We start from the raw sequence: 57671 nt of genomic DNA, 5'->3' as shown, positions 1-57671 counted from the left end.
CATCATGGCTGGCATATTCTCGATCACAATTGGCATTCGCGCTTTGGTGAGCTTGATCTTGTGGCTCGTAATGAGCACAACGAATTAGCGTTTATTGAGGTCAAAACACGGCGAGGTCTGATGTTTGGCTCTCCTATTGAAGCCGTTGGCATTCATAAACAACGTAATTTGCGCCGTGCTGCATTGCAATGGCTGCTGGATCCTGAGCATCGCATACCGCATGGGCAAATCCGTTTTGATGTTGTTGGTGTGCTTATACAAGCACCGCGTATTCGGTTCACGCATGTGCCGTATGCGTTCTAATCGGTATTGCACTGTTGTTCATTCATGCTGCAGACATCCACGTTGCTGATTGGAGCACCTTATGGCCATTGGTTCCACATTATCTGTTGGCCTTGTAGGACTTAAACCGTTTCTGATTCAGATTCAGGCTTTTGTTTCGCAAGGCTTGCCATTTTTCTCGATTATTGGGTTGCCTGATGCTTCGCTTGCTGAAGCACGTGAACGGGTGAAAGCAGCGTGCTCTGCTGCAGGATTTCATTGGCCTCAAACTCGAGTCACCGTCAATATGTCACCGGCATCGTTGCCTAAGCATGGTGCCACGCATGATTTAGCGATTGCTGCGAGTGTGCTTGCTGCGTCACGTGCTATTCCGTCAAAATGCCTTGATCAAACGGTTGTTGTTGGCGAAGTCAATCTTGATGGATCAGTGCTGCCAGTACATGGCATTTTGCCTGTACTGTTGCATGCACGGCAGCATGGTATTCGCATGGCGATTGTGCCTCGCGCTAATGCTGATGAAGCGGAACTTGTTCCCGATATTGACGTGTTCTATGTGTCGCATGTTGGCGAGCTAATTGTATTACTCGGCGGTAATGCCGTTGTGCCTGATACTGATGTACCAATATCAGCTACTCCTCCACCGACCGCAGCACCTGCACTAGATCAGGATGTTGGTGATATGGCTGAAGTGGTGCAACAACAGGAAGCCAAATGGGCATTACAAATTGCTGCGGCTGGCGGTCATCATTTGCTTATGGTCGGACCACCTGGCACGGGTAAAACAATGCTGGCTTCGCGCATGCCCAGCATTATGTGTCCGCTCAACGAAGAGGAACAGTTCGAGGTTGCTTCTATTCGGTCCATAGTCGGCACCCTACAAAGCTTTGGTATTAGTGATGTACCACCATTTCAAGCGCCGCACCATACCGCTTCTGTCGCTTCGATTGTTGGCGGTGGTGCTGGTCTCGCTGCTCCAGGAGCCGTAACCATGGCACATCGAGGTGTGCTGTTTCTTGATGAAGCTCCAGAATTTGGGCCACGAGTGCTACAAACGCTTCGTGAACCTTTGGAATCTGGCACCGTTGCTGTTTCTCGATCACGTGGCACTACCGTGTTCCCTGCTCGATTCCAATTAATTATGGCTGCAAATCCGTGTCCTTGTGGGTACGGGTATGGTTCTGGCGAGCGCTGTACGTGTCGCGAGCGTGATCGAATTCGATATTTTTCAAGGCTTTCTGGCCCAATTCTGGATCGTATTGATATTCAGGTGGCCGTGTTGCCTACGGGGCGCATTGATGCAGGCAGTACGGGATCTGCTTCGAATATGTCAAGTAAGCAGATGCGCCATCAGGTGATTGCAGCACGACAGCGTGCTCGTGAACGATTGAAGGACGAAGGTTGGACCTGTAATGCGCAAGCAAGTGGATCGTGGCTGCATCAGCATACGCCGGCACGCACGCTTGCAATTGTCAATCGTGCATTAGATGCACATGTGATGAGTTTACGTGGCGCTGATCGTGCGCTGCGTTTGGCTTGGACCATTGCTGATTTGGATGGCGTGAGTGAACCAAGTGCTGAGCATATGCATGCCGCTATCGCCTTACGGACCAAGGTGACGTAGCCTTCATATCCAACTGCCTCCCCGCCCAACTGCGAATACAACATCTGGTATCGGTACACAGCGTCGTGTCTGTTCACCTCTGAACTTTTCAAGAATTGAGGATCGTATGAGTGCGTTGGTTGACTTTATTCAGCAGCTATACGAGCCACAGCCCACTGCTCCGTGTAAGGATAACGGCACTATTTGCGTGAGCCAACGTGCTGCCGCAGCGGCAGTACTGAGTGCTTGTACTGATGGTGCTGATGCCGCTATGGCTGTTTTTGTACAAGGCTGTTCCAGCACGCTTGAAGCATTGGATTTGTTTGAACAATGGTTTGTTGAACAGCAGCAACAAACATTGCAGGCTACGATGCTTGAACAATCACTGCTCGAACGTTGTGAGCAGGGGCTTCAGCAGCAGAACTGTACGCTGGATAAAAAAGCTGCAACAACTGTTCAGCATGCATTGCTGCGTTGGGCCCGAAGGCGGAGTGCTATCACTTGTGATTCAGCGCAATCATTGCATAATTGGCTTACTGATCACAATCAGGAATGGGTTGTTACCCAAGGTGATTCTTGTTGGCCTGTGCAGCTGAATGATCTATCAATACGTTCTGATTGGGTCTCCCCACTGTGCCTGTGGGGTATGGGTGATCGGCGTGCATTAACTGCTTGCGATGAGCCCTTAGCCATAATTGGTTCTCGTGCCGCTAGTGATTATGGTGCACATGTAGCCCGTCAATTAGCGTCATGCGCGGTGCGCGACGGTCATAGTGTTATTTCGGGCGGTGCGCTGGGTATTGATGCGCATGCACATTGGGGTGCTGTTGATGCTGCAGCTGCTGATAATGCTGGTCCAACACTGGCCGTATTTGCTGGTGGATTACGTCATATTGGGCCTTCGTCAAATATGCAGTTATTCAAACAGATGATGCACTGGCGTGGTGCACTACTGAGCGAAATGCCACCCTATTGTGCTCCTGTGGCGCGGCGTTTTTTAATGCGCAATCGTATTATTGCCGCGCTGGCAAGTGTTGTTTGCGTGGCGCAAGCTCGCATCCATTCTGGGGCGTTAAATACGGCTCATTGGGCGCAAGAATTGAATCGCGAACTCTATGCAGTGCCTGGGTTAATTACGCGGCCTGATCATACGGGTTGTCATCGCTTAATTGATGAACAAGCGGCTCGAGTGTTATCAACGTGTGAATCAGTAGAGCAACTTTGCCATAGTGCACATCAGCCGAACTATTCGCAATTTGATGCCGGCTCGCCAACAATCAAATCAACGCAGGCTGATGATGAGCTCACTGCAGTGCAGCACGATATTATTACTGCTATTCGTAGCTGTCAGCGAGCGCAGTGCGCAGCCACAGCATCTCATGTGCTTGCTGCATTACAGCGTGCGCAGCCTCATACGGTGTTGACGTTACCGAAGTTACTGGCACAACTCACTGAGCTTGAGTTGCGCGCTGTGATTACGAATACTGCTGGATGTTACTCGGCATAACCTGTGCCGTCCCAAAGGCATTGCTGGAGATCGACGCGTGGGCCTTCAGCTCCACCATTCTTTGCTGTTCCTGCAACGAACTGTACGCCTTCTTCTTCGAGGCGACGTCGTTGTACTGCTGCCCCGCCAAAGGCAAAGCCTGGTGCAAGCGAGCCATCACGGAAGACCACACGATGGCATGGAATCGTGCTTGGATCTGGATTGCGATGTAATACGCCGCCAACAATGCGTGAGGCACGAGGACGACCGGCGAGTTCAGCTACCATGCCATAGGTGGCCACGTATCCTCGTGGAATTGCACGCACTACTGCGTATACCTCTTGTGCGAATCCGTTTGTCATAGTTCTATTATGCCGGTGAACAATCCATTGCAATGGCTACAATGGCGCACTATGAGTCCGAAGCATGTGGAAGAAATGTACGACGCAATTATTGTTGGAGCCGGCGCAGCTGGACTCTCAGCCGCACTGAGTTTCTATCGCAGTGATGAAACTCGGCAAAATATGGATCTTGGTATTGAACCAAAGGTCCTCGTTATTTCGAAACTTCAGTCTTTACGCTCGCATACCGGTTCTGCAGAAGGCGGTATTGCAGCCAGCTTAGGCAATGAGCAACCTGATTGCTGGCAATGGCATTATTACGACACCGTCAAGGGCGGCGATTGGCTCGTCGATCAGGACGCTGCCAAGATTCTGGCACAAGAAGCTACGAAGACAGTAGTCAATCTTGAACACGATGGCGTTGCATTCTCTCGTACCAATGATGGTCATATTGCACAGCGTCGCTTTGGCGGTCATACAAAGGATTACGGCAAGGCACCTGTTGAGCGTGCTGCTTATGCCGCTGACCGTGTTGGTCACCAGATTCTGCATTCGCTGTGGCAGCAGTGCATTGGCCATGGTGTGGAATTCGCAGAAGAATGGTATGTTACCGATCTTGCTGTGGATCAGGATGAGCAGCAGGTGCAGGGCGTTATTGCGTTTGATACGCATTCGGGCGAGGTTCATGTAGTCCGCGCTCATAATGTGCTGATTGCTACGGGTGGTGCAGGTCGTCTGTTCCATACAACGTCGAACTCGTGGGATCTGACTGGTGATGGTATGTCGCTGGTGTTGCGTGCTGGTTTGCAGTGCGAAGATACTGAGTTCGTGCAGTTCCATCCAACGGGCTTGGCTCATACGGGTATTCTGCTCTCTGAGGCTTCGCGTGCTGAAGGCGGTACGCTGCGTAATGCTGATGGCGTTGCCTTTATGCAGAACTATGCACCTGAACATGGTGATTTGGCTGCCCGTGATGTGGTCAGCCGTGCTATTCGCGCCGAAGTTGATGCTGGCCGTGGTATTGCTGATCCACGCGACCCAGAAGGTCCTCGTGACTGCGTGTGGCTTGATATGACTGCTATTGAACCTGGTCATATGCTTGCTGTGCTGCCTCAGGTTGTTGAAACGATTCAGAAGTATGCAGGCTTGGATCCAACGAAGGATTGGGTTCCAGTCAAGCCTACGGCCCACTACACCATGGGTGGCATTCCTGTCACGACTGATGCTGAGGTGTATACGTGGCACGATGGTGAGCGCCATATTATTGAGGGCCTGTATGCAGCTGGTGAATGCTCCTGTGTTTCGGTCCATGGTGCTAACCGTTTGGGCGGTAATTCGCTGCTCGATGCTTGCTTGTTCGGTTCTCGTGCTGGTGAGTCTATTGCACGTCGTGTTGCAGAGAATCCTGTGCTCGATGACGGTTCAACGATCATCGATGAGGATGCACTTATTGATCATCTCGGTCAGGATCGTCAGGATGCTTTGCATGATCTGGTGGCTCACGCTGATGATGCTGAGCAGCCAGAAGCTGAGGCAGCTGAAGAGACCACGGATAATGCTTATAAGCTGCAGGAGCAGTTGGGTCAGTTGATGGATTCGTCACTGGCTGTGCTCACTGATGCTGCTGCTATTGAGCGTGCTCAGCAGGTTATTACTGATGAGTTGGTGCCTCGTGCCATGCAATTGCATTCGCATGCTGAGTACACCTCGTTTAATCAGGAAATTACGGCGATTTGGGAAGTGCAGAATTTGCTGAAGTTGGCACAGGCGATGCTGACGGCTTCTGCTGCACGTCATGAGTCCCGCGGTTCGTTGAAGCGCTTGGATTATCCAGAGCGTGATGATGCATCGTTCCTCGCTCATTCGATGACTGATGCAGATGGCAATGTTGTGTGGCAACCAGTGCACATTATTGACATGAAGCCAGAATCGCGCGAATATTAATTCGTTTGACTTCGCATAACCGCACACTGGGCTATTTGTGATACTGAGTTATGCGCTGAATACTTTGCGACCTAGGTAATGAATAAACCACTTCATGTTGCGTAGCAATACCATAGCTGTGCAACAACAATTGGAAAGAACTTGTATGACGACCCCAACTATGGAACAGTCGGATACTTCGACTTACGATGCACAAGTTACCTTGCGCGTACACCGCTTCTCCCCTCGTGCTGAGAAGAAGCGCGAACGCAAGTCCAACCCATTCGCGCGTAAGAGCTCGCCATTCGGTGGCTCACATCGTCCACGTGGTAAGAGCTGGGTGCAGGAATATACAGTGCCTGTGCACGCCGACGATAGCGTGCTCGATACGTTGTTGCGTATTAAGCGTGATATTGATCCAACGCTAGCTTTCCGTTATTCGTGTGGTCATGGCATGTGCGGTTCCGATGCTGTTGCTATTAATGGTTCACCTACACTGCTGTGCACGGCCATTATTCGCGATATGGCCCATCGTGAGCCTGCTGCTCCAGTAACCGATAACGATGGTTTCCGTAAAACTGGTCCAGCAACTGACGAAGCTGCAACTGCCGTGGCTGAGGCCGCTGAGACTGCAGCTGTGTCTGCCGAAGAGGCTCCTCGTGACGAGGCCACGGGCCGACTTGATCTTGGTGTTATTGAGCTTGCTCCTCTGCCAGGCTTCCCTGTACAACGTGATCTTATTGCCGATATTGATCAGATGCTCGAGCAGATTAAGAAGCTCAAGCCTTATCTGATGCACAATGGCGAACTGGCTACGACCAAAGATGGCAAAATCGATGTTTTCGAATATTTGCAGAAGCCAGAAGCTTTGGCTAAGTATGAGATTCTGACGAACTGCATTATGTGCGGTGTATGCGAAGGCGCTTGCCCTGTGTACTCAGGCGGTGAAGCATTCGTTGGTCCTGCTGCACTGATTAATCAGGCACGTTTTGTTCGCGATGACCGCGATCAGGCTACCGAAGAACGCCTCGAAGCCATTGACACTGCAGACGGTATTGCAGCTTGCCAATCGGTGCGTGCATGCTCGCGTCCATGTCCTAAGGGTATTGACGTTGGCGAAGAAATTTGGCAGCTCATTGCACAGGTTAAAGAACGCTAAATCAGCATTCGTTCTTCTCGTTCAGGCTCAATGGACACAGGTTCATTGAGCCTGTGCGCTATAGTGATGCAATTAGTGAGACTATACCCATCTATCTGAGGCAAACATGGATCAAACTTCTTTCAACTTGCATGCAAAAGCATGGCAATGCATCGAGGACTTTGAAAGTGCACGCGAACCTGAACTGGTACGCGAAGCCCGCAAGCTTGCCCTGCGCAACGACGTGCCACAGTGCACTGCATCGCAAGGAAGTTTGCTGAGTTCTTTAGTGCACATGCAGCATGCTGAATCGATTATTGTTGTGGGCACGAGCCCTGTTGTTGAAACAGCACAGCTCGTAGAAGCACTGGATAATCACGGCAAGGTCACCGTTGTAGATTCAACGGCTGATGGCATTCGCATCCTGCGTGAGTTCATTGCGGAAGCAGCTGATGAAACACATACGATTATGCGCGCTGCTAATGCTGATCCAAGCCGTTTCCTGCAGCGTCTGACGCCTGATGATTACGATCTGATTGTGGTATGCGGTAATACGAGTAACTACGAGCAGACGCTTGCTCATGCCGCTTCCCTACTGCATCATGGTGGCGCCATTGTGTTCACCGATGCCCTTGCGTTCGCACGACGCGGTAATAAGGGCGGCTTGACGAATGCTGCTGATCGCAGCGAGCAGGCTGTGACGATGCGCAATATTATTGAGCAGCTGCAAGATGATGATCGTTTTACGAGCTCACTTAATCCAGCTGGTACGGGCTTATTAATTGCCGTTAAGCGCTGATACACTACGTATAAAAATACCTCGCACATCATGGAATTCTTCTCGATGTGCGAGGTATTTTTTGTTGTACGCTACTAGTTTTGACGGTCGCGCTGAATTGCTCCCGTAGCCACTGCAACAGCTTCCTCTGGATCATCAGTGACGACGAACAGCGATGGATCTATCTGAGAAATCATGCCATGATCAGAAACTGGACCGCGCAGCCAGTCGATGAGACCCTCCCAATATTCACTGCCGAACAGCGCAACCGGCATGTAACGAACTTTATGAGTCTGCACGAGCGTTAATAACTCAAACATTTCGTCGAGCGTTCCGAAACCACCTGGGCAAATTACGAAACCGCTCGAGTATTTCACGAACATAGTTTTACGCACGAAGAAATAGCGGAAATTCAGACCGAGATTTACCCACTCGTTAATGCCCTGTTCGTGCGGCAATTCGATGCCGAGACCAACACTAACGCCGCCTGCCTCGCTAGCGCCACGGTTTGCAGCCTCCATAATGCCAGGACCGCCGCCTGTGATGACGGCAATGTCGCGCTGGGCAACCATAGTGCCCATCTCCTGTGCAGCCTTGTACATCGGCTCGTCCGGCTTAATTCGGGCCGATCCGAAAATGCTGACGGCCGGTCCAACTTCCGCTAAAGCGCCGAAACCGTCGACGAATTCGGACTGAATACGCAACACTCGCCACGGATCGTGGTGCAGCCAGTCAGTTGAGTTCTCCTCGTTCAGCAGTCGAGCTGTTGAACTTTCGGAAGGAATCATCTGACCGCGCAGCAGCACAGGTCCGCGATGATACGTTTCGTTGAACGGCGCTTCACGCTGTTCAGTCTCGTTCGCGACGGTTTCTTGTTTTAATTTCTGCGATGCTTCATCACTGTTCGTGCTGCGCTGGTTGTTCATGATGGCTAGCTCCATGATCGAGGGTTTGCTTCACCATCACAGTACCATCGTCCAGCACAGTTTCGATCTCAGTTGCTTCCTCAGCCAATTCATGCTGCTCTTCGAGAAGCTGAGCCTGATGCAGTGCTGCGAAGCGCTTCGACTGGCGAGAAAGCAGTACGCCAGAAATAGCTGCAGCAATCAGCGAGGCCAGCAGCACGCCGAAACGTGCTTCTGCAGAGAGCTCGGCGCTCTTGTAAGCCAGCGATGCAATCAGGAACGACACCGTGAAACCAATACCGCAAGCAATCGATGCTGGCAGCATATCGCGCACGCGCAGACCCTTTGGCATCTTCAGTGGGCCCACATGCGTCGAGAGCCAAGCAACGAGCATAATGCCCAGAGGCTTACCGACAACAAGAGCGACGATAATGCCGATCACGACTGGCGAGACGAGCAACAGTGGCGTAATCGAATCGAAGTGCACACCGGTTGCGAAGAATGCGAAGATTGGCAGTGCCAGCAGCGCCGAGAATGGCTGAATCTTTTCTGCATAACGCTCAGCACGTGGAGAACGTTCCTTGTACATAGCGTGAGCAGGAGTCAGCAGGCCCATGAGCACACCAGCCAGCGTTGGGTGGACGCCAGCTTCGTACATCATGATCCATCCAAGAATGCCAACAACAACGACGGCGAGCCATGGCACCCTCTCCATGCGGACGAGGAAGAACCAAGCCACTGCGCAAATAGCAATGCCAAGGAACCAGTACCACGAGTTCAACGACGAGAAGAAGACAGCAATCAGAATAATGGCCAGCAAATCGTCAACCGTTGCCAACGTCATCAGGAATGCACGAATAGCACCAGGCAGGGCCTTAGCGAACAGAGCAAGCACAGCAAGTGAGAATGCAATATCAGTTGCTGTTGGAATTGCCCAACCATGCGATGCTTCAGCGAAGGAGAACGTCTCTCCTGATGCAATAACGAGGCTTCCTGGAACACCATTGCCAAAGTCTGCAAACAGTGCGATCGTGCCGATGAACAGAATTGGTGGCACAAGCATGCCGCCAACTGCGCACAGCATTGGCACGGCTGCTGCCTTTGGATTAGCCAGCGAACCTGTTGATAATTCCTGACGCAAATCAAGACCAACCACGAGGAAGAAGATCGTTAACAGACCATCCTGTGCCCAGTGACCTAAGCCCATATCAATATTCGTGCCTGGAATACCCAGATGGAAATGAGACAAGTGCTCAAAACCTGCTGCAGTAGCAGGAAGATTAGCGAGAACGAGACCGAGCAGTGCAAAGCCCAACATAATGAGGCCAGATATACGATCTGAAGCTGCTACATATCGAATCTTGGTCCACAGGCTTGTTTGTTTGCTCATTACGCCCCTATCAGCTGTTATAGCTTTTGAAGTTTTGAAAATCGATGCAGGAATGTCCACGCATCGGTCAATAAACAATACGTTCTATTATGCCTTGACGGTGTACTAAATAGCCGAGAAGTCACTAGACATTTACCGAATTCGCAACACTATGGGTACAGGAAGTTGCTCAGAATTGGAAAAACCCTCAACGCATGCGCGAAGAGGGTTTGAAGTGCGCGAGACAGGATTCGAACCTGCGACCTGCTGATCCGTAGTCAGCTGCTCTAATCCGCTGGGCTACTCGCGCATACCATAACAATAAATCATAGGAAAGAAAGAATTATAGAAATAATTCTTCACTCTCTTATGACCATGCATTATGGTCAAGTGCGCGAGACAGGATTCGAACCTGCGACCTGCTGATCCGTAGTCAGCTGCTCTAATCCGCTGGGCTACTCGCGCAGCACCACATCCATCGATTATCCGAAGATAATCCATTTCCATGGCTAAGTGCGCGAGACAGGATTCGAACCTGCGACCTGCTGATCCGTAGTCAGCTGCTCTAATCCGCTGGGCTACTCGCGCATACCATAACAATAAATCATAGGAAAGAAAGAATTATAGAAATAACTCTTCACTCTCTTATGACCATGCATTATGGTCAAGTGCGCGAGACAGGATTCGAACCTGCGACCTGCTGATCCGTAGTCAGCTGCTCTAATCCGCTGGGCTACTCGCGCATGTTGTTCGCTTGGAGCAACTCGTATAAAGTAGCTCTTTTGCCGGACAAGTGCATCTTCGGTGTGTTGCACTGTTGATAAAGGTCACATGACCTGGCGAATATTGCCTGTTCTGAAGTCAGAATCGTCTGGGTGACTCTGTGCAATATGCAGCATTGCACGGCGTGCATTAGCCAAGCGATCACCTAGTGTTGCATGCTTCTGCTGGTGTGCATTTGCCAGAATATACTGTGGCTCTCGCTCACCTCGAATAGCAGCACCGTCAACAACAACGGCAATAACATCATCGAGTGATGGCAGCTCATACATCGTTGATTCCAATGCATGTTCCATAATCGAACGCAAACCACGTGCACCCGTGCTATTGGCCTTAGCGAGCTGCGCGATTTGGTCAAGCGCATCATCAGTGAACTGCAGTTCAACACCATCAGCTGCGAACAGCTTGGCATACTGCTTCGTCAGCGCATCACGAGGCTCAGTCAGAATAGCCTTCAGATCAGCAATGCTCAGATCCTGTAACACACTCACTACTGGCATACGACCAATGAATTCTGGCAAGAGACCAAACTCCGCCAAGTCGTCAGCATTAGCGTTTTCTGACAACGTCTCATAATCAAGTGGTTGCAAACGCAACGATGAGCCAAAACCACTTTCATGGCGACCCAAACGACGCTCAACAATTTCATCAAGGCCTACGAAAGCACCTGCGCAAATAAACAGCACATCTTTCGTATCCATTTGCACGGTCTGTGCATCCCTGTGCTTGCGTGTGCCTTCTACTGGCACATTGGCCACAGTGCCTTCCATAAGCTTCAGCAGGGCCTGTTGAACGCCTTCTCCGGACACATCTCGAGCTAACGACGTATTCTCACCGCTCTTACGAGCGATTTTATCGATCTCGTCGATGTAAATAATGCCATGACGAGCACGTTCAACATCACCATTGGCGGCATCAAGCAAACGAGCCAACAGCGTTTCTACGTCATCTCCGACGTAGCCTGCTTCAGTTAACGACGTTGCATCAGCAATGATGAAAGGCACATCCATAGCTTCAGCCAATGTTTGTGCCAAATAAGTCTTGCCAACGCCGGTTGGACCAATCAGCAAAATATTTGATTTGCTAACCTTCACCTGTTCCAGACCAGCACCAATAGCATCACCACGAACGCCATTCGAATGCTCTAATTCCATGAGCTCTTCGAGGCGTACACGCTTGTAGTGGTTATACACAGCAACAGCCAACGTGCGCTTAGCTTGTTCCTGACCAATAACATTGGAATTTAAGATTTCATGAATAGACATTGGCGTTGGCAGATCAACCGACTGATCCTTGAGATACTCAGTGCGTTCATCAGCAATAATCTGCGAGCACAATGCAATGCACTCTTCGCAGATAGCCACGCCAGCACCAGCGACAAGTCGTTCAACTTCCCGCTCCGATTTGCCACAGAACGAGCAATGCTGCATCCCATCGCTGTAATTAATCACACGTCCCATGACACACCTTTCCAATCCCCTCCACCCTACCGCAACGTCCACCTCATCTCTACAAATGGGCCGACACCGTAATAATTACTCTCCAATTTCTCCATCTTTCCCAAGTGCAAACCCTCCCCACCTGTGCTATGAGCTCCCCAAATCTTCGCCAATGTGCAACCTCACCAGATACATGGCAGGACAGCACAGGAGCACACCCTTCGCGTGCAAACCCACCGAGTACATGGCAGATCTACACATAAATGGTCAAAATTCCCCAAAATACAAGCTAAAAATGCAACCACACCGGGTAGGTGGTCCACAGGCACACGAAGACCATATTCCAGTGCAAACCCACCATATATCTGGCCAGTCGGCACGCTAATACCCTGAGAGTCCAGCGAAGCGAAGACGAGCTATACAAAACCACCCAGAAAGAACACAAGAAGAGTTGAAAGGACGAAATAGGGTGCCAAAAAAGAAGAGGTGAACGAAAAAGAGCCGAAGTAGCCGAGAGGATTAAGCAGAGAAGAAGGAACGGAGAAAAGAAACGAAACAGCTAAACAACGGAAGCAAAGCGAAAAACAAATAAAACGCTAAAGCGACGATTGACAGGAAAAAGGAGAAGTCCCCTTATGAAACGCGAGCGTTAGCTTGGCCGAACGGCCTGAGTGTCTCGAGTTTCATAAGGGGACTTCGACTGCCCTATTCAATCAGGAGCGGTGTTCCAGCACCTCATCCACGATGCCGTATTCCTTAGCTTCCTGAGCCGTCAGGAACGTATCCACCTCAATATCCTTGCGAATACGCTCTTCGTCCTGACCGGTGTGCTTAGCCAGAGTCTTCTCCAGCCATTCACGCATGCGCAGCATTTCCTTAGCCTGGATCTCAATTTCGGTAGCCTTACCGAAGCCCTGATCAATAGCAGGCTGGTGAATCAGCACGCGAGCGTTAGGCAGAATCAGGCGCTTGCCCTTCGTACCTGCTGCGAGCAGAATTGCTGCGGCCGATGCGGCCTGACCCAAGCAGACAGTCTGCACGTCTGGCTTGATGTACTGCATCGTGTCGTAAATAGCCGTCATAGCCGTCATAGAGCCACCAGGCGAATTGATGTACATCATGACGTCACGGTTTGGATCGAGGCTTTCAAGCACGAGCAGCTGAGCCATAATGTCATCAGCCGACGTGTCGTCAACCTGCACGCCCATGAAGATAATGCGATCTTCAAACAGACGCGTGTATGGATCCTGACGCTTGAAGCCGTATGGCGTCTTTTCCTCGAACTGTGGCAGCACGTACCTGTTCTGAGGCGAGGTGGCCAGACGTGCGCGATCAGCTGCGCGCTGGAATCCTACAACAGAAGTTGGGCCGGCCAAACGCTCAGCACGAGCAACAAACTGTGCTTCTTCAGATGCCATAGGTCACTCCCCTTCCTTCGAGTGCATCGTGTCTGGCGTCGACACGAGCTTGTCAACGAAGCCATAGTCCAGAGCTTCCTGAGCCGTGAACCAGTGGTCGTATTCGTTATCGCGATAAATCTCTTCGACGGTGTGACCAGTCTGCTCTGCAGTCAGCTCAGCAAGCGTCTTCTTCATATCCATAATGAGCTCAGCGTTAATACGCACATCGGTGGTCGTACCGCCGATGCCGCCCGAAGGCTGGTGCATCAGCACGCGTGCGTGGCTCGTCAGGAAGCGCTTACCCTTTGTACCGGAGCTCAGCAGGAACTGACCCATCGAAGCGCACATACCAATGCCCACTGTTGCCACATCTGGCTTAATCAGCTGCATCGTATCGTAGATTGCCATGCCGGCCGTAATTGAACCGCCTGGCGAGTTGATGTACAGCCAAATATCCTTCTCTGGATCTTCAGCAGCCAGCATCAACATCTGTGCGCAAATGCGATTGGCCATTTCATCTTTGACTTCCTCGCCCATCCAGATGATGCGGTCTTGCAGAAGCCTATTAAAAATTGGGTCTGTGGCACCAGCAGGCATATCGCCGTCTGCCATGACTGGTGAAGAAGCAAGAATATTGCTCACCTTGTCTCCTTAATGTTTGCCAATGGTTACTCACCCTACCCCGTTCAAACGACTCGGGTGCGAGTTTATTCCAACGCCGTATAGATGAGCAGAGAATTTTCTGCTCTTTTTTTGTCCGCTCATATTTCAGTCACGTTGGTGCTGCTGTTGAGTACCCACCTGCTTCAACTACGTTGAGAGTATTTTTATTTCTGCAAAATCTGCTGTGGCAGCAATTCCGCCTTACGCTGTGCACGTGGTTCCAACACGTGCTTCGTGAACCAACGTGCCGTCGTTACCGATAGCATGCAGATAATGACGGCTGGCACATACCAGTTCATAGGAGCTTGAGAGATCTCCATAACTAATGACATAGCCATAATTGGTGCATTCTGCGAAGCCGACAGCAGTGCGCATGCACCAAGTAATGCGTAAGCACCCATATTGTCTTCGCCAGCAACTTGCATCCACAAAATACCGAGCATGCAACCCATCGAAGCACCGAGTGCAATTGCTGGTGTCAGCACACCACCTGAGGCGCCGAAACGGATCGTCAATAATGTCATAGTTGCTTTGACGATAAATGAAATTCCTAATAAACCAGCGAACCAGAGTTCAACGTGACCGCCAGTGAAGCCCAGCTGAGCCGTGGCACGGCCGTTGCCCATGACCTGAGGCACGTAAATGGCGACGAGACCCGTGGCCAAACCCATGGCAGGCAGCGTAAACAGGATGCGCGTGCCGGAAGTCTTGTGGGACTCAGCCCAGTACGAACCGCGACGGAACAGCGCACCGCAGATACCGCAAACGATGCCGGCTGGAATAATGAAGCACAGAATTGTTGGGCTGAATGTTGTGTGCATTGGGCCGAGCACGTAGAACACATGGTTGCCCTTAATAAACGACGCAACCCAAGCGGCAACTGCTGAGCAGACGAACGACATCACCACGGTCGTGGCAGAAACGTCGACGAGCAGAATTTCGATGGCATAAAACGCGCCTGCAATTGGAGCGTTATACACAGCGGCTAAACCAGCGCCAGAACTAATAGCAACAATTGTGCGCACGTCGTTGCGGTGCAGATGCAGAACACGCGTCACCTTCTGTGCGAACATAGCGCCGAGTTCTCGAGGAGCCACTTCTCGACCAATTGACATACCCGTACCGCACAGGCAGATCTGCAGCACATCGTGCACAATCGTCTGCCACCATGGCATTTCGTCGCCTTCGAGTGCCTGACGCACCGATGGCACACGCTTGGCGTAGGTACGCAAGAAATACCAGACGACGGCAGCAATGCACGAGCCAATAAACACCGAGATCAGGCGGCGGCGCCAATCAGTTTCAAACGGTCCAGGCAGCTCAGGCGATTCAGTGTATCCCAGTGCCACATGCTCAACGGCCATCAGCACCACGGCCAGCAAAGCGCCTGCAATACCGACAACAACAGCCAGCACAAGAATTGCTACAACCATTGAGAACTTACGCGAAACAAATGGCTGCTTCGTGGTCTCAGGAAGTTGTTCGGTCGCTAACTTGCCAGAGGCATCCTCAGCAAAGTCATTATCAAAGTGGCCAGCTTCTGCTGGACCTTCCGCGGCGTTGCGGGGTAAATCACTCGTATCTTGCTGATCGTGATTCGTTGTACCGTCCGATAACGCCATTCATATGCCTCTTTCTTCAACAAACGAACTATATTGTGCCATGATCAGGGCACATTCCCTCTGGCCGCTAAAACTGTGCAATTCAGCACAAAAAGAACGGGACCATGCATCTTGCAATGCACAGTCCCGTCATTGGTGTTTGGCCTGATGCCAAACTGCTTGAATTACTCAAGCATTGAAGCGTTTAAGCCGTTAAGCTCACTCAGCATCCTTAGCGAGGTCGTCAGCCACAGCTGCAGCAGCAGCGGCAGCAGCAACGGTCTCGTCCTCTTCAGCAGCTGCAACTTCAGCATCTGCCTCATCGTCGGAGCTCAGGAACTCGGAGAGGTCGAGCTCTTCACCGTTCGAGGTGAACTTGACCTTGCGCATGCCACCGAGCATACCCTTGGAACGAGCGACTTCCTGAACAGCAGCGCCGATCTGGCCGTTCTTGATGATGGCCTGGATGAAGGCGTTTGGATCCATGCCGTACTGCTGAGCGATCGAGCCGAGGAAGTTGAACACGTCAGCCTGAGCCACCTGAACGTCGAGCTCTTCTGCAAGAGCGTCGAGAACGATCTGGTCGCGCAGCGACTTCTCGACCTCTTCTTCAACCTTCTTCTTAGCATCGGAATCAGCGTTTGGCTGGTTCTTGAGCTGCTCCTCAACGGTCTCCTTCAGGATGCCCTTTGGAACAGGGATCTCGAGGTCTTCCTCGATCTTTGCGATGAATGCATCGCGAGCAGCCGTAGCCTGACGACCCTTAGCATCCATTGCAGCAGCCTTGCGGATCTCTTCCTTCAGCTCATCGAGCGTATCGAACTCGGAAGCTTCCTGAGCGAAGTCATCGTCGAGCTCTGGCAGCTCTTCGGTCTTGACGGAGTTGACCTTGACCTTAACGAGAGCCTTCTCGCCTGCGTGCTCGCCGCCCTGCAGCATGGACTCAAACGTCGTCTCTTCGTCAGCGGACAGGCCTTCGAGAGCCTCGTCGATGCCGTCGAGCATGTTGCCCGAACCGATCTCGTAGCTCACGCCTTCCTGAGAATCCACGGACTCGCCGTCGATCTGAGCATCGAGATCAATGTTGACGAAGTCACCCTTCTGAGCTGGGCGATCCACGCCGACCAGCGTGCCGAAGCGCTGACGCAGGCCCTCAAGGCGCTGCTCAACGTCGTCATCGGACACCTCGATTGGCTCAACGTCAATCGTCATCTCTTCGAGCTTTGGCAGGTCGAACTGTGGGCGACGCTCCACAGTTGCCGTGAACTTGAGCTTGACGTCGGAGTTGGCGCTCTCTGGCATCTCAACAACGTCGATCTCAGGCTGAGCCATTGGACGGATTTCCTTCTTGTCCAGAGCCTGCGAATAGAACTCTGGGATGGCCTTGTTCATGGCCTCACCAGCAACGGCACCAAAGCCGACGCGCTGGTCAACAATCTTTGCTGGGACGTGGCCCTTACGGAAGCCAGGCACGTTAATCTGCTTGGCGATCTCCTTACGAGCTTCGTCCAGGTAAGGTGCGAACTCTTCGTCGTCCACAGTGATGGTGAGCTTGGCCTTGGTAGGCTCAAGGTTCCTGACGCTAATCTTCACGCTTGCGCTCCTGAATAAAATGGTTCTTTTTTAGCCGTATGGCAACTGTCACATGATAACGCGACTTAACGACGCGGCACATAAGGCAATTTGCCAATCGCGAGCACCTTCGCTACGAAGGAACTCAGATACGCCCACCTGACCTGGTTCATCGGTCCAGCACAGATCACGAATAATCTGTGGCTTCATAACGATTTCATCAGGCGTTCGCGTATCTACGCCGATCTGGTGAATAACCGATCGTGCTCGCTGGAGTCGTGCGAATCGATCAGGATGATGCGTCTTCCAAATTTTCATTTGCTTTGGCGCATGTGCCTGGCCGCCTTCTACGCGACTACGGTCGTCTTGTTTTGCAATTCTGCCCATATCCGGCCACTGCGATGGCTTCAGCTGCAACGCTTCTTGAATCGTATTCTTCCATACGCTTGGCTTGACCATGCGCTGAATTGGCGCATAGCGTTCGAACATTTTGTCTTGTTCGTTGCCCATATGAATACGCACGCGCTCGTTCAGCGAACGAATAGCACGGAATTCACGATTATTGTGTGGCTTCTTTTGAGCAGCTTCAATAATTGCTCGATCTGACAATAGCAGTGTTGGCGCAATATCGTAACTGCTTGCCAGCGCATCACGCTTCTGCCACAGCGCCTTGGCCACGGCCAGTGCCTGATGATCGCGCTGGATTGCAGTGATATGCGAAATATGCAGCCATGGCTGTGACTTCTCTTTTCGAGGAGCCAAGCCCTGATCGAGTGTGTACTGGAATTCTTCGCGTGCCCACTCGAGCTTGCCTGCTGCTTTCAGATCGGTCAACATTGCTTCACGCAGTTCAATGAGCAGCTCAACATCGAGTGCTGCATAGTTACGCCAATCTCGCGGCAGTGGTCGATACGACCAATCTGCTGCTGAGTGTTCTTTAGCCAAAGTGAAGCCCAAGTATCGTTCGGTCACGCTGGCCAAGCCGAATCGCGTCAGGCCCAGCAGACGTGCAGCCATTTCCGTATCGAATAACGAAGCTGGCCTAATACCCAAGTCTGCAAAACCAGGTAGATCTTGACGTGCGTCATGCAAAATAAATTCTGCGTCACCCACGGCTTGCATAAATTCAGCCCAGTCACATCCGTCTGCGGCTACTGCTTGTGGGTCAACGAGTGCAATACCAGCATCTTCTCGCTTAAATTGCACTAAATAATCGCTGTGCGTGTATCGGAATCCCGAAGCACGCTCAGCATCGGCAGCAACAGGCCCCGAGCTCTGTGCGAACCGTTCACACATCGCTTCAAATGCTCGTGCCGTGTTAATAACATCTGGCACACCTTGTTTTGGTTCCGCCATGAGCTGGGGCTCATTGTTCACGCCGTGCTCCTCAAGTTTTGCACTATCTTCTCTGGCCCAGTTTCGCGCGCTAGGCCGACAGTGCCCTACTTCAGTCGCGTTTATTTTTGATTTATTTCTGTTTAATACACCTTGAAGCCATGTGCTTCGAACTGTGCTTTTACGCGCGCTCTGAGCTCTGCCGAAGGTCCTTTTTGATCTTCGAGTGGGTAATCGATGCGCATTTCATGCCACTTTGGTCGGCCAAGCTGATGGAAGTTCAACACATCAATATGCTCAAGCGCGTCGCCGAAGGTTTCGCAAATTTGTGCCACCTTTTCTACGTTCTCTTCGCTATCTGTCAGTCCTGGCACAAGTACGAATCGCACCCAGATCTTCTTGCCGGCTTTGGCTAAACGCTGGCCGAAATCAATGGTTGGCTGCAGCACGCCACCCGTGACCTTTTTATAAGTTGCTTCGTCGCCGGACTTAACGTCGAGCAGGCACAGATCAATATCATCAAGCATTTCGTCGGTGTAGTTGTGTCCTAAGAAGCCTGAGGTATCGAGGCACGTATGTACACCCATTTCTTTTGCAGCACGGAATGCACGAGATACGAATGCTGGCTGCATCATCGACTCACCGCCCGAGAACGTAATGCCACCATTCGTTGCTTTAAACAGATCCTTATAGCGATCAATTTTCTTGATCATCGCGTCTAAGGTAACTGGCTTGCCATCGCGCATTTTCCATGTATCTGGGTTCTGGCAGTACATGCAGCGCAGTGGACAGCCCGACATGAACACCGTCATACGCGTACCTGGACCGTCGACTGAGGTGTTGATATCCCAAGAGTGGACAAAGCCGATATCACCAGTTTTCAGTGCACGCAGACGATCGCGACGGTCAAGACCAACTGGAGACTCAAAGCCTGATAGGCCGCCCATCAGTGTTTGGCTCACGTACTCCTTGTTGTCACGCAGCATATGCTGCTTCGTAGAACGGAATCCGGTACTGGTAGACATTTGGTCTCCTCAATTGTGCTCAATCATTGAACAGTAAAAAGTTAGTAATACGAATTATTGAATCAATGCGTGTGCAGTACGTCAACGATGATTGCTGTCACACGCATGAAATCAACACAAAGGCGGCACTCCCCAACTCTGTTCAGGAGGTGCCGCCTTATGGTGTTACACGCTATGAAGCGTTATTACGAGCAATTGTTCACTCGCTAACGGCTCCCTGGTGGAACGTACGCGAAATAACGTCGAGCTGCTGTTCCTTCGTCAGCTTGACGAAGTTCACGGCGTAGCCGGACACACGCACGGTCAGGTGTGGGTACTTCTCAGGGTGCTCAACTGCATCTTCGAGCTGTTCCTTACGCAGCACGTTGATGTTGGCGTGGTAGAGGCCATGGCCGTTACCTGCATCGAGAATGCCCACGAGGTTCGAGATACGCTCGTCCTCATCGCGGCCAAGGCCGTCAGGCGTAATCGTGTTCGTCAGCGAAATGCCGTCGAGTGCATCGTCGTAATCGATCTTGCCGACCGAGAACATCGATGGCAGCATACCGTGCGAATCCATGCCGTTCTCTGGGTTTGCACCTGGTGCGTATGGCGTGCCCTTTTCGTGGCCCGAAGGGAACGAACCCGTGTTCTTGCCATACTCCACATTCGACGTAATTGTCAGAATCGACTGCGTTGGGACAGCACCACGGTACACAGGCAGGCGCTTGACCTGGCCCATAACCGTAGAAACAACCCACTTAGCGAGATCGTCAGCGCGGTCATCGTCGTTGCCATAGACTGGGAACTCACCAACCGTGCGGTAGCCGACGACGAGATCGTCATCAGCGCCCTCAACGTACTCGTACTCGTGACCTGGCATATCCTTGGCATCCTTGTTGTAGATTGGATACACCTTGGCGTACTTGCATGCAGACAGCGAGTCAGCTGCAATCGACAGACCGGACATACCGCAGCCGAGCGTACGGTAAACTTCGCGATCGTGCAGAGCCATCTCGATGGCTTCGTATGCATACTTATCGTGCATGTAGTGGATGATGTTCAGCGCTTCGACGTAGGTTTCCGACAGCCACTCGAGAGCCTTCTCGTAGTTTGCCTTGACCTTCTCGAAGTCCAGCGTGCCATCAGCTTCTGGAGCGATTGGTTCAATAACGCCCTTATCAATAACCTGCTGGCCCGTCATCTCATCACGGCCGCCGTTGATGGCGTACAGCAGAGCCTTTGCCGAGTTCACGCGAGCTGCGAAGAACTGCATCTGCTTGCCAACACGCATTGGGGAAACGCAGCATGCGATTGCTGCATCGTCGCCCCAGTGGCCGCGGATTTCCTTATCGGACTCGTACTGGATTGCCGAAGTGTCAATCGACGTACGAGCGCAGAAGCGCTTGTAGCCTTCTGGCAGCTTTGGATCCCAGAAGATCGTGATGTTTGGCTCTGGGCCAGGGCCGAGGTGCTCGAGCGTCAGCGTGTTAAGCAGACGGAACGAGGTCTTCGTGACGAGCGTACGACCGTCATCGCCGAAGCCTGCATCGGACCAGGTTGCCCAGTATGGATCGCCCGAGAAGATTGCGTCGTAATCCTTCGTACGCAGGAAGCGCACAATACGCAGCTTCATAACGAGGTTATCGATGATTTCCTGTGCATCGGTTTCGGTAATCGTACCGTTCTTCAGATCGCGCTCGAAGTAGCAATCGAAGAATGCAGACACACGGCCGAAGCTCATTGCAGCGCCGTCCTGGCTCTTAATCGAAGCAAGGTAGCCCATGTAGGTCCACTGCACTGCTTCCTGGGAGTTCATTGCAGGACGTGCCAGATCAAGGCCGTATTCCTTACCGAGGTTGATGAGCTTCTTCAGAGCCTTAATCTGCTCGTCGTGCTCCTCGCGGTAGCGGATCCAGTGCTCGATCTCAGTCTCAGTGAAGTCGTTGCGGTATGGGACTGCATCCTTGTCGCGCTGCTTGAACTTAATCAGCATGTCGACGCCGTACAGTGCCACACGACGGTAATCGCCGATAATACGGCCACGGCCGTAGGCATCTGGCAGACCCGTCAGAATCTTGTTATGACGTGCAACCTTGATGTTCTTCGTGTATACGCCGAACACGCCATCGTTGTGCGTCTTGCGGTACTTCGTGAAGATCTTCTTGATCTCTGGGTTGACTTCCTTGCCGGCCTCGTGAATAGCCTGCTCAACCATGCGCCAACCACCGTTAGGCATCATGGCACGCTTGCAAGGTTCGTCAGTCTGCAGACCAACGATAACGTTGTCGACGTCAGCGGAATCAATGTAGCCTGCTGGGAATGCATCGACGTCAGCTGGCGTATCGGTATCCACGTCGTACACGCGCTGCTTACGCTCTACTGCCAAGTAGTTATCGTCAAGGTACTTCCACAGATGCTTCGTCTTATCCGTCGCATTGGCGAGGAAGGACTCATCACCTTCATATGGCGTGTAGTTCTTCTGAATGAAGTCACGAACGTCAATATCGTTCTGCCAATTACCAGGAACGAATCCCTTCCAAGCTTCGTCCCTAATCTGCTCAGGTGACAGAGCCACTTCTTCTTGTAATGACATGTCCACTCCTTTTGGTTGGGCTGACGGCGACGCGTCTTTGTGCCGTCGACTGAATTCAGTCTATCCTTTGGAGAACGGCTCTAATTCCGATTCAAGAGTGAGGTTCATCACATTTCTATGAAAACGCTGTCATAGTCGCTTTTTATCGTGCGATCAGCACTGTTTTTGCCTAATAAAAAGCCCACCAAATGGACTTGTGTTCAAATGGTGGGCAGCACGGTAATATATGCACAAACTTTACTCAGTCGTGCATGCTGGTACCCCAGCTATTCCAAGCCTTATCTTGGTTATCCCAATGCTTGTTACGCTCGGCTGCAATCTCAAGTGCCTTTTCGGCTTCTTCTTGCGATGCATAAGGACCCATACGGTACTCGAGTGGAGACTGTGGACCAAGCTCAACTTTGCCAGTTTTGGTGTTGTAATACCACTCCTGCTTCATTGGATCGCTCATCATCGTCCTTTCCTCGTATCACTGTTCTTCAACGCACTACTGTGCTCGAACACTGATGTCATTGTAGGAACGTGACTGTGCATTACGCGGCATAGCGAAATTCTTAAAAGTTTGAAGATTCAGCCTGTACACGGTCATTACCATTTAGCAGCTGTACTCAGCAACCCATTGTTCGTCAGGTTCGAAGTACTCAGTACCTTGGCAATCTCGGCATAAATCATGTGCCATTTTCAGTAACACATCTTTACATTCCAAATGCTGCTTCCACATCTCAGGAATGCCGCTATAACCTAAATACGTGCCAAGAATACTGCCGGTTACGGCACCCGTAGAATCGGTATCGCCACTATGGTTCACTGCGGCACGCAACGCAGATGAGAAATCATCTTGATATTTCACCGCACAGTAGATGGCAATAGCGAGCGTTTCTTCAGCAACCCAACCCTGACCAAGCTCAGCAATATTGACAATATCAGGACGAGTATTCTGCGTAAATTCAAGTGCCTTGCGAACAAGCGACGTAAGCGCCGGCAAATGCTCACAACGTGCGAACTGCTGCTCCGTCACTTGTAGCACTTGAGTAATGCAGGTTTCCAAACTATCGCTCGAATACGCAAGTGTATTAATTAAATGAGCTTGCATTGCTGCCGGCATCCAGCCGAGCTCATGACCATGCGTAAGTGCAGCAATTTCAGCAGCCGTTTCGTACAGTTGGTTGAGGTCACCGTTCTGGCCATCAGCGCGATGCAGATACAGACCAACAGGAGCGATACGCATAATGCCACCGCAGCCTTTGCGATCATTAATCGGATGCTGCGGCGTGCCAAACTCTGTATTGCCCAGCACGGTCATACAAGTTGCACCAGGTGAACGCTGCACGCCAAGTTCAGTAATGGTGGTGAGCCAGCCAGCCCCGTATTGCGGACGCTGTCCCATTTGCATGTCGTACCACGTTGTATACGCATCAGCTACATAATCGGCATACGATGCGCCAATACCTCGATACATAAGCCGTGTTTTGCCAATGAGCAGGCCAACAGCTGTAAATAACGTCATTTGCGTATCGTCAGAAATCAACGCTTCACCAACGTCGGTGAGCACATAATGTTGCAGTCCTGATTCGCCATACTTCGCAATGATGTCACCGTAGCTTAAGAATTCGAGTGGATAGCCAAACGCATCACCAGCTGCACCACCAATGAAACAACCTTGGAATTCGTCAAGATACTTAAGATTCGTGCGTACGCGTCGGTCGTACGCCACTTGTTGCGCCGAAGAATCCATACGTACCCCCTTTATTGGACGTACTACATAGTCTAACTGCATTTATTCGTTGTATTTGTTCGCTGTATTTATTCGTCGAATTTGTTCGCAGTAGCGGTTGAAGCATTATGGCGTGTAAAAACAGAAAAGTGCTGCAGCATAAGCTACAGCACTTCTTATTCACGTATTTGACTTGCGCAGAATTACTCGCGGAAAGCGTTCGTAATAGGCAGACGGCGATCGCGGCCGAATGCCAGTGCGCTGACCTTTGGTCCCAGTGGGTACTGGCGACGCTTCCATTCAGCACGGTCTACAAGGCGCATAACCGTATCAACCGTGGCCTCATCGAAACCATCAGCAATCAGATCGGCGCGGCCATGAGCGTGCTCAATATAAGCAGCGAGCACCTGATCGAGCAGGTTGTATTCAGGCAGCGAATCGGAGTCTTTCTGACCTGGACGCAGCTCTGCAGAAGGCGCCTTTTCAATCGAGTTGACTGGAATAATCACACCAGACTCAGGCATAACGCCAGCATTGCCCTGCTCGTTACCAACGATGTGCAGGCCACCAATGCCCATGCCCTCGGCTGCAGCAGCGTTTCGCCAACGCGACAGCTGCCACACCTTCGTCTTGAACAGATCCTTAATTGGTGCGTAACCGCCAACAGCATCGCCATAAATCGTGGAATAGCCGCAAGCAAGCTCGGACTTGTTGCCCGTCGCCAGTGCGAGCACACCCTGTGAATTCGACTTAGCCATCACAATGACGCCACGAATACGTGCCTGCAGGTTTTCTGCAGCAACACCCTGCAGATCAAGCTGCTGCTGGAATGCCTTGAACAGTGGTTCGATTGGCTGAATCTCATAGTGAGCGTTGAGGTTCGTTGCCAGATCGGCAGCATCATCCTTACTGCCATCAGACGAGTACATGCTTGGCATAGAAATGCCCCACACGTTTTCGCCACCGCAAGCATCTGCTGCCATAGCGGCTACGAGTGCCGAATCAATGCCGCCCGAAAGACCGAGCGTAACGCCCTTGAAGCCGTTCTTGGCCATGTAGTCCTTGAGGCCCAGCACACAAGCTGTGTACACCTCTTCGTCTGGATCTGGCATGGCAGCAATTGTCGACTGCTGCTGATGCTCCAGCTCAGTGTCAATGTCAATGAAGCTCAGGTCTTCCATGAACATTGGCGAGCGCTCAAGCAGTGCACCATCGGTGTCGAGTACAAAGCTGGCGCCGTCGAAGACGAGATCGTCTTGGCCACCAACCTGGTTCAGGTACACAATTGGTGCGTTGACTTCTGCTGCACGGCGTGCGGCCAGTTCGGTGCGCACATGGCCCTTGCCTTCTTCATATGGCGAGCCGTTAATCGTCAGCAGCAGATCGATGTTCTGATTAGCCATAGCGGCAACCGGGCCGCCATCCTGCCAGATGTCTTCACAGATGGCAACGCCAACCTGTACACCTTCAATGTCGAGCACCACGCTGCGGTCGCCCGATGAGAAGATGCGGAATTCGTCGAAAACACCATAGTTTGGCAGGAAGTGCTTATCGTATGCAGCCCACACCTGACCGTTGTGCAGCACCACGAGACGGTTGCGTGGCTTACCGTTACCGTGATCAGTACCAATCGTGCCCACAACAACGTAGAGCTGGCCTAAGCCTTCTTGCTCCAGCGTTGTTGCCATTTCATTGGCTTTATCCCAAGCAGCTTTGCGGAACGTAGCACGCAAAGCCAGATCTTCGATTGGGTATCCCGTTAACGTCATTTCTGGGAATGCAACAACAGTGGCGTGCTGTGCGCCTGCTCGACGGCTATAGTCGAGTACTTTGGCTGCATTCGCTTCAAGGTTGCCTACGCTGGTGTCGATTTGTGCAAGTGCAATACGAATTGAGCTCATACGCTTAAGCCTACTCGGCCCGCATTATTAACCCCTCGTTTGCCTATGTCGTTAGCGACGCAGCAAACGCTTGGCAATACCGTTGGCAATGCCCTGTACGACTTGTACAAGCACAATCATGATGATGACTGCTGTCCACGTCACTGCTGGATCGAACTTCTGGTAGCCATAGGCAATGGCGAAGTTACCGAGACCGCCACCGCCGATGTAGCCTGCCATTGCTGACATATCGAGTACGCCAATGAACAGGAAGGCATATGCCAGAATCAGTGGAGCCAAGGCTTCTGGAATAAGTACTGTAGTTACAATCGTCCATTTCGAGGCACCCATAGAGCGTGCGGCTTCAATAACACCTGGATCAACAGGCACGAGGTTCTGTTCAACCAAGCGGCTCGTAGCAAATGTACACATCACAATCATTGGGAAAATTGCTGCTGCTGTACCAATTGAGGTGCCAATAACTGACACGGTTACTGGCTGCATAGCGGCCAAGAAAATGATGAATGGGATTGGTCGCACAATATTGACGAGAATGTCAAGAATACGATAGACGACACGGTTCTCGAATAGGTTGCCTGGTCGCGTTCCATAGAGCACAACACCGAGTACAAGGCCGAGTGCACCGCCGACGAGCAGTGTGACCACAACCATCTGCAGCGTCTGTCCAATCGATTGGAACAGCAATGGCTTTAATACTGCCCAATCGCTATTTGCAGCCAATGTTACGGTCGTATTCATCAGCGTTCCTCCTCTCGATTCGTGCTTGCGGTCATATCAATCATGTCGTCTACAAGTTCTACTGAAGGACGGTTTGCCTCGGCCCGAGACTCAGTTTCAGCTTCAGTCTGAGATTCAGTTACTGATTGGTCCTCCGCTTGGGTCTGTGCGTGCGCTGCTCCCCCGCTGCGATCAATAAGCGGTGCAATACGTGCCGTAGCAACAGCCTGCTCATATGGCACTGGGTTGGCCTTCGTGCCGAAATCAACAATGTCGCTGTTCTTCCCCAGCTCAGCCAAGAATCGGTTCAGCTCTGCTTCTTCGCCAGTGAATTCATAGGTAATGGCGCCTACAGCAACGCCGCGCACCGTATCAATGCCGCCATAGAGCAGGCTTGATTGCACTCCGAACTCACGAATCAAATCGGAAATATTCTGGCCCGAAGCAGCTACGAGTGCATTGCCATCACGATCAGTAATGTCATGCTGACGAATGACGACGGTTACCAGACGATTTGGCCACTGCTCACGCATCATGGCCACGCGCGCCTCATCTGGCAGACCATCCATAGCCGTAGCAATAAATCGCTTCGTTACTGGTTCACGAGGTGCTGCGAATACGTCATAAACGTCGCCCTGCTCCACAACCTTGCCTGAGCTCATCACGGCGACGCGATTAGCAATCTGCTGTACCACATTCATCTGATGCGTAATCAGCACAATCGTGATGCCGAGTTCCTCGTTAACACGCTTGAGCAGCTCCAGCACCTCGGTCGTCGTTTCTGGATCGAGTGCACTCGTTGCTTCATCGGCTAGCAGGATTCGAGGATTCGTCGCGAGCGCGCGTGCAATACCAACACGCTGCTTCTGACCGCCCGAAAGTTGCGACGGATACTTATTGGCATGATCCGCGAGACCGACGAACTCCAGCAGCTGCGCAACGCGACGGTCCTGATAATCCTTGCGCCAGTGATCCAACTTCAGCGGATAAGCCACGTTCTGTGCCACCGTTTTGGTTGAGAACAGATTAAACGACTGGAAAATCATGCCGATTTTTTGGCGAATTGGACGCAACTTCGATTCGCTGAGTTCAGACACTGGTGTGCCCATTACGGTCACGGTGCCCGAAGTTGGTCGTTCAAGTGCGTTAATCATGCGGACGAGCGTCGACTTACCAGCGCCTGAGTATCCGATAATGCCGAAAATATCGCCTTCCTGAATTTCGAGCGACACGTCATCAACAGCGCGTGGAGCTGTTGGGTTGACCGTTTTCGCACCCTTGCGCTGGTTATATTGCTTAATAACGTGGTCGAACACAATAATTGGTTTTTGTTCAGTCACGCCTTCTCCTCACCTCAAGACCTTCAAGAAATACGCTGTGGTCTCGTTATTTTGATTCGTCACGAATATCTTGCTCAATATCTGCCAGATACTGTTGCAGTTCTTCAGCACTGAATTTGTCAGCAAATACTGCAGTGCCGCCCGAAAGTTTCTGTAGTGCGTCCATCACTGGTTTGGTTTGATATATTTTGACGATTTTTCTGTATACGTCATTATCAACATCAGCCTTACGCACGACGAATACGTTAATGTATGGGCGGGCTTCTTCGGAATCGGCATCATCGTGATATATGGCATCTTCTGGAACTAAGCCTGCATCAGCAACGTAATCGTTGTTAATCACACCAGCAGCAATTGTTGGATCTGACTTCAACGAGTTTGCGATTTGCTCAGCCTTCATGGCCACGACCTTGACGCGTGAATGAGCTGTATCAATATCTTGTGGAATCGTAAATGGCGTCCACTTTTTATTGAGCGTGATCAGTCCTGCTGCTTTGAGCACGCCAATGGCTCGCGACTGATTCGTTTCATCATTAGGAATAGCCACCGTGGCATTAGCTGGAAGCTCGTTAATTGACTTATATTTCGGCTTCCCGTTTTCATAGGTTGGATACAAACCGAGTGGATAAATAGCATCGCCGCCAATTGGCTGCAGATCTTCATTGTTCTTGACATTGAAGTTTGCCAAATACAGCAGATGCTGGAATTCGTTCATATCAAGGCTGCCTGCAGCAAGTGCTGGATTCTCGCTGGTATAGTCTTGGAAATCCTTGATCTGTACGTAAATACCTTGTTTCAAGGCCTCGTCTTGGAACGCCACCCACTGTGGGTTCGTGGCTCCGACCACGCCAATAACAACAGGGTTTTCTTTTGATCCTTTTGGCGCATTGTTTTCAGCATTCACGGAGCGCAGGCCAAAAACTGCAACGAAAACAATAACTAAAACAACGGCAATACCAATGAAAATATTGCGACCGGTGTGATACACGCGCACTGGTTCTTCAGTCATCAATGGCACTTTGGAGTTTTTTGGCGCTTGATTAGATGGCACGGGTGTCTGACCAGATGGTTGTGGTGTACTCATAAAAATTTGTAGCTTTCTGTGCAATAACTTCTTTTTATTATGCGCATGCCTTGCCAATAATTTGGCTCTGGGCACGCAGAATTGTTATCGAGAGCTACGCATGGAACGCGATGCGCACAGCTGCTTGGCGAAATTAACGCCATGCTGCATGTTCGACATCTGACCGCTCCTCACACTGCTAAGAATGAAGTATGCCTTCATAAAACAAACTCATTGTTGAGTTCTAGTGTTCGACTATATTGCATCAAACCCACTGACAAGAACCATGTATTTGACGCATATATTCCATTATTTGGGCTAGAGTCGAAAGTATCGATTCAGCAATGGAACTGAATTAACGTTATGAAGAAGTAACAGAAATAACGATAAGGACTTGTGAAATGCCGTACGATTTGAAATCAGCCGAGTTCAATGAAGCGCTCCTCAAGCGAGCTGAGAATATTTATGCAGCATTTTTTGATATTGACGGCACATTGACGAGTTTTACTACGAACAGCGTGCCTGAATCAACAATTGAGGCGCTGCACGAACTGCAGCAGCGCGGTATTTGTATTTTTATTTGCACGGGTCGTGCGCCTTCGTTCTTAAGTGTGGTGCTTGATCGCATTCCTATTACGTTCGATGGCATTGTTGGTTTGAACGGTCAATATTGCGTCGTTGATAACGAAATTATTCGTTCGAAGCCACTTGAGCCACGTGATGTGCGCACAATTATTGATTGGCTCAATGAGCATCCTGAAATTGTGGCTAGCTTCTGCGAAGAAGATTATGTGTACTTCAACCATGCCAATGAGCAGATGAAGGCACAGTGGAAGTCGCTGGGTAAGACGGCACCAAAGGTGTTCTTTGACGATCCAATGAAGCGCACACTGGATCATGACACGTTCCAAATCAGCCCATATATTTCGTATGAGCAAGAATGTGACATTGTTTCGAGGTGCGATAACGTGCGCGGTGTGCGCTGGGCTCCTTCGTTCTCAGATTTGATTACTGGTGATGGTGGCAAGCACCGTGGTATTGAAACCGTGATGGAGCATTTCGGTTGGACGTGCGAACAGGCTATTGCCTTTGGTGATAGTGGCAACGATATCGATATGCTGCAGGCTGCAGGTATTGGTGTTGCTATGGGTAATGCAGCCGCTGATGTACAGCAAGAAGCCGATATCGTGACCGATGATGTCGATCACGATGGCATTATGCACGCGCTGACTACGCTGCGTATTCTCTAAATCAGTCTTATCAGTCGCGACCAATGCGCGTATTCTGACGCATCTTACGAATACGCGATTGCGTTGAATCCTTGGCGCCCGTCAGACGGTAAACGTCGAACACGCCTTCGATCTTGCGCACAGCGGCTAGCACCGTATTGAGATGCTGTGGATCGGCCATTTCAAAGGAGAACTGCGAAATGGCCACGCGATCCTGACCCGTTTGGATTGAGCCCGACAGAATGTTGACGCCATGATCCGAGAGCACGCGCGAAATATCGGTGAGCAAGTGTGGGCGATCCAAGGCTTCAACCTGAATACGCACCATGAACAGGCCCTTATCGCTGGTCCATGAAACTTCGATAACGCGTTCTGGTTCCCTATGCTCAAGGTTGATCATATTCACGCAATCGGTGCGGTGTACGGAAACACCTTCATTACGCGTAATAAAGCCAATAATCTTGTCTCCTGGCACTGGCATGCAGCAGTGAGCAAGCTTAACCCAAATGCCTTCTTCGCCCTTAACAGCAACGCCAACCGAGTTCGAGTTGTTACGGCTGCGATGCGACGAAACGCGCAGTGGAAGCACTTCTTCTTCGGCTTCCTTCGTGACTTCGTCTTCGCCTGCATCCTTTACGAGGCGAGAAATCACGTTCTGTACCGAAACGCGACCATCACCCACTGCGGCCAAAATAGCGTCTGCGCTTGGGAAGTTCAATTCATCAGCCACACCAGCTAATGCTTCTGGACGCATCAACGCTGCAATTGGCAAGTTGCGCTTACGCATAGCACGCGTCAGCTCATCGCGGCCTTCATCAATAGCGTCTTCACGACGTTCCTTCGTGAACCACTGACGAATCTTGTTACGAGCCTTCTGGCTCTTAACGAAGCTCATCCAATCACGCGAAGGACCGGCCGAATCCGACTTAGACGTCAAAATTTCAACAGTATCGCCGTTCTCCAGCTTCGTATCGAGAGGCACAAGACGGCCGTTAACACGTGCACCCATGGTACGGTGACCGACTTCCGTGTGCACGGCGTAAGCGAAATCAACTGGTGTTGCATCAGCAGGCAGCGAGATAATCTTGCCTTTTGGAGTGAAGACATAGACTTCAGCCGAGCCAAGATCCTCTTTAAGTGAGCCTAAGAATTCGTTGGAATCAGGCGTTTCACTCGTCCAGTCAGCAAGCTGCTGAATCCACTTGAGATTATCTTCTGGGCTCAGTTCCTGATTCTCGTTGCGCTTGCGATCCTGCGCATCTGGCGTGCTCAGTGCACGACCTGCCTGACCGTTTGCCTTGTACTTCCAGTGCGCAGCAATACCGTATTCAGCTCGCCTATGCATATCCCAAGTGCGGATCTGAATTTCCACAGGCTTGCCGCCAGGACCCAACACCGTCGTGTGCAACGACTGGTACATGTTGAGCTTTGGCATTGCAATATAGTCTTTGAACCTGCCTGGCACTGGGTTCCAGCGTGCATGCACAGCACCCAGCGCTGCATAGCAGTCTTGAATCGTGTCAACAATAATGCGCACGCCAACAAGATCGTAAATATCAGAGAAATCGTGACCGCGCACAATCATCTTCTGATAAATCGAGAAGTAATCCTTTGGACGACCCGTTACCTGCGCCTTAATATGCTGCGCGGTCAGGTCCTCGTTAATCTCCGACAGAATCTGCTTGAGATACACTTCACGCTGGCCTGCGCGACGCTGCACAAGCACAACGATTTCGTTATAAATCTTTGGATGTAAAGTCTTAAAACTTAATTCTTCAAGCTCGGTTTTAATGGCGTTCATACCGAGTCGGTTTGCTAGAGGTGCATACACGTCCAGCGTTTCACGTGCCTTACGCGTTGCACTCGTAGGCTTCACATAACGCCACGTTCGTGCATTATGCACACGATCAGCCAGCTTCACGACGAGCACACGCACATCGCGGCTCATAGCGACGACCATCTTACGAATCGTCTCAGCCTGTGCCGAATCGCCGACATCCATCTTCGTCAGCTTCGTCACGCCATCAACGAGACCGGCAACCGTGTCGCCAAACTCAGCACGACACTGATCGAGCGTGTAATCCGTATCTTCAACCGTGTCATGCAGCAGACCTGCCGACACAACAATTGGGCCCATACCCAGATCGGCCAGAATCTGAGCAACGGCCATTGGATGAATAATGTATGGTTCGCCTGATTTACGGCGTTGATCACTGTGCTGAATAACGGCGCGTTCATATGCACGACGCACCATCGACATGTCTTCGTCGGGATGGTGCGCCTTACACGTTGCCAAAATTGGCTCGAGTGGATCCAGCGGATTTGAACTGATCTCGCATCCGAGCATGCTCGAAGCTAACAGTTCATCCGTTTTCTGGCCCATATCCACTCCTTGTCACGCCGTTCAACAAGTATCGCCTAGTCTAGTCCGCGATCATTCGTTTCGTTACTCTTGTTCACAGCTTGCTCACGGTATATTGACTTCTGTTTGAAGCCGCAATACCAGTTCTCACTGCAATCGCAAGTCGTCACGAAGCGATGCCTGTTGAACCAAATCCTCGTTCAGCACGATCTGAAGATGGCAACGTTTGTGCTGGCACAAATGTCGCTTCTACATAGCGCTGAATCACGAGCTGTGCAATACGGTCACCTGGTTCAAAGTGGACCGTATGCTCTGGATCTAAATTGATCAGAGGTACTTTAATTTCTCCGCGATATCCGGCATCAATGGTGCCAGGAGCGTTGAGCACAGTAACGCCCTGCTTCACAGCAAGTCCTGATCGTGGATGAACCAGACCAACGTATCCATTTGGCAAAGCAATAGCTATGCCTGTTGGTACGAGTGCACGCTGGAATGGCTTCAAGTCAACAGCTTCTGTTGTTCTCAAATCCGCACCAGCATCACCTGCATGAGCATAAAACAGCTCTGCAGGCTGGTCTGGGTTCAAACTACGAACCAGAACTTCTGTATTTTCAGGTTCGTTATATGCCGCATCTACGCTCATCAGGCAGCGCACTCCTCGCACACAGGCTGACCATCGTCAGTCGTGTAAGCGAGCTGGCTGCGATGCTTCACGAGGAAGCATTCCGAGCAGATGAACTCGTCGCCCTGCATTGGAATAACGGTGACCGATGCATCTTCGTTACTTAAATCTGCACCTGGCAGCTCGTAATCCTCAGCGATGGCGTTCTCGTCATCGTCCATACCGTTCGAAGCGTCCTGCGAGCTTTTGCCCAGCGCCTGGAGTGACTCCTCATCTTCGTCAGTGTTGCGCGGGGAATCATAATCCTGTGCCATGGCAATCCTTTCGACTGCATCCCTTACTTTGACCATCGGCTGATGGTCCTATACTCCCCGCATAGGATACACGAAAAGTAGAATTCGTAAAGTCTTAACGCTCCGCGCGTGTACACTATTCCATATATCGGATGGAAAGTAGGGCTAATTTCATGGGTTCGGATACGCCAAAAGCACGGTTCGATCGCGTAACAGACGACGGTGAATTGGAATTTTCCATGGGTACACAGACCTTCCTTATTGAGGTCAATGACGTACTGGACCGCGCAATATTAACCGCTAAGCAAATTCAAAGTGACCATATTGGCGAGAAGCCGGTCAATCATACGCAGACGATTCCTATTTCGCAGATTCAGCAGCTGATCCGTGCAGGTTTGGATCCTCACACGGTGGCTGAACGCTACAACATGGACGAAGCATTGGTTCGTCGTTTTTCGCAAACCGTGGAACGCGAGAAGAATTACGCTATTCAGCAATTCCTCAATGTTGCTGCTCCAAAAGAGTCCAAGGTTCGCACCATTTCTGAAATTATTGAGCGCACGCTTGCCGCAATTCGTGTTGATCGCAGCCAGGTGCACTGGTCGGCTACACGTCGTGCTCTTGAGCCTTGGCATATTACTGCTACGTTTACTGCAGGTAATCACGAAATTCGTGCTGAATGGTCGTGGAGCGCGCATAACAATGCAGTCACGTGCTTAAACAGTGCTGCTCGCACGCTACTTGGTGAGCAGAGTGAACCTGTGGAACCACTGCTTGACGAAGTCGACACGATGTTGAAAGAAGCTGTTTCTTCTTCGGCTCAACTGCCAGGCGACTCGGCTCGTTCGGCTCGCATTGAACTTGCCGTGTCTTCGTGGACGCAGCAAAACGATGCGCCTGCTGAAGCTGCAGCTCAGCAGCTAGCACAACAGTCAGTACAGGCCGCACAGTCTGTTGACACTCCAGCAATTGCAGCTCCTCAACAAGCTGCCGCATTGCCAGCATCGAACACCGTAGCTAGCGCATCTACCGATACGGTTGAATTGGCTGCTACTACCCCAGCAGTGACGCAGCCTCAGGACGCTCCTGCAAACCTCAGCAACGCAGACGAGCAATCAGAAGAATCCTCTACCAATGCTGACAACAATGCAGACGACGCTGCCGCACAAGATGAGCAGAGCGTTATTGCGATGCGCCAAATGTTGGATGCCTCAGCAGACCGTGCTGCAGAAAATCATGTAGAACAGCAGGCCGCACCAGTGTCGTCAGATGACGCGCCAACACAAGATAACCTGCAGCAGCAGCCAGTGAGCGACACCTCTGCAGCTACTGAAGCAACAACGGAACCAGCAGCCACCCCAGCTGCAGATCAGTCCACAGAGCAGCAGGCTGCCACCCCAGCAACTACTGAGCACCCAGAAGTTCATGCAACGCCAGCAACCGTGGCTGAGAAAGTGAAGCACCGTCCGGGCCGAGCCCATATGCCAAGCTGGGATGAAATTCTGTTCGGCGGTGGCGAGTGATTCACGTTGTAAGTGATCCGCATCGTAAGTGATTCGCAGCTAATACGTTCAAGCTGAGGCAACTTACGACCTCAAAAAACAACGGAAGCGCATTATGCATCTCATTTGCATAATGCGCTTTGTTTATCAGCACGGATTTTGCAGCACTATTATTACTGTGCTATTGATGCGCTGTTACTGTGCAATTACTGTGCATCAATCAGGCATGGGATTTGCATTTCCATGCGCGTTTGCGAACCGTGCACGCTTGGCAGCGACATAGCAACTTCGGACTGCGTTAATGAATTCACAAGCGTCATCTCGTCGTTCACGCATACGCTCACTTGGCCAAGCATTGGATGCACATGCTCGCTAATCGGACCATAGAGGCCTTGCTCCGTAGCCTGATCAAGCGTACGCACAAGTGCATGATCGCCCAGACGGCTACGCCAACGCGTAGCCACTGCTTCTGGATCCTCGCCATCTTCAACGTACAGCATCAGCGAGCGCGGTTCGCCGCCAATAAGCTTGACACCATGCATGAGCGTTGGTTCCTGCGCCACATCGATGCGCTGGTCTGGGTTTGCATTGACCATGCCGTGATCGGCGACAATACAAATCACCGTATCTTTTGGAGCCATACGGCTAATCGAGCCCAGAATATTGTCAATGCGTTCGAGGGCTTCTCCCCAACCGTCGCCGGTCCAGCCAGCTGCATGGCCGATTTTGTCAACGTCACGCAAGTACAGATAAACCAGACCTGGCTCCTGCAGCGCTTGGACCGTGCGCTCAACCATCGACGATGGTCGGTCAGCCTTAACGTACTTACTACCGCGCAGCGTTGCTTGCGTCAGTGGAGAACGTGCAAACTTGGCAAGGCCCACGCTGGTTGCGTTGGCGCCGTGTGCTTTGAGCAGTTCAAAAACAGTTGGCTGCTGCTGCAGTACTTCTGGCTTCAGTGCGTTACGGAACTGAATGAGCTGGCTCAGTTCTCCTGTTTCAGGATTGATTTGTGTGTAACCAGCCATGCCAGTTAATCCCGGGCACGTTCCCGTACCAAACACACCCATGGCTGCCACCGTCGTACTCGGCGCACAGGTGCCAATTGGCCTTGCATTGGCATCATCTTTGAGCAGCGAACGCAAATATGGTGCGTGGCCAATACGGTCGAGCAAATTCCAATAGCCCATGCCATCCACGAGCACGACCAGTGCATGCTTTGCTGTTGGAATCCCTAATGCTTCACGTAATTGTGCTAGATTCTTATGCACTGCTGTGGCAACAGGGGTGCCAATTGCGTCAGAAAGTGCAGGAAGCACACTTGATAAATGCAGAGCGCCGCCAATGGCATCGGTAGGCAGTGTGGATGGTTCGTTGTTCAGCGTTGGCTTCGCATCGCCATACTGCACTGTTGGCATGAATTGCAGAAGTTCGTTCATAGGCGGCATCTCGTGAGACATGATTCCATTGAACCACTAGATATGACACAGCACACGTCTGCGGCGATTATTGCGGGGTACATCATAAGCGCATAACGGTTGATATACGGGGGTATCTGCACTTGCGCACAATGAACAGCATTCAAGGCTCGCTGCTACTATAGGGGCGATTAAGAAGTCAAGGAGTGCAAATATATGGCCGCGCGTCGCAAACCCGCCCAACCCTCTTATGACCCGCGAACGGTCAAAGAGAATATTGTTGAAACGCCACTCAATGAGGAAATGAGTAAATCATTCCTCGAGTATGCGTATTCGGTGATTTATGCGCGTGCACTGCCAGATGCTCGTGATGGCATGAAGCCAGTGCAGCGCCGCATTGTGTATCAGATGGGTCAAATGCATCTGCTGCCAACTCGTGCTTATATGAAGTCGGCACGCGTTGTTGGCGAAGTGATGGGTAAGTTGCACCCTCATGGTGATTCGGCAATTTATGAGGCTATGGTGCGTTTGGCACAACCATTCGCTATGCGTTTGCCTCTTGTTGATGGTCATGGTAACTTCGGTTCGCTTGATGATGGTCCAGCAGCTTCTCGATACACTGAGGCTCGTCTGGCTCCTGCCGCATTGGGCATGAATGCCGATATTGACGAAGATACTGTTGACTTCACGCCAAACTACGACAACAAGCTCAAGGAACCAACCGTACTGCCAGCAGCTATTCCTAATCTGCTCGTCAACGGTGCCTCGGGTATTGCTGTTGGTATGGCCACGAATATGGCTACGCACAATGTTGGCGAAGTGGCGGCTGCTGCTAAGTATGTGATGGCACATCCTGATGCCACGCTTGAGCAGCTGATGGACTTTGTGCCTGGTCCTGATTGGCCAGGCGGCGGCATTATTGTGGGCCGCGATGGTATTCGTGATGCTTACCGTGATGGTCGCGGTACGGTTACGACGCGTGCTGTAACGCATATGGAAAACGTGACGGCTCGTAAGAAGGCCATTGTGGTTACTGAGCTGCCATATATGGTTGGCCCAGAACGTGTGCTTGAGCGCATTTCTGAAGGCGTTAAGAACCATAAGCTCGAAGGTATTTCGGGCGCTATTGATTTGACGGATCGTCATAATGGCACGCGTCTCGTTATTGAGATTAAGACGGGTTACGATCCGAATGCTGTGCTTGTGCAGCTGTTTAAGCACACGCCGCTGCAAGAGAACTTTACGATTAATAACGTGGCTCTGGTGGATGGTCGTCCTCATACGCTGGGCCTGCGCGAAATGCTTGACGTATGGATTGAGCATCGTCGTACGGTGATTCGTCGTCGTAGCGAATTCCGTAAGCAGCGCGCTATGGATCGTTTGCACCTTGTTGAAGGCCTGCTGTTGGCTATGGTCGATATTGACAAGGTTATTGAGGTTATTCGTTCGTCTGAAGATGCAGAAACTGCTAAGACGCGTTTAATGCAGACGTTTGATCTCGATGAAATTCAGGCTCAGTACATTCTGGATCTGCGTCTGCGCAGGTTGACGAAGATGAGCCGCATTGAGCTTGAGTCTGAGCGTGATGATTTGCGTAAGAGCATTGAACAGCTTGAGGCTATTTTGGCTTCTGCTGCTGCTCTTGATGCAGTTGTTGTGCGCGAAATGGATGAAGCTGTTGAAGCCTATGGCACGCCTCGTCGTACGGTGCTGCTCGAAGCTGGCGAAGATGGAGCTATGCATGCAGTGACGGCTCACGGTAGTGACGCTGTGCCTGCTGCAGCACTGACTGCTGCACGTAAGGCACAAACACTGGCTGCTACGGCACAGGAAGTACATGCTGCTGCTAAGCACAAGGATGCTGGCGACATGTCAGAAGCCTTGCAGATTGATGATGAGCCTTGCGCCATTGTGCTGGGCACGTCTGGTCTGATTGCTCGTATGCCACAGTCGGCTATGGAACTGCTTAAGCATCGTGAACCAGTAACTGGTGCCGAACAGAAGCCAACGCTCATTAAGTCGGCATTTATGTCGTCGACGCGTAGCGATTATGCGCTGATTACGTCTGCTGGTCGTTTGGTCCTAGCCCATGCTGTGGAGCTGCCAAACCTGCCTCTTACTGAGGTGGATGGTAAGCAAAATGTCAGCCTTGCTGGTGGTATTCCTGCTGATGAGCTGTTAACAGCTACACAGAGTACGGATCCTATTGCGGGCGAGCATGTTATTGCTGCTGTGGCTATGAACACGAAGAGTGATGAGGAAGCAGCTCCTACTTTAGCTCCTCTGGCTCTTGGTACGCGCCATGGTGTGATTAAGCGTTGGAACCGTGAGGCTCCTACAACAATGGACTCGTGGAGCGTTATTGATCTCAAGGACGGCGACGAAGTTCTTGGTGCTCGTGACGCTGCTGACGATAGCCGCATTGTCTTCGTTTCTACCGACTCGTCACTGCTGACATTCGATGCCAAGCATGTGCGCCCTCAGGGTCGTAATTCAGGCGGTATGGCCGGTATTCGATTGGCAGAAGGATGCCATGTTGCGGCCTTTGCAGTAATCAATGCTGAGGAACTAACCTGGCATGCAGCACAAACGCCAGATGATGCAGCAGAGGAAAGCACTGAAGCAGACGCTGCAGAAGCTCAAGCAACTGCAGCTTCGGGCGCTGTTGTACTGACCGTGGCCGGCGATATTGATGCGTTGGCAGGAACGGAAGATGGCTGTGCCAAGTTGACGCCACTGGACCTCTACCCTACGAAGGGTCGTGGCACGGGCGGCGTGCGTTCGCAGCGTTTCCTGAAGGGTCAGAACACGATCTTCTTCGCTTACGTTGGTGCATATCCGGCTTATGCGACGACAGAAAGCGGCACGGCAATTGCACTGCCAGAAATCAATATGCGTCGCGATGGCAGTGGTACACCACTGTCAGCACCAATCGCTTTCGCAGGCTGATCGACGCTAGCGATATAACTTCATTCCCTGCGGCGATGGAGTGAATCCAGCCGCGCGCAATGCATGAAACATGGGCTGTCCTATTTGAATGGGCAGCCCATTGCATTGTGTAAACGCAACAGGCATACCAAACTCTTGGCCAAAGTAATACGCAAGCTCAGCACATGCTGGCTGCAGCACAGCCTCCTCCGATGTAAACGCCTGCAACTTCTTACTCTTCGGTGAAGCAAATACCACAGGCACACCATTACGCAATACGACCAATGATCCGGCAATACGCTTTGGCTTCGATGCACCTTTCGGAAGCTCAGGCCAAGCAAACGCTGTACCAAACAGCAAGGCTGGGTCCAGTGCGCTTAACGCTACTGCATGCTGAACGCTCTGTGTTTGGGACTGCCTTAGCGCATCAATCGTGTCTCGCGTAGCAAATTGCGCGGCGCCAAAGCCTTCTACAAACATGCCGCGGACGACGCGACCGCGATCCTCCATTGTGCGCAGCACAGGATACAGCACCGAGAAACCACCTGGAACTTGTGCAAGCTCAGCAATTGCCGGTGCAACAACGCCATAGCGGTCCAGCAGCAGCTCCACAAGATCAAGCGTTTGCTGTTCAGCGGTCACGGGCTCAACTGCTACTTCTGTTGCTGCTGCCACAGTTGTTGTGACGAGACGCCACATGCCGGTCATCAAGCGATTCTGCGGCATATGAGCACGCATGCTACGGCGCACCGAACGCATTGATGAACGACGCGAACGCTGCAAAGAACGTACAGTACTACTTGCGGTTCTACTTGAGGTACCGCCCACACTGCCGTGACTCTTCAACGCTTTATTGCCACCCTGTGCTTCGAATGCGCGTAACGCATCCAGCGAACTATTGGTGACCAAGCCGTCTTGGACGAGTTGCCAGAGTGTCTGCTCAAAGGTATGGCTCGACCACGGCGGCGTTACGAGTTCGCCCGTGAATTCATCAACATATGGCTCAGCCTGCTGCATCCAACGACGCTGCACGAGGTCACTGAGCTGCGCGGCCGAGAATGCGCCAGCCTGTTGCAACACCGTCAGAATGCATTGGCGCATCGTAAGCGTTGCTGAATCTGGTTCTGCGGCGTCAGGCTGTTCTTGCTCAGCACTGTCCGAAGTATCCGAAGTATCCAAGTTGTCCGACTGATTGTGTGCCACTACCGGTGTCTGCTGCTCGATGAGCTGCTGTTGCTGTTGTACTAGTGCTGCTAACTGCACAGAATCAGCAGCATAGAAGCGCACACCATGCTCGCTGGCAATCCAGATAACATCGCCATCAACAATCAACGTATCGAGCAAAGTTGGTTGGAAATTACGTACACGCGCTGGCAACACATGGTGTTCCCACACTTGCAATGGCAGCTCAACACCTTCAAGTTGCTCCAACACATGCAGCACGCCGTCCACATCACTGAACTGTTGACCGCCAACAGGACCAATACCTTGCACAGTGCATACGAACTGGGCAAACGTAGCTGCAGCAACAGGACGAATAGCCGCACGCGTCCGTCGCAGCGATCGCGAACGGATCATACGGAATACTGATTCATGCAGCCACTGCTCCACTCCAGCATCCATACGCGCATCAAAACGGCCAGAAATCAGCTCACCACGAGCCTTGAGCTCATCAAGCATGCGAACAGCCTGTTCCGCGTCCAAGCCCAAATCATCAATCATCATGGCTGCCGTAAAAGGACCATGTGTTTTGGCATAACGATTCACACGGCCAATCACATCGGTACTATCAAGCTCATTCCAGAACTGCTTGGCTTCTACCACTGCCCTAGCTTCATCAATCGACTCAGCATCGAGCACACTGGCATAATCCGCTTCACCTAACAGCTGCTCTAGCACGGCTGGATTCATCGACAGCAGCTGCGCATTGCGCTCAGCCAATGGAGTATCGCCGTCATACATGACCGAGCCCACGAAGCCGAACATCAAATGCTCTGCCATTGGCGATGGCTGATTTGTCACGACCTCATCAATCAGCAGGGTGCCCGATTGAATACGTGCCATGACTTCACGCAATGCTGGCAGATCATAAACGTCTTGTAAGCATTCGCGCATTGTTTCCAGAATCAGCGGGAAGTCCTTGAGTGGACGTGCTGCTTCGAGTAATTGCGCAGCCCTCAGTCGCTGCTGCCATAACGGCACACGCTTACCAGGATGCATGCGTGGCATAAACAGCGAGCGCGCTGCTACTTCCCTGAATCGGCTGGAGAACAGAACGCTGCCACCAACTTGTTCGGTGACAATGCGCGTGAGCTCATCGCTGTCGAACTTCATTGCCGATACTACGTCAATCGTGCCGTCACCATCAGGAAGGCGAATCACAATGCCGTCGTCGGCAGCAAAAATCTGTCCTGAGAATCCGTAGCGTTGATGCAGTCGCGCATTAATGGCGAGTGCCCACGGTTCGTGCACTTGCCTACCGAGTTGCGAATGGATAATAACAGTCCAGTCGCCTTCCTCACCTTGCGTACGCTCCACCACAATGCGCGAAGCATCCGGAATTACCGTTGTTGCTGCTTGCTGTTGTGCGAGCAGGCTGGCCAGATCGGCTATGGCATGATTGTCGAATCCGTCATCATGCAGTCGCTGCATCACGCTGGCTGTAAACGTTGGTTTCGCTACAACATGCGTTGGCACAACATTCTTGCCAGCCTCGCCGTTACTTGCTGCTTGCGCTGCCATATCAGCTGGCGTAATCAGCCCCGCGCTCATATCGTGCAGCCATTGGGCTTGTGCATAGCCGAACGTATAGCTGCGCCCGTCTTGATCGCCGTGCCAAAATGGCAGTCGCGCACTTCTTCCGTTAGCTGGTACGACCACAACACGATCGTGCGTAATTTCTTGGACCTGCCATGTGCTCGTGCCGAGCGTAATAATGTCGCCGACTCGCGTTTCGTAGACCATTTCTTCGTCGAGTTCACCGACTCGCTTTGGTCCTTTACCCGCTTGTGCTTCCGGCAGTACGACCGTATACATGCCGCGGTCCGGAATCGTACCACCGCTCGTCACAGCGAGCCGCTGTGCCCCCGGCCGCGCTGAAATCATGCCCGACTGTTCATCGATCATGAGCGGCGGTCGGAACGCTGAGAATTCTTCTGTTGAGTAGGCTCCTGTTAACAGGCCTATTACTGACTGAAAAGCTTCGCGTCCCAAAGCAGCAAATGGCGCCGCTTTACGTACCAGCTGATACCACGATTCAACATTCAGTGGTTCTAAGCTGGCTTGTGCAACAGTTTGTTGGGCTAGCACATCTAATGCATTCTTGACCATATGCGTTGGTTCAAGCGAAGCCGTACGCATACTCTCTACTGCTGTTCCCGTGGCAATAATGTCTTGCCTAGTTAATGGATACAGCACTGCATGCGAAACACCACCGACTTTATGGTCGGCTCGTCCAATGCGTTGTAATCCTGAGCTAATTGATAATGGTGAAGCGATTTGGATAACAAGGTCGACGCTTCCCATATCAATGCCGAGTTCCAAGCTGCTGGTTGCAATAACGCAACGCAGTTTGCCATGTTTTAAATCGTCTTCTATTTGCTTGCGACGATCTTTCGACACTGATCCGTGATGCGCCATGGCAATCATATGGTCAGCATCTTGTGGTGCTACCAGTGCTGACGTTGAGCCATATGAGGAACGACGATGCAATGGTTCGTCTGGCCCATCACCCTTCTGTCCCCAGGCAGGCTGCTCAGTATCGGTATGCTGCATGGCAGCATACATATCGTTAATCTGTGCTGTTAATCGTTCAGCCACACCACGTGAGTTGACGAACACGAGTGTGGTTCGATGTTGCAGCACAAGATCCAGCACACTGCGTTGAATATTCGGCCAGATCGAGGCCGTTTTCTGTTGTGTTGGAGCACTATCTGGTGGCAAATGCAGTTGTTGGCGAATGCGCTCAATACCGTGTTTGCAATTCGCATCGGTATCGGGCATAGCACTCGTCCCATTATCAATACGATCAGCAGCATCAATAACTTTGAGCTCAATTGCAGGAGCTGCAGCGGTATCAACAATATGAACGTTGGCACTACCGCCTAAGAATGCGGCAACTTCTTCTATGGGATGCACAGTCGCTGAAAGTCCAATACGTTGTGCTGGCTGTGGTAGCAGAGCATCAAGGCGTTCCAAGCTCAGAGCCAGATGCGAACCGCGCTTCGTACCCGCAACAGCATGAACCTCATCAATAATGACTGACTCAACAGTGCGCAGTATCTCGCGTGCTTTACTCGTCAGCATTAAATACAGCGACTCTGGCGTTGTAACCAAAATATCTGGTGGATTACGCGTTAGAGCAGCACGCTGCTTAGCATCCGTATCACCACTGCGCATAGCAACACGAACTTCTGGTGCCACTAAGCCCTGCTGCTCGTACTGCTGTGCAATACCAGCTAATGGCCTATTAAGATTCTTGGCCACATCAACACCCAATGCCTTGAGTGGTGAAATATAGAGCACGCGAACACCTTTACCGCGCTTGGTACGTTGCGTACGCTTGGTACGCTTCGTGCTCTGATCTGTGTTTGATGCCGAAGACTCAGCTGAAGGTTCCTGAGTTTTGCGCTGCATGAGCTTGTCAATTGCAGCTAAGAATGCCGCTAGGGTTTTACCCGAACCCGTTGGTGCGATAACGAGCGTATTGGCACCTTGTTGAATGAGCGGCCAGCTCTGTGCTTGAGCTGGCGTTGGCTCACCAAAGGTTTGCGTAAACCATTGTTGTGTTTGCGAAGAAAATGCTGCTAATGCTGAATTCACTGTGCTGCCTCGACTGCAGGCAATTGATCCACACGATGACGTGCCATCATTACTTCACCAGCAACAATCGTAACTACAGCGAAGAGCAGCAAATACCATGGCAGCGTATGAATCGAGATCATGCGCGCCAGAATACTGAACAATGCTGGTGTAGCAAATACACCAATTGCGGTCATAGCCGTAATCAGTGAAACGACAGTACGAGTGCTGGCTACGCCATACCAGTGTGGAATCATCGCAATAACAGCTGGATTAATTGGGGCTACACCAAGACCCAGCAGAATTGGTACAACCACTGCCTTCCAATGTGCGTGAATTGGCAGCAGCATCAGAATCAGTGCAGCAACCATCATGACCTCGCCAATATGGATGCGCTGCGGACCATCAAGTATTTTTGCTGCGAAACCAGCAATAACAAGGCCTACGGTCATACCAACAAAGAAGAGGCTTGCATACCAACCCGAGTATTCAATCGTCATGCCTTCGGCCTCGACCATATAAGTCGAACCCCAGAGCATCATCGTCTGTTGCACAGATGTATAGCCGAGCACCATAATGGCCAAGAACAGTACCTTTGGCAGATGGCGTACTGCGCTCAAAGTCGCTGCAGCTGTCAGCACGTGACGGTTATCCAGCTCAGGATCTTTATCAACTAATGTGCCCTGAATATCGCGTGCATCGCGACCATATCGCCACAGTCCCACTGCAGCACATGGCAATGCACAAGCAATCAGCATCAGGCCAACGAAACCATAAGCATCTCGCCAACCTATAGCAATGGCAATGATGATGCCTAATGCAGCGTGGCCGATTGTGGTGCCAGCCAACTTCGTGGAATGGAACCAGTTGATAGCCTGCGATGAATATCGGGCTGCCACATAAGAATTCAACGTAGACGTTAACGTACCTGCTGCCCAACCATATGGAATTGCAAACACTAGGAGCCAAGATACGTCGGTGACGAGTGCGAATGCCATGCAGCCCATTGCAGCCAGCAAAATATTGCACAGCACAATAAAGCCAATGCTCATAATTGTGCGCAACCATTGTGCACTTAACGAAGCTATCGTTGATGCCACACAGGTCATCATGGCAATGCCTACTAAGCCAATGAAATTACCGCCTAAACCTTTGCCCATTGCAGGCCACGATGCACCGAGTAAGGCCACTGGTAGACCCATAGCAAAATAGGCAATAGCAATAAGTACTACAAGAAACCGTTCCTTGCGGATTCGAGATCGTTCAATGCGTGTGCGAGTCTGAGGGTTTCTTGTCATAGTGCCATCGTAACTGGAAACCCTCGAATTTGTTAGACCCTATTGAACATTTGCTGGCACATACAGACGATGCAGCCACATGTGCATAGTCACATTAATGAGCAGCAGCACGAGTAAATACCATGGCAATAGGCTCATGGAGCAGTATTGGGCGATAACACCAAACAATGCTGGCATAAACATAGAGCCCAAATAGGCGAACGCCATTTGCATACCCACAATTGCTTGCGAATTGCGAGCGCCGAACAATGTTGGCGTTAAATGAATAATGCATGGATACATTGGTGCACAGCCCAAACCAATCAGAATAAATGCGGTGATATCAGTCCATGTGCCAATTGCTGGCATAATCAGCAGCACAACACCAATGCCCATAATGAGCTGGCCAATACGAATCATGGCTGCATCAGACAGGCGCAATGCTAAGAATCCTGAGCCAATACGACCAACCGTAATACCAATAAGGAACAGGCTTGCCATACTTGCTGCTGCAGCATCAGCTACACCCGTATCTAAATGCAAATAGCTCGAGGCCCACAACATACACGTTTGTTCAAATGCGCAATAGCAGAAGAACATGAGCAGCATTTGTACAGCGCCACGCAGCTTAAACACACCACGAATACCCAGTGGCTTACGCTCATTACCGGATTCAATAGTCTGACGGGTCAATCCTGACTGCTCTGCAGATTGACGCTCAACTGGAGTCTTCCCTGACTTGCCTGACTCCCCTGTCTCCCCTGACTCTAGGGTTTCATGATGTTCCTTCAGTGCCTGCTGCACCGTGGCATGCGTGTACTGTTCATGCACTTTCTTCCACAGTGGCAAGCTGAACAACAGCAGCATGGCAATAGCAAGCTGCATAAAACCAATAATGTGGTAGCCAGTCGCCCAGCCGCGGCCGCTACTAATCGCATAGCCCATCACGTATGGGCCGATTAACGCGCCTAAGCCCCACATACTGTGCAGCCAGTTCATATGACTGCTTTGATAATGCACGGCAACGTAGTTATTGAGTGCAGCATCAATTGCGCCCGCACCTAATCCATATGGCAGTGCAATGGCCAACAGCACCCAATAGTTAGGTGCCATAGAAAAGCCAAGCAACGCTGCTGCAGAAATTAATGTGGAAATAGCCGTGACTTTACCCGCGCCAAAACGTAACGTGACGCGCTCACTAATCAATGCGGAAATAATCGTGCCTGCACTAATTGTCATAGACAGGCCGCCAGCCCAGCTGAGCTGTGCGTGCAGTGCGGGACCCATCGTCGGCCAGGCGGCTCCCAACATACTGTCTGGCAGGCCCAACGAAATGAACGCAATATAAATGATGGCGAGTAATAGTGTCGTCATTGATCCCCTCACTTGGATGCCATCGGTGCAGCAATCGAGGCGCGTGCTCTCGGGTGCTGTTGTCCCCTCTTAACCAAATGACGTTATCGGCTTGCGCAGACAGGTTAGAGTAGTACACATGGCCAAAACACAGCACCATATGCACGCAGCGCAACCCCCGTCTCACGCTTATGTTGAGCCTTTAAGTAGGCCACTGACGATTGGGTTTGTTTTTGACGACACGTTAGATGTGCTCGACGGCGTGCAGCAGCATATTGTGACGCTGGGGCGTGAGCTCGCCCAGCGCGGCCATACGGTGCACTATCTCGTTGGTGAAACGCATGAGTCGCCGATGCCGCACACGCATTCGATGGCGCACAATATTGAGGTGCCGTTTAATGGCAATCGTATGCGCATTCCGCTGCCTGCGTCGCGTCGTCATATTCGTGAGGTGCTCGAGCGCACGCCGTTTGATATTTTGCATGTGCAGGCGCCGTATTCGCCGTTTATGGCTGGTCAAGTGTTGAGCATGGCTGATCCGCGGACTGGTGTTGTGGCGACGTATCATATTGCTTCCGCCGATTTGGCGTCACGTATTGGTGGCTCGCTGCTGGGCACGATTAATCATCACACACATCGTCGTGTGGACGAAGTTATTGCTGTTTCTGACGTAGCTGCTCAGTATGCCACGCGAACTGCTGGCGTGCGCGGCACGATTATTCCGAATCCTATTGATGTGCGTAGGTTTGCGAGCGCTGGTCCACTGCCAGCTGGTTTCCCTCCGCGCGGTAAGCATGTGGTTTTTTTGGGCCGTTTTGTGGAGCGCAAGGGCGCGGGCCTGTTGCTTGACGCTATTGAGTACGGTGAGCAGCATGGTCTGTTCCCGCAGGGCTTCCACGTTACGTTTGCTGGGAAGGGTCCTCTTCTTGATTCCTGCATAGCACGCGCATCGCAATTCGAAACACCAATTGAATTCCTCGGCTATGTGGATGAATGCGATAAGCCTGCTCTGCTGCGCAGTGCTGATGTGGCGGTATTCCCTGCTACGGGCGGTGAATCATTTGGCATTGTACTGCTTGAGGCTATTGCCGCTGGCGCTGGAGTCACGCTTGCTGGCGATAATCCTGGCTACCACTCCACGCTGCTTGGCGACAAGGACGCACTATTCAGTATTGACGAGCACACACATGCCCGTGATTTGGCCGAGCGTATTTCACTCGCATTGACGAGTGCAAACTGGTCGAATGCATTGCATGATCGCGAGCGCGCATTATTGCAACGCTATGACGTCAGAACCGTCGCTAGCCAAGTGGAGCGTATCTATGCTCGTGCACTGGCAAAGCGACGGTTCAACGAACAGTAAAACTGTGCTTATTCGTATTTGATGTACTTATTCGTATTTATTGTTCGCGCTGAAATTGCGCGAGTTTTCTTTGATCATATTTTTTCTGTAGCAACCGCTACAGCAATAGCTACAGCGACCAGAGCTATAGCCATGTATGACCAAGGGATAAGAGCAAGGGCAAACATACCGAGCGCATAGGCAGCTGCTACTGCGCTTTCTAGAACCGTAAATTCCTTGTAGTACGTCTCATAGCACAGCCATACCAAAGCGCAGCATATGATGCCGCCGAGAATTCCCAAATTTAACATCGGTGTTTCTTGCAGCGAACCTTTGCTTATGGTCGATGCTAGAGCGCATGCGGTGCCGCCCGTAATCACGGCATAGGTACGAAGACGCATTGGTTCCATACTATGTATCCTTAAGTTCATGAATTATTGGTGCAGATTGGTAACACAGCGTTCTTTTTTTGACAGTACGCTCCCCGAGTTATCAATCTCTACGATTCATCCCATATCGGTGATGATTCATGATTCTTATTGTAGGAATCTCTAATTTATTACTAACCGATTTACCCGTAATTTGAGATACGGTGCTTCTGCCAAAAACTCATAAATAAACAACAAGGCTTGATTACTCGGAGGTATAACCCCAAAGCAATCAAGCCTTATTCAACCATTGTTGCAGATCAGGTATCGATCTTTGAACGATCAAAATCGTTGGCGTTGTCAACAATAAATTGACGACGTGGTGGCACTTCATCGCCCATAAGCAAGCTAAAGATTTCATTGGCCTGCATTGCTTCTACTGCGGTAATACGGCGCAGCATGCGCGAGCGAGGATCCATAGTCGTGTCGGCAAGCTGGTCAGCATCCATCTCACCCAGACCCTTGTATCGCTGAATATCAGCATCATAAGTAATGCCAGCACTATCGAGTTCAGCAAGCTTGCCAGCCAATTCATCATCCGAATAGGTGTAAATGTACTGGCCCTTACGTGAACCCGTTAATGCAATACGGTGCAGTGGAGGCACAGCAGCATATACATGACCCGCTTCCACAAGTGGTCGCATATAACGGTAGAACAGCGTTAACAGCAGCGTTCGAATATGGGCGCCATCAACATCTGCATCGGTCATCATAATGATCTTGTTATAGCGAGCCTGATCCAGATCGAATGTTGCACCAGAGCCTGCACCCACTACCTGAATAATGGCAGCACACTCTTTATTCGAAAGCATCTGCGATAGCGAAGCCTTCTGCACATTCAAGATCTTGCCTCGAATTGGCAGCAGTGCTTGGAATGCAGAATTACGAGCAGCCTTTGCCGTACCTAATGCCGAGTCACCCTCGACGATGAACAATTCAGCAACATCGTCATTACCAGGCTGGCAATCAGACAGCTTCGAAGGCATAGAAGCCGATTCGAGTGCATTCTTACGACGCGTAACTTCCTTCGTCTTACGTGCCTGAATGCGAGCGTGCATTTCGCCCACAATCTTTTCGAGCACACGCATCGACTGTTCTTTATAGCCACGCTTCGTACCGTTAATGAGCTCTGCGAACAGCTTGTCGCACAGCCTCTGCACAACACCCTTAACCTGAGCCGTACCGAGTACGTCCTTGGTCTGGCCTTGGAACTGAGGCTCTGCGATACGCACGGTCACGACGGCGACGAGACCAGCAAGAATATCGTCTCGCTCAACCTTCATCTTCGAGTCTTTGAGATTGACCTTGAGCTTGCGTGCGTTCTCTTCAACAGCCTTACGAACAAGCTTCGTTACCGACTGCAAGAAGCCATCAACATGCGTACCACCGCCAGGCGTTTCCACAATGTTGACGAAGCTACGCATGGTCGTGTCATAGCCGTTCGTCCAACGCAGTGCAATATCAACATCGCATGTACGCGTCACGTTCTCAGCATGCAGATCACCGTTAGCATCAACAGCCTGCGTTTCTTCCTTATAGGTGCCTTGGCCAGAAATACTCCACACGGTGCTCACTGGCTCGCCCATCGTCAGGAAGTCAACAAAGTCAACAACACCACCCGTGTGCTGGAATTCTTCCACACGACGGTGGCCAGGCTTCGACTGCGTTGCCTCAAGTACAGTCGTATCTTCAGCAACCAAGTCATGAGCCTGTTGCTGAGCCGAATCTTCATCGGTAGCTGCTGCTTCGCTGTGTTCTTCATCCTGATCTGCAGTTGCTTCAGCTTCAGTATTGAGCTGCTGTTCTGCTTCTGCTGCTGCAACTTCGAGGGTTTCTGCAGCGCCAGCCTTTGCCTCATCAACATCAGTTTCAACGAGCGTATCAATGGCCGCATTACCGGTTTCTTCGATGTTCTCGTCAATAACCGTGATTTTCAGACCAGGAACCAAGAAGCTCGTCTGACGAACGCGCTCAATGAGCTGGTTGTAGTCAAACTTAGCGGTTTCGTTGAAGATCTCTGGGTCAGCCCAATAGCGAATACGCGTACCGGTGCGCTTTGGTGGCACCTTGCCAATGATTTCAAGTTCAGTTGGCCTATTCTTACGCGTCTTCTTAAACGGCGAATCAGGCGACGGATGTTCTGGATCTGCATCGGTATACACACCAGGATGACCCTTGTGGAAGGCCATGTGATGTGTTTTACCGTCGCGATCAACTTCAACATCAAGTCGCGAGCTCAAGGCGTTTACGACTGACGAGCCGACGCCGTGCAAACCGCCTGCAGCGTTATACGACGATGAGTCGAATTTACCGCCAGCGTGCAGCTTCGTCAGTACTACTTCAACGCCCGAGAGCTTAGTCTTAGGCTCAATATCAACAGGAATGCCGCGTCCATTATCGGCGACTTCAATTGAGCCGTCGGTATGCAACGTCACAGTAATGTGCGTGCAGGCACCTGCCAGGGCCTCATCGACTGAGTTGTCGATGATTTCCCAAAGGCAGTGCATTAAGCCTTGACTATCGGTAGTACCGATATACATGCCAGGCCTCTTGCGCACAGCATCGAGGCCTTCAAGCACGACAAGACTATCCGCGCCATACCCGGTTTTCCGAGTGGCGGATTTAGAAGATTTCACCATGTTCTCGCTCACTGATCAAGGAAGTCGCGCAGCGTCTGGGAGCGCGAAGGATGACGAAGCTTCGACATCGTCTTGGACTCAATCTGACGAATACGCTCACGCGTCACGCCATACACACGTCCAATATCATCCAGCGTCTTTGGCTGGCCATCTTCCAGACCATAACGCATCTTGATCACGCCTGCTTCACGAGGAGACAGCGTCTCAAGCACCTGCTTGAACTGCTCCTGCAGCAGCGAGAATGCCACAGCTTCCGATGGTGCAATTGCATCGGTATCCTCAATCAGATCACCGAACTCCGAATCACCATCTTCACCCAGAGGCGTGTGCAGCGAGATTGGCTCACGACCGTACTTCTGGACTTCCTGCACCTTTTCCACAGGCATATCCAGCTCACGTGCGAGCTCATCTGGTGTAGGCTCACGACCAAGATCCTGCAGCATCTGGCGCTGAACGCGAGACAGCTTGTTAATGACCTCAACCATGTGCACAGGCACACGAATCGTACGAGCCTGATCAGCCATTGCACGCGTAATTGCCTGACGGATCCACCACGTTGCATACGTGGAGAACTTGAAGCCCTTCTTCCAATCGAACTTCTCGACTGCACGAATCAGGCCCAAGTTACCTTCCTGAATCAGATCCAGGAACAGCATGCCGCGGCCCGTGTAACGCTTTGCTAGCGACACCACGAGTCGAAGGTTAGCTTCGAGCAGGTGGTCCTTAGCCTTCTTACCGTCGTTTGCAGCCCACTTGAGCTCACGCTTGCGAGCGAACGACATACCCTCAGACTCAGTATCGAGCAGGTGCTGTGCATACAGACCAGCCTCAATACGCTCCGACAGGTCAACTTCCTGCTCTGCATTCAGCAGGCTGACTCGACCAATCTGCTTGAGGTAATCCTTCACAGGATCTGCCGTTGCACCTGCGGTAACCACGCGACGCTTTGGATTACGACCAGTACGCACTGGACGATCGTCATCATCATCGTCATCATCGCGCATAACGAAGGCACCCTTAGCCTTAGGCTCTTCAGGCTGCTCATCTTCGTCATCATCGTCTTCGTCGTCTTCAATATCGTCGACGTCTTCTTCTTCGTCATCGTCGTCAACGTTATGAGCGTTATCGATATTGGAATCTAAGTCGAGATCGTCGTCAACGTCTTCGTCGTCATCTTCAACGTCGAGCGTCAGCTCATCGACTTCTTCTTCAGCTTCCTTAGCCTTCTTCGTAGACTTACGAGGCTTCTTCGTAGCTTCAGTAGCCTTCTTAGCTGCAGTCTTACGAGTCCTCTTCGCGGTGGAAGCAGTTGCCTTCTCTACTGCATCAGAAGCCTTAGCCTTCGTGGACCTTGTGCTGGTCTTCTTTGCCGTAGTCTTCGTAGACTTCTTAGCTGTGCTCTTTCGTGTTGCCTTGACGGGAGCCTCCGCTGTGGTTTCCTCAGTAGCCTTAGTTGAGGTCTTCTTATTGGTTGCGGACGTAGTCTTCGTGACCAAACTCACCCTCCTGAACATGTCCTTAGTGGGACGAACCTGCATGAACGCATACTCCTGCCAAATGCAAGTCTGTCGACTTCAGTGAGTAAACCACAAAACCGAGACGTTTATTCCTGAGCAGTCTGAAAATTAAGACATATTTTTGCAGATTATGAGTCACTAATTTCGAGGTCCTCAAACGACTGCTTCCAGACGGTATCTTGCAAGGTTTCTAAGCCTCGTGCACTGCGCGGAAACACCCCATGACTCAGCGCGGTTAACACAATATTGGCCATAGAACAGGATTGATCAGCATCCTGTGCCAAAACAGCTGCTCGTTGTGCATTACCACCCATACCCATCCACCACCATAGGAAGGCCATAACGGCTGCTGGCTGTGCCAGAAAACGCCCGACATTACCAACTGCTTCCATAACGAGTTGCAGCACAACAATGCCACGTAGTGCTGCTTGGCTATCAATACCTTGTTCATCGCCATAGAACGCGTCTTCCAGCAAACTATCGACGCTCACTGCATTGCTCTGCATATACGGGTGATAGATATATTGCATGACTAACTGTTGGCGCTGTTCGGCATCCATATGAGCAGCTAATACTGTGGCAATTACACCATCGCGAACTGGCAGTGACTCAGCCATCACTACAAAAAGACGCACCATAGTATCTATACGCACGCGATGTGCCGAACCATCAATAAGCCGTGCCCAATGCTGCTGCGGTTGTTGCACCCATTGTTGTAGTGCAGCTTTACGGCCTAAATGTCTGACGTCTTCATGGAACTGAGCACACAACTGGTCAAACTGCGTATTACAGGCACTCAAATCTCGCGACTCATGCTCAAGCTGTGCTTGATCATGCACCAGTGCAATAAGCTCATCAAAATCAATATGCTGACGCTCGTTCATAGCTGCTCCCCTAGGTGTATCTATGCTCACTTGCTGCAATACAGAACTTCGTTGTTCTGTAGCTCTCACTGTTGTTGAATCGTATGCAGAAATCGAGCTCCCAAGGCCACTGTGGTTAACTGCTTGAGCCGTCCACCACACACATGTGCTCAGATTCTTGTTCTCATGTTGAAATTTGGATGAGCCTTACGTGTGAAAGCAGTGCCTTAGAAGCAGTGCCTGACATGTGGAAGCAGCGCGTTATATATAGACCACAGATTTGCCGTACTTATGGAATATGTATGCGGTTTCAGCACTTGAATAGAACGGCACCGTGCACGGTTGTCGCAACACTATGAATGAATCAAGGTATGAGCGCAGTAAGTATGGAATCTGATCTGGCGTTAATCGAACCACGAATTGCTCAGCTAATTCGCGAGCAATTAGATACGCATTTGGCAACAGCTGCAGACTATGAGCAAGCCTCTGGTCTGCCAGCAAGCACTATTGCGCCTCAATTGCAGCCAGTACTCGATGCTGTTGAACAGCAGGCATTGCAGTCAAGCGAAGGCGGTAAGCGCCTGCGCGCTTTACTCGTGCTGCACACCTTTGATGCTTTCCTGCAGTCGGCACATGAACAGCAGCTGGCTCCAGCACAGCCAGAGCCAAACCGCTCCCATGTGTTGGATTTAGCATGCGCTGTAGAACTGTTCCAAACTGCAGCCTTGGTCCATGACGACATTATTGATGATGCTGATTTGCGCCGTGGTAAGCCTGCTGCACATCGTGCACTAGCCAAGGCCGTAGCTGGTCAAGCAGCTGGCACTGGCTTAGGCATTATGCTTGGCGATTTGTTGGCAACAGCATGCTCTGTTGTTGCGACGAATGCGGCTAGCCAATTACCAAGCATGCATTCGCTGAACGAAGCTTTTATGCGTATGCAGCAAGAGGTCGAAATTGGTCAGGTGCTTGATCTGGCCGTTGAAGCCATGTCGCTCGATGATCATGATTCTTTAGCACACGCGTCACTCAATGTGTTCCGTTGGAAGACGGCTAGCTATACGACTATTGCCCCACTGCTGCTGGGCATGCTGGCTGCTGGCGTCGACGTGGATCGCGCAACTGAACTCGCCTTGCATATTGGTATGCCTCTGGGCTTGGCATTCCAGCTTGCTGATGATCTGATTGATGTTATTGGCACGAGCCGTCAAACCGGTAAGCCTGTTGGTGGCGATATTCGCGAAGGCAAGCGCACTGTGCTGCTCGCCGATACGCTCGCCCAGGCCACGCCAGAAGATCGCGCCATGCTTGTGCAATGGTATGAAGCTCCAGAACGTACAACCGATCAGGTCAATACGGTGATCTCGTTAATGCGTTCTACTGGTGCTGTTGAAGCTAGCGAGCAACGCATTCACAAGCTGTGGCTGCAAACCAGCGAAGCTATTGATACTGTTCAGCTCACCGCCGACGCCAAGCAACAGCTGCGCGAGGCTTGTGCTCGATTCATTCCTGCACATCTGCGCTGAACGCTGTCTCAACCCAAAATACCGAGCGTATTTTCACTCAATGCACACCGTTATTCGTTGCATCAGCACGACGCCATCGTTGTAAAATGAGCAACGCATCACCCACCATGGTCATGGAAGGGGTCAGAACAACATCATGACCGATTCGCCGAACATCCAGGAAGGCGCACTTATTGACGGCCGCTACCGCATTCTTGAACGAATTGCTGAAGGCGGCATGGCTACAGTGTTTACAGCAAAAGATGAGCGTCTAGGCCGCACTGTGGCAATTAAGGTCATGCATATGCAGCTGGCCCAAGGTCCTCAGCGTGAGCAGTTCGTGGAGCGTTTCCGCCGTGAAGCTACGAGCGCTGCCTCCATCGCCAATCCGCACATTGTGCAGGTTTATGATTTTGGCGAGTTCAATGGGCTGGACTATCTCGTTATGGAATATGTGCGCGGTTCGAATTTGCGTCAGGATATGCAGCGTCAGCACACGTATTCAGTGCGCGACACGTTGCGCATTATTGGCGAAGTGCTTGATGGCTTAGCCTCGGCACATCGTGCTGGCGTTGTTCACCGCGATATTAAGCCTGAGAACATTATGTTGAACGAGCGCGGCCGCGTGCAGATCACTGATTTTGGTCTGGCTAAGGCTATTTCTCAGGCCACGCTGTCGAGCACGGGCATGCTGTTGGGTACGGCTGCATATTTGGCTCCAGAAATGATTTCCGACAATCAAGCCATCGCACAGGGCGACTGCTATTCGGTGGGCATTATTGCTTGGGAAATGTTGACAGGTTCGGTGCCATTCAAGGCCGATAACCCAGTGACACTTGTGTTCAAGCATGTCAACTCTGATGTGCCACCTGTTTCGTCCGTGTGCACGGGCATTGCCCCTGCTGTTTCTGATTTTGTCAGTTATTTAACGGCTCGTAGTGTTGATGCTCGTCCTGCTGACGCCGATCAGGCTCTGTTGCGTTTGCATGAGCTCATGAACTCGCTGTCCGCCGACCAACTCGCCTACCGTTACGATCCAACGGCTACGAAGACTTCCTCACTGATTGGTTTCGACGGTTTGGCTCAGTCTCAGTTCGTGCACAACGATCTGCCTGCTGATGCTACACAGGTGCTTCCTCCTACTTCTACTTCTGATCAGCCGACCAAGGCGGATACGTCTTCGATTCCGCCTACTACGGCCGTACCTCAGCAGAACGGTGATGATGCACCGACGGTTGCTATGGCATTGCCGCTCGCTGAGGAATCAGAAAATGAAACACAGTCGAAAGCCAAGAAGAACGGCAAGAAGGGCAAGAAAAAGGGCCTGATTATTGGCCTGATTATTGCTCTGGTGCTCGTTCTCGGCGGCGTTGGCGGCGCAACCTACTACATGCTGATGGGTCCGGGCAGCTACAATACGCTGCCAAAGCCGGACGGACTGAACTGTCCTTCGGACGGCGCTTGCAAGATCACTGGCGTGAGCTGGAAGCAGTACAAGAAGCAGCTTGATGCTGCGGAAATTCCATACACCGTGACTGAAGAATACAGCGATACGGTTCCTGCTGGTGACATTATTTCGACGAACCCAGCTAATGTTGATGGCCGCGTCAGCAAGAAGGGCGGCAGCGTCAAGGTTATTGTGTCGAAGGGTATTCGTCAGGCGACGGTTCCTGCAGACATTATGGATGCCAACTCTGCCTCGGGTAAGAACCCTGTGGAAGCGCTGAAGAAGGCTGGCTTCACGAATATTACTGAAGCTGAGGCACAGTATTCGATGGATGTGCCAGAAGGTGCTGCTATTTCGGTGATTCCAGGTCCTGGTACGACCGTCAATCACAATGATCAGGTAACCGTGACGCTGTCGAAGGGTCGTATGCCTGTGACGATGCCTGATGTTGTTGGTAAGCAGCGTGATCAGGCTCAGGCAGCTCTGGGCGCCGTCAAGCTCAATGCTTCGTACGAAGAGAAGTATTCCGATAAGGTTCCTGCTGGTGAGGTTATGGAACAGTCGGTGCCGGCGAATACGCAGCTGCACTGGGGTGATGACGTGCACATCGTGGTTTCTAAGGGTCCAGAAATGGTCACGATGCCAGATGTGACGGGTAAGAAGACTGATGAGGCACGCAAGATTCTTGAAGGCCTCGGTTTGCAGGTCAAGGTCACGGCTCCTGTTGGTGACTTCCTGCACACGGTGCGCTTCCAGTCCCCTAAGGCTGGCGAGCAGGTGCGCTTGCACGGCGAAGATGGCAAGCCAACTGTGGTGACGCTAACCGTGATCTGATAGGCAACACAAAACAATCAGCCCTCCAGTGTGAATGCTGGAGGGCTGTTTTTATATGTAGTGAGCGCTACAACCGAGCGATCACATCAAACTCGGGCTCACATTCGGGCTCACTGAGCCTGTTCTTGATCTTTAGCGGTCAGTGCAGCTTCTTCTTTCATCTGCTGCTTGACGACTTGAGCATATTCAGGAACATATTCCTGACCCGAAAGCTGCTGAATCTGAGCCGTTACCTGATCGGTCAGATCGCGCAGCATCTCACGCGTTACTTCGTTTGCTGGAACTGGATCCACATACATTGGCTTGCCATACAGCACCTTCGTGTGACCCTTGCCTGGAATGACGGTGCCAGGCTTCTGGATTTC

Annotated in this window: 41 protein-coding genes and 4 tRNA genes (2 of these 45 cut by a window edge); 12 read left to right on the top strand and 33 right to left on the bottom strand. The window is 51.4% G+C overall.

Annotated elements, in window-relative coordinates:
- The 3 genes from D2E26_RS01925 to D2E26_RS01915 form a co-directional block, all read left to right on the top strand.
- Positions 1–303: the 3' portion of a YraN family protein gene (locus tag D2E26_RS01925; RefSeq protein WP_206432052.1), read on the top strand. 129 nt of this gene lie to the left of the window's left edge; 303 of the gene's 432 nt are visible here — the last part of the coding sequence; the start codon falls outside the window, past its left edge; it ends in the stop codon at positions 301–303.
- 61 nt (positions 304–364) lie between these two features.
- Complete coding sequence (locus D2E26_RS01920; protein WP_125963004.1) at positions 365–1903, top strand: YifB family Mg chelatase-like AAA ATPase; 1539 nt, start codon at positions 365–367, stop codon at positions 1901–1903.
- 187 nt (positions 1904–2090) lie between these two features.
- Positions 2091–3389, top strand: a complete 1299-nt coding sequence (locus tag D2E26_RS01915) for a DNA-processing protein DprA (RefSeq protein WP_164515823.1) — start codon at positions 2091–2093, stop codon at positions 3387–3389.
- Here the strand turns inward: D2E26_RS01915 and D2E26_RS01910 are convergent.
- Positions 3377–3730 (bottom strand): MGMT family protein, encoded by a 354-nt coding sequence (locus D2E26_RS01910; protein WP_125963002.1) that lies wholly within the window; start codon positions 3728–3730, stop codon positions 3377–3379. The two genes, D2E26_RS01915 and D2E26_RS01910, sit on opposite strands and share 13 nt — an antisense overlap.
- Before the next feature lie 51 nt (positions 3731–3781).
- On the opposite strand from D2E26_RS01910, the gene D2E26_RS01905 reads away from it, so the two are divergent.
- From D2E26_RS01905 to D2E26_RS01895, 3 genes are all read left to right on the top strand, one after another.
- Complete coding sequence (locus tag D2E26_RS01905) at positions 3782–5653, top strand: FAD-binding protein (RefSeq protein ID WP_125963001.1); 1872 nt, start codon at positions 3782–3784, stop codon at positions 5651–5653.
- Between the two features lie 145 nt (positions 5654–5798).
- Positions 5799–6791, top strand: coding sequence for a succinate dehydrogenase/fumarate reductase iron-sulfur subunit (locus D2E26_RS01900; protein WP_420897185.1), 993 nt, complete (start codon positions 5799–5801; stop codon positions 6789–6791).
- 106 nt (positions 6792–6897) lie between these two features.
- Complete coding sequence (locus D2E26_RS01895; protein ID WP_125963000.1) at positions 6898–7569, top strand: O-methyltransferase; 672 nt, start codon at positions 6898–6900, stop codon at positions 7567–7569.
- 74 nt (positions 7570–7643) lie between these two features.
- On the opposite strand, the gene D2E26_RS01890 is transcribed toward D2E26_RS01895, so the two are convergent.
- The 20 genes from D2E26_RS01890 to D2E26_RS01795 form a co-directional block, all read right to left on the bottom strand.
- Positions 7644–8336 (bottom strand): LOG family protein, encoded by a 693-nt coding sequence (locus D2E26_RS01890; protein ID WP_241218856.1) that lies wholly within the window; start codon positions 8334–8336, stop codon positions 7644–7646.
- A 109-nt stretch (positions 8337–8445) separates the two neighbouring features.
- The gene (gene nhaA / locus D2E26_RS01885; protein ID WP_125962998.1) at positions 8446–9843 is read right to left on the bottom strand and encodes a Na+/H+ antiporter NhaA; all 1398 of its coding nucleotides are present in this window, start codon (positions 9841–9843) and stop codon (positions 8446–8448) included.
- A 215-nt stretch (positions 9844–10058) separates the two neighbouring features.
- Positions 10059–10132: transfer RNA gene (locus D2E26_RS01880), tRNA-Arg, on the bottom strand.
- An 81-nt stretch (positions 10133–10213) separates the two neighbouring features.
- A tRNA-Arg gene (locus tag D2E26_RS01875) sits at positions 10214–10287 on the bottom strand.
- Positions 10288–10336: 49 nt separating this feature from the next.
- Positions 10337–10410 (bottom strand) — tRNA-Arg (locus D2E26_RS01870).
- A gap of 81 nt (positions 10411–10491) precedes the next feature.
- Positions 10492–10565, bottom strand: a tRNA-Arg gene (locus tag D2E26_RS01865).
- 84 nt (positions 10566–10649) lie between these two features.
- The gene (gene clpX, locus D2E26_RS01860; RefSeq protein ID WP_125962997.1) at positions 10650–12062 is read right to left on the bottom strand and encodes an ATP-dependent Clp protease ATP-binding subunit ClpX; all 1413 of its coding nucleotides are present in this window, start codon (positions 12060–12062) and stop codon (positions 10650–10652) included.
- 692 nt (positions 12063–12754) lie between these two features.
- Entirely contained in the window at positions 12755–13459 is a 705-nt protein-coding gene (locus D2E26_RS01855; protein ID WP_125962996.1) for an ATP-dependent Clp protease proteolytic subunit, read from the bottom strand.
- A gap of 3 nt (positions 13460–13462) precedes the next feature.
- Positions 13463–14083 carry an ATP-dependent Clp protease proteolytic subunit gene (locus D2E26_RS01850; protein ID WP_125962995.1) on the bottom strand — a complete coding sequence of 207 codons (621 nt, stop codon included), beginning with the start codon at positions 14081–14083 and terminating at the stop codon, positions 13463–13465.
- A gap of 185 nt (positions 14084–14268) precedes the next feature.
- Entirely contained in the window at positions 14269–15726 is a 1458-nt protein-coding gene (locus D2E26_RS01845; protein WP_125962994.1) for a chloride channel protein, read from the bottom strand.
- A gap of 198 nt (positions 15727–15924) precedes the next feature.
- Positions 15925–17298: a trigger factor gene (gene tig, locus D2E26_RS01840; protein WP_125962993.1), complete on the bottom strand. Its 1374-nt coding sequence runs from the start codon at positions 17296–17298 to the stop codon at positions 15925–15927.
- 48 nt (positions 17299–17346) lie between these two features.
- Positions 17347–18633: an HRDC domain-containing protein gene (locus tag D2E26_RS01835; RefSeq protein WP_164515859.1), complete on the bottom strand. Its 1287-nt coding sequence runs from the start codon at positions 18631–18633 to the stop codon at positions 17347–17349.
- Between the two features lie 122 nt (positions 18634–18755).
- Positions 18756–19637 (bottom strand): pyruvate formate-lyase-activating protein, encoded by an 882-nt coding sequence (gene pflA, locus D2E26_RS01830; protein ID WP_125962991.1) that lies wholly within the window; start codon positions 19635–19637, stop codon positions 18756–18758.
- A 199-nt stretch (positions 19638–19836) separates the two neighbouring features.
- A complete protein-coding gene (gene pflB / locus D2E26_RS01825; protein WP_125962990.1) occupies positions 19837–22212 on the bottom strand; it encodes a formate C-acetyltransferase in 2376 nt (791 codons plus the stop codon).
- A 241-nt stretch (positions 22213–22453) separates the two neighbouring features.
- Complete coding sequence (locus D2E26_RS01820) at positions 22454–22663, bottom strand: hypothetical protein (protein ID WP_125962989.1); 210 nt, start codon at positions 22661–22663, stop codon at positions 22454–22456.
- A 144-nt stretch (positions 22664–22807) separates the two neighbouring features.
- The gene (locus D2E26_RS01815) at positions 22808–23947 is read right to left on the bottom strand and encodes an ADP-ribosylglycohydrolase family protein (protein WP_164515822.1); all 1140 of its coding nucleotides are present in this window, start codon (positions 23945–23947) and stop codon (positions 22808–22810) included.
- Between the two features lie 182 nt (positions 23948–24129).
- A complete protein-coding gene (locus D2E26_RS01810) occupies positions 24130–25827 on the bottom strand; it encodes an NAD+ synthase (protein WP_125962987.1) in 1698 nt (565 codons plus the stop codon).
- Positions 25828–25878: 51 nt separating this feature from the next.
- A complete protein-coding gene (locus tag D2E26_RS01805) occupies positions 25879–26565 on the bottom strand; it encodes a methionine ABC transporter permease (RefSeq protein WP_125962986.1) in 687 nt (228 codons plus the stop codon).
- Complete coding sequence (locus tag D2E26_RS01800; RefSeq protein WP_125962985.1) at positions 26565–27884, bottom strand: methionine ABC transporter ATP-binding protein; 1320 nt, start codon at positions 27882–27884, stop codon at positions 26565–26567. Before D2E26_RS01800 ends, D2E26_RS01805 begins: the two co-directional genes overlap by 1 nt.
- 46 nt (positions 27885–27930) lie before the next feature.
- Entirely contained in the window at positions 27931–28893 is a 963-nt protein-coding gene (locus tag D2E26_RS01795) for a MetQ/NlpA family ABC transporter substrate-binding protein (RefSeq protein WP_125962984.1), read from the bottom strand.
- A gap of 455 nt (positions 28894–29348) precedes the next feature.
- Between D2E26_RS01795 and D2E26_RS01790 the strand changes: the two genes are divergently transcribed.
- On the top strand, positions 29349–30197 hold the full coding sequence (locus D2E26_RS01790) for a Cof-type HAD-IIB family hydrolase (RefSeq protein ID WP_125962983.1): 849 nt from the start codon (positions 29349–29351) through the stop codon (positions 30195–30197).
- Positions 30198–30207: 10 nt separating this feature from the next.
- On the opposite strand, the gene D2E26_RS01785 is transcribed toward D2E26_RS01790, so the two are convergent.
- From D2E26_RS01785 to D2E26_RS01775, 3 genes are all read right to left on the bottom strand, one after another.
- Positions 30208–32559, bottom strand: a complete 2352-nt coding sequence (locus tag D2E26_RS01785; RefSeq protein ID WP_125962982.1) for a RelA/SpoT family protein — start codon at positions 32557–32559, stop codon at positions 30208–30210.
- A 145-nt stretch (positions 32560–32704) separates the two neighbouring features.
- Positions 32705–33181, bottom strand: a complete 477-nt coding sequence (gene dut, locus D2E26_RS01780) for a dUTP diphosphatase (RefSeq protein ID WP_125962981.1) — start codon at positions 33179–33181, stop codon at positions 32705–32707.
- Positions 33181–33474, bottom strand: coding sequence for a DUF4193 domain-containing protein (locus D2E26_RS01775; protein ID WP_125962980.1), 294 nt, complete (start codon positions 33472–33474; stop codon positions 33181–33183). Before D2E26_RS01775 ends, dut begins: the two co-directional genes overlap by 1 nt.
- Before the next feature lie 131 nt (positions 33475–33605).
- Here D2E26_RS01775 and sepH point away from each other — a divergent pair, with 131 nt between their 5' ends.
- Positions 33606–34976: a septation protein SepH gene (gene sepH / locus D2E26_RS01770; RefSeq protein WP_125962979.1), complete on the top strand. Its 1371-nt coding sequence runs from the start codon at positions 33606–33608 to the stop codon at positions 34974–34976.
- 185 nt (positions 34977–35161) lie between these two features.
- Here the strand turns inward: sepH and D2E26_RS01765 are convergent, their stop codons facing one another.
- Positions 35162–36415: an alkaline phosphatase family protein gene (locus D2E26_RS01765; protein ID WP_125962978.1), complete on the bottom strand. Its 1254-nt coding sequence runs from the start codon at positions 36413–36415 to the stop codon at positions 35162–35164.
- A 174-nt stretch (positions 36416–36589) separates the two neighbouring features.
- Between D2E26_RS01765 and D2E26_RS01760 the strand changes: the two genes are divergently transcribed.
- Positions 36590–39322: a DNA gyrase/topoisomerase IV subunit A gene (locus D2E26_RS01760; RefSeq protein WP_125962977.1), complete on the top strand. Its 2733-nt coding sequence runs from the start codon at positions 36590–36592 to the stop codon at positions 39320–39322.
- A 6-nt stretch (positions 39323–39328) separates the two neighbouring features.
- Here D2E26_RS01760 and D2E26_RS01755 read toward each other — a convergent pair whose 3' ends face one another.
- From D2E26_RS01755 to D2E26_RS01745, 3 genes are read right to left on the bottom strand one after another with little or no spacing between them, the layout of a single operon-like run.
- Positions 39329–44122: a DEAD/DEAH box helicase gene (locus tag D2E26_RS01755; protein ID WP_125962976.1), complete on the bottom strand. Its 4794-nt coding sequence runs from the start codon at positions 44120–44122 to the stop codon at positions 39329–39331.
- Positions 44119–45399, bottom strand: a complete 1281-nt coding sequence (locus D2E26_RS01750; RefSeq protein WP_125962975.1) for an MFS transporter — start codon at positions 45397–45399, stop codon at positions 44119–44121. Before D2E26_RS01750 ends, D2E26_RS01755 begins: the two co-directional genes overlap by 4 nt.
- A gap of 39 nt (positions 45400–45438) precedes the next feature.
- Positions 45439–46752: an MFS transporter gene (locus D2E26_RS01745; protein ID WP_125962974.1), complete on the bottom strand. Its 1314-nt coding sequence runs from the start codon at positions 46750–46752 to the stop codon at positions 45439–45441.
- A gap of 139 nt (positions 46753–46891) precedes the next feature.
- Here D2E26_RS01745 and D2E26_RS01740 point away from each other — a divergent pair, with 139 nt between their 5' ends.
- The gene (locus D2E26_RS01740; protein ID WP_125963373.1) at positions 46892–48094 is read left to right on the top strand and encodes a glycosyltransferase family 4 protein; all 1203 of its coding nucleotides are present in this window, start codon (positions 46892–46894) and stop codon (positions 48092–48094) included.
- A 74-nt stretch (positions 48095–48168) separates the two neighbouring features.
- Here D2E26_RS01740 and D2E26_RS01735 read toward each other — a convergent pair whose 3' ends face one another.
- From D2E26_RS01735 to D2E26_RS01720, 4 genes are all read right to left on the bottom strand, one after another.
- Positions 48169–48483 carry a hypothetical protein gene (locus D2E26_RS01735; protein ID WP_125962973.1) on the bottom strand — a complete coding sequence of 105 codons (315 nt, stop codon included), beginning with the start codon at positions 48481–48483 and terminating at the stop codon, positions 48169–48171.
- Positions 48484–48761: 278 nt separating this feature from the next.
- Entirely contained in the window at positions 48762–51140 is a 2379-nt protein-coding gene (locus D2E26_RS01730; RefSeq protein WP_125962972.1) for a DNA topoisomerase IV subunit B, read from the bottom strand.
- A gap of 8 nt (positions 51141–51148) precedes the next feature.
- A complete protein-coding gene (locus D2E26_RS01725) occupies positions 51149–52636 on the bottom strand; it encodes an RNA polymerase sigma factor (protein ID WP_420897198.1) in 1488 nt (495 codons plus the stop codon).
- A 149-nt stretch (positions 52637–52785) separates the two neighbouring features.
- Positions 52786–53541, bottom strand: a complete 756-nt coding sequence (locus tag D2E26_RS01720) for a DUF4192 family protein (RefSeq protein ID WP_125962971.1) — start codon at positions 53539–53541, stop codon at positions 52786–52788.
- Positions 53542–53891: 350 nt separating this feature from the next.
- Here D2E26_RS01720 and D2E26_RS01715 point away from each other — a divergent pair, with 350 nt between their 5' ends.
- Together D2E26_RS01715 and D2E26_RS01710 are read left to right on the top strand one after the other, a co-directional pair.
- On the top strand, positions 53892–55046 hold the full coding sequence (locus tag D2E26_RS01715) for a polyprenyl synthetase family protein (RefSeq protein WP_125962970.1): 1155 nt from the start codon (positions 53892–53894) through the stop codon (positions 55044–55046).
- A 136-nt stretch (positions 55047–55182) separates the two neighbouring features.
- Positions 55183–57306 (top strand): Stk1 family PASTA domain-containing Ser/Thr kinase, encoded by a 2124-nt coding sequence (locus D2E26_RS01710; protein WP_125962969.1) that lies wholly within the window; start codon positions 55183–55185, stop codon positions 57304–57306.
- Positions 57307–57416: 110 nt separating this feature from the next.
- On the opposite strand, the gene D2E26_RS01705 is transcribed toward D2E26_RS01710, so the two are convergent.
- Positions 57417–57671, bottom strand: partial view of a lysophospholipid acyltransferase family protein gene (locus tag D2E26_RS01705; RefSeq protein WP_125962968.1) — the final stretch only. 462 nt of this gene lie beyond the right edge of the window; only the last 255 of its 717 coding nucleotides appear in the window; its start codon lies beyond the right edge, outside the window; it ends in the stop codon at positions 57417–57419.

Source organism: Bifidobacterium dolichotidis, from assembly GCF_003951975.1.
Taxonomy (GTDB): domain Bacteria; phylum Actinomycetota; class Actinomycetes; order Actinomycetales; family Bifidobacteriaceae; genus Bifidobacterium; species Bifidobacterium dolichotidis.
Note: the sequence above shows the minus strand (reverse complement) of the source record. Positions and strands in the feature narration are given on the sequence as shown.

Coding starts and splice junctions, on each gene's coding strand:
- D2E26_RS01920 (WP_125963004.1), top strand. CDS start 365: ATGGCCATTGGTTCCACATTATCTGTTGGCCTTGTAGGACTTAAACCG.
- D2E26_RS01910 (WP_125963002.1), bottom strand. CDS start 3,730: ATGACAAACGGATTCGCACAAGAGGTATACGCAGTAGTGCGTGCAATT.
- D2E26_RS01905 (WP_125963001.1), top strand. CDS start 3,782: ATGAGTCCGAAGCATGTGGAAGAAATGTACGACGCAATTATTGTTGGA.
- D2E26_RS01900 (WP_420897185.1), top strand. CDS start 5,799: ATGACGACCCCAACTATGGAACAGTCGGATACTTCGACTTACGATGCA.
- D2E26_RS01895 (WP_125963000.1), top strand. CDS start 6,898: ATGGATCAAACTTCTTTCAACTTGCATGCAAAAGCATGGCAATGCATC.
- D2E26_RS01890 (WP_241218856.1), bottom strand. CDS start 8,336: ATGATTCCTTCCGAAAGTTCAACAGCTCGACTGCTGAACGAGGAGAAC.
- nhaA (WP_125962998.1), bottom strand. CDS start 9,843: ATGAGCAAACAAACAAGCCTGTGGACCAAGATTCGATATGTAGCAGCT.
- clpX (WP_125962997.1), bottom strand. CDS start 12,062: ATGGGACGTGTGATTAATTACAGCGATGGGATGCAGCATTGCTCGTTC.
- D2E26_RS01855 (WP_125962996.1), bottom strand. CDS start 13,459: ATGGCATCTGAAGAAGCACAGTTTGTTGCTCGTGCTGAGCGTTTGGCC.
- D2E26_RS01845 (WP_125962994.1), bottom strand. CDS start 15,726: ATGGCGTTATCGGACGGTACAACGAATCACGATCAGCAAGATACGAGT.
- D2E26_RS01835 (WP_164515859.1), bottom strand. CDS start 18,633: ATGGCGGAACCAAAACAAGGTGTGCCAGATGTTATTAACACGGCACGA.
- pflA (WP_125962991.1), bottom strand. CDS start 19,637: ATGTCTACCAGTACCGGATTCCGTTCTACGAAGCAGCATATGCTGCGT.
- pflB (WP_125962990.1), bottom strand. CDS start 22,212: ATGTCATTACAAGAAGAAGTGGCTCTGTCACCTGAGCAGATTAGGGAC.
- D2E26_RS01820 (WP_125962989.1), bottom strand. CDS start 22,663: ATGAGCGATCCAATGAAGCAGGAGTGGTATTACAACACCAAAACTGGC.
- D2E26_RS01815 (WP_164515822.1), bottom strand. CDS start 23,947: ATGGATTCTTCGGCGCAACAAGTGGCGTACGACCGACGCGTACGCACG.
- D2E26_RS01810 (WP_125962987.1), bottom strand. CDS start 25,827: ATGAGCTCAATTCGTATTGCACTTGCACAAATCGACACCAGCGTAGGC.
- D2E26_RS01805 (WP_125962986.1), bottom strand. CDS start 26,565: ATGAATACGACCGTAACATTGGCTGCAAATAGCGATTGGGCAGTATTA.
- D2E26_RS01795 (WP_125962984.1), bottom strand. CDS start 28,893: ATGACTGAAGAACCAGTGCGCGTGTATCACACCGGTCGCAATATTTTC.
- D2E26_RS01790 (WP_125962983.1), top strand. CDS start 29,349: ATGCCGTACGATTTGAAATCAGCCGAGTTCAATGAAGCGCTCCTCAAG.
- D2E26_RS01785 (WP_125962982.1), bottom strand. CDS start 32,559: ATGGGCCAGAAAACGGATGAACTGTTAGCTTCGAGCATGCTCGGATGC.
- dut (WP_125962981.1), bottom strand. CDS start 33,181: ATGAGCGTAGATGCGGCATATAACGAACCTGAAAATACAGAAGTTCTG.
- D2E26_RS01775 (WP_125962980.1), bottom strand. CDS start 33,474: ATGGCACAGGATTATGATTCCCCGCGCAACACTGACGAAGATGAGGAG.
- sepH (WP_125962979.1), top strand. CDS start 33,606: ATGGAAAGTAGGGCTAATTTCATGGGTTCGGATACGCCAAAAGCACGG.
- D2E26_RS01765 (WP_125962978.1), bottom strand. CDS start 36,415: ATGTCTCACGAGATGCCGCCTATGAACGAACTTCTGCAATTCATGCCA.
- D2E26_RS01760 (WP_125962977.1), top strand. CDS start 36,590: ATGGCCGCGCGTCGCAAACCCGCCCAACCCTCTTATGACCCGCGAACG.
- D2E26_RS01750 (WP_125962975.1), bottom strand. CDS start 45,399: ATGACAAGAAACCCTCAGACTCGCACACGCATTGAACGATCTCGAATC.
- D2E26_RS01745 (WP_125962974.1), bottom strand. CDS start 46,752: ATGACGACACTATTACTCGCCATCATTTATATTGCGTTCATTTCGTTG.
- D2E26_RS01740 (WP_125963373.1), top strand. CDS start 46,892: ATGCACGCAGCGCAACCCCCGTCTCACGCTTATGTTGAGCCTTTAAGT.
- D2E26_RS01735 (WP_125962973.1), bottom strand. CDS start 48,483: ATGGAACCAATGCGTCTTCGTACCTATGCCGTGATTACGGGCGGCACC.
- D2E26_RS01730 (WP_125962972.1), bottom strand. CDS start 51,140: ATGGTGAAATCTTCTAAATCCGCCACTCGGAAAACCGGGTATGGCGCG.
- D2E26_RS01720 (WP_125962971.1), bottom strand. CDS start 53,541: ATGAACGAGCGTCAGCATATTGATTTTGATGAGCTTATTGCACTGGTG.
- D2E26_RS01715 (WP_125962970.1), top strand. CDS start 53,892: ATGAGCGCAGTAAGTATGGAATCTGATCTGGCGTTAATCGAACCACGA.
- D2E26_RS01710 (WP_125962969.1), top strand. CDS start 55,183: ATGACCGATTCGCCGAACATCCAGGAAGGCGCACTTATTGACGGCCGC.